46 protein-coding genes and 2 pseudogenes (1 of these 48 running past the window's edge) are annotated in these 57,671 nt (G+C 71.9%); 36 read left to right on the top strand and 12 right to left on the bottom strand.

Translation table 11 applies throughout. The annotated features are described in order from the left end of the window. Both AB0I21_RS23115 and topA read left to right on the top strand, forming a co-directional pair. Positions 1-655, top strand: partial view of a hypothetical protein gene (locus tag AB0I21_RS23115; RefSeq protein WP_360564089.1) — the 3' portion only. The gene continues 503 nt to the left of window position 1, outside the view; only the last 655 of its 1,158 coding nucleotides appear in the window; its start codon lies beyond the left edge, outside the window; the stop codon is at positions 653-655. Between the two features lie 253 nt (positions 656-908). Further along, positions 909-3,725, top strand: a complete 2,817-nt coding sequence (topA, locus tag AB0I21_RS23110; protein ID WP_360564015.1) for a type I DNA topoisomerase — start codon at positions 909-911, stop codon at positions 3,723-3,725. 1,238 nt (positions 3,726-4,963) lie between these two features. Here topA and AB0I21_RS23105 read toward each other — a convergent pair. Next, positions 4,964-6,256 (bottom strand): D-arabinono-1,4-lactone oxidase, encoded by a 1,293-nt coding sequence (locus AB0I21_RS23105; RefSeq protein WP_360564013.1) that lies wholly within the window; start codon positions 6,254-6,256, stop codon positions 4,964-4,966. A 225-nt stretch (positions 6,257-6,481) separates the two neighbouring features. On the opposite strand from AB0I21_RS23105, the gene AB0I21_RS23100 reads away from it, so the two are divergent. From AB0I21_RS23100 to nadC, 10 genes and pseudogenes are all read left to right on the top strand, one after another. Next, positions 6,482-7,027, top strand: a complete 546-nt coding sequence (locus AB0I21_RS23100) for a TetR/AcrR family transcriptional regulator (protein WP_344509097.1) — start codon at positions 6,482-6,484, stop codon at positions 7,025-7,027. A gap of 155 nt (positions 7,028-7,182) precedes the next feature. After that, positions 7,183-8,082 (top strand): annotated as a pseudogene (locus tag AB0I21_RS23095) (DUF2520 domain-containing protein); the annotation flags it as partial. Between the two features lie 92 nt (positions 8,083-8,174). Continuing rightward, on the top strand, positions 8,175-8,987 hold the full coding sequence (panC, locus tag AB0I21_RS23090) for a pantoate--beta-alanine ligase (protein WP_360564012.1): 813 nt from the start codon (positions 8,175-8,177) through the stop codon (positions 8,985-8,987). 108 nt (positions 8,988-9,095) lie between these two features. Beyond that, entirely contained in the window at positions 9,096-9,518 is a 423-nt protein-coding gene (gene panD / locus AB0I21_RS23085) for an aspartate 1-decarboxylase (RefSeq protein WP_360564010.1), read from the top strand. Positions 9,519-9,536: 18 nt separating this feature from the next. Beyond that, the gene (locus AB0I21_RS23080; RefSeq protein WP_360564008.1) at positions 9,537-10,454 is read left to right on the top strand and encodes a septum formation family protein; all 918 of its coding nucleotides are present in this window, start codon (positions 9,537-9,539) and stop codon (positions 10,452-10,454) included. Positions 10,455-10,551: 97 nt separating this feature from the next. After that, on the top strand, positions 10,552-11,463 hold the full coding sequence (locus AB0I21_RS23075; protein WP_344509105.1) for a septum formation family protein: 912 nt from the start codon (positions 10,552-10,554) through the stop codon (positions 11,461-11,463). A 51-nt stretch (positions 11,464-11,514) separates the two neighbouring features. Beyond that, the gene (locus tag AB0I21_RS23070; RefSeq protein ID WP_360564006.1) at positions 11,515-12,405 is read left to right on the top strand and encodes a septum formation family protein; all 891 of its coding nucleotides are present in this window, start codon (positions 11,515-11,517) and stop codon (positions 12,403-12,405) included. A gap of 72 nt (positions 12,406-12,477) precedes the next feature. Continuing rightward, positions 12,478-13,323, top strand: a complete 846-nt coding sequence (locus tag AB0I21_RS23065) for a septum formation family protein (protein WP_360564004.1) — start codon at positions 12,478-12,480, stop codon at positions 13,321-13,323. Positions 13,324-13,370: 47 nt separating this feature from the next. Continuing rightward, positions 13,371-14,996 (top strand): L-aspartate oxidase, encoded by a 1,626-nt coding sequence (locus AB0I21_RS23060; protein WP_360564003.1) that lies wholly within the window; start codon positions 13,371-13,373, stop codon positions 14,994-14,996. Positions 14,997-15,134: 138 nt separating this feature from the next. Next, complete coding sequence (gene nadC, locus AB0I21_RS23055; RefSeq protein WP_360564001.1) at positions 15,135-16,013, top strand: carboxylating nicotinate-nucleotide diphosphorylase; 879 nt, start codon at positions 15,135-15,137, stop codon at positions 16,011-16,013. 34 nt (positions 16,014-16,047) lie between these two features. On the opposite strand, the gene AB0I21_RS23050 is transcribed toward nadC, so the two are convergent. Further along, positions 16,048-18,039, bottom strand: a complete 1,992-nt coding sequence (locus AB0I21_RS23050) for a hypothetical protein (protein WP_360563999.1) — start codon at positions 18,037-18,039, stop codon at positions 16,048-16,050. A gap of 65 nt (positions 18,040-18,104) precedes the next feature. Between AB0I21_RS23050 and AB0I21_RS23045 the strand changes: the two genes are divergently transcribed. Further along, positions 18,105-18,869: a type III pantothenate kinase gene (locus AB0I21_RS23045; protein ID WP_360563997.1), complete on the top strand. Its 765-nt coding sequence runs from the start codon at positions 18,105-18,107 to the stop codon at positions 18,867-18,869. Here AB0I21_RS23045 and AB0I21_RS23040 read toward each other — a convergent pair. Next, positions 18,866-19,567 carry a class I SAM-dependent methyltransferase gene (locus AB0I21_RS23040; protein WP_360563995.1) on the bottom strand — a complete coding sequence of 234 codons (702 nt, stop codon included), beginning with the start codon at positions 19,565-19,567 and terminating at the stop codon, positions 18,866-18,868. The two genes, AB0I21_RS23045 and AB0I21_RS23040, sit on opposite strands and share 4 nt — an antisense overlap. Positions 19,568-20,076: 509 nt before the next feature. Between AB0I21_RS23040 and AB0I21_RS23035 the strand changes: the two genes are divergently transcribed. Both AB0I21_RS23035 and AB0I21_RS23030 read left to right on the top strand, forming a co-directional pair. Continuing rightward, on the top strand, positions 20,077-20,433 hold the full coding sequence (locus tag AB0I21_RS23035) for an Lsr2 family protein (protein ID WP_033363218.1): 357 nt from the start codon (positions 20,077-20,079) through the stop codon (positions 20,431-20,433). A gap of 397 nt (positions 20,434-20,830) precedes the next feature. After that, complete coding sequence (locus AB0I21_RS23030; protein WP_360563993.1) at positions 20,831-23,368, top strand: ATP-dependent Clp protease ATP-binding subunit; 2,538 nt, start codon at positions 20,831-20,833, stop codon at positions 23,366-23,368. Between the two features lie 156 nt (positions 23,369-23,524). Here AB0I21_RS23030 and AB0I21_RS23025 read toward each other — a convergent pair whose 3' ends face one another. Then, positions 23,525-23,941, bottom strand: coding sequence for a hypothetical protein (locus AB0I21_RS23025; protein WP_360563991.1), 417 nt, complete (start codon positions 23,939-23,941; stop codon positions 23,525-23,527). Between the two features lie 539 nt (positions 23,942-24,480). On the opposite strand from AB0I21_RS23025, the gene AB0I21_RS23020 reads away from it, so the two are divergent. Then, positions 24,481-26,151, top strand: coding sequence for a hypothetical protein (locus AB0I21_RS23020; protein ID WP_360563990.1), 1,671 nt, complete (start codon positions 24,481-24,483; stop codon positions 26,149-26,151). Here the strand turns inward: AB0I21_RS23020 and AB0I21_RS23015 are convergent. Both AB0I21_RS23015 and AB0I21_RS23010 read right to left on the bottom strand, forming a co-directional pair. Then, positions 26,139-27,035 (bottom strand): polysaccharide deacetylase family protein, encoded by an 897-nt coding sequence (locus AB0I21_RS23015; protein WP_360563988.1) that lies wholly within the window; start codon positions 27,033-27,035, stop codon positions 26,139-26,141. The two genes, AB0I21_RS23020 and AB0I21_RS23015, sit on opposite strands and share 13 nt — an antisense overlap. 83 nt (positions 27,036-27,118) lie before the next feature. Then, positions 27,119-27,895 (bottom strand): A/G-specific adenine glycosylase, encoded by a 777-nt coding sequence (locus AB0I21_RS23010; RefSeq protein ID WP_360563987.1) that lies wholly within the window; start codon positions 27,893-27,895, stop codon positions 27,119-27,121. A 113-nt stretch (positions 27,896-28,008) separates the two neighbouring features. On the opposite strand from AB0I21_RS23010, the gene AB0I21_RS23005 reads away from it, so the two are divergent. The 3 genes from AB0I21_RS23005 to AB0I21_RS22995 are packed head-to-tail and all read left to right on the top strand — an operon-like array spanning position 28,009 to position 29,741. Then, positions 28,009-28,521: an ACT domain-containing protein gene (locus tag AB0I21_RS23005; protein ID WP_360563985.1), complete on the top strand. Its 513-nt coding sequence runs from the start codon at positions 28,009-28,011 to the stop codon at positions 28,519-28,521. Then, entirely contained in the window at positions 28,518-29,021 is a 504-nt protein-coding gene (locus tag AB0I21_RS23000) for a peptide deformylase (protein WP_344509132.1), read from the top strand. Before AB0I21_RS23005 ends, AB0I21_RS23000 begins: the two co-directional genes overlap by 4 nt. 60 nt (positions 29,022-29,081) lie before the next feature. Beyond that, positions 29,082-29,741 (top strand): hypothetical protein, encoded by a 660-nt coding sequence (locus AB0I21_RS22995; RefSeq protein ID WP_360563984.1) that lies wholly within the window; start codon positions 29,082-29,084, stop codon positions 29,739-29,741. Between the two features lie 10 nt (positions 29,742-29,751). On the opposite strand, the gene disA is transcribed toward AB0I21_RS22995, so the two are convergent. After that, positions 29,752-30,873: a DNA integrity scanning diadenylate cyclase DisA gene (gene disA / locus AB0I21_RS22990; RefSeq protein ID WP_344509373.1), complete on the bottom strand. Its 1,122-nt coding sequence runs from the start codon at positions 30,871-30,873 to the stop codon at positions 29,752-29,754. 122 nt (positions 30,874-30,995) lie between these two features. Between disA and AB0I21_RS22985 the strand changes: the two genes are divergently transcribed. Continuing rightward, positions 30,996-31,577 carry a hypothetical protein gene (locus AB0I21_RS22985; RefSeq protein ID WP_360563982.1) on the top strand — a complete coding sequence of 194 codons (582 nt, stop codon included), beginning with the start codon at positions 30,996-30,998 and terminating at the stop codon, positions 31,575-31,577. 277 nt (positions 31,578-31,854) lie between these two features. Here the strand turns inward: AB0I21_RS22985 and AB0I21_RS22980 are convergent, their stop codons facing one another. From AB0I21_RS22980 to AB0I21_RS22970, 3 genes and pseudogenes are all read right to left on the bottom strand, one after another. Then, the gene (locus tag AB0I21_RS22980) at positions 31,855-32,766 is read right to left on the bottom strand and encodes an HAD-IB family hydrolase (protein ID WP_360563981.1); all 912 of its coding nucleotides are present in this window, start codon (positions 32,764-32,766) and stop codon (positions 31,855-31,857) included. Between the two features lie 333 nt (positions 32,767-33,099). Then, positions 33,100-33,963: pseudogene (locus AB0I21_RS22975) on the bottom strand (DUF5667 domain-containing protein); the annotation flags it as partial. Between the two features lie 169 nt (positions 33,964-34,132). Beyond that, on the bottom strand, positions 34,133-34,981 hold the full coding sequence (locus tag AB0I21_RS22970) for a sigma-70 family RNA polymerase sigma factor (RefSeq protein ID WP_360564087.1): 849 nt from the start codon (positions 34,979-34,981) through the stop codon (positions 34,133-34,135). A 534-nt stretch (positions 34,982-35,515) separates the two neighbouring features. Between AB0I21_RS22970 and AB0I21_RS22965 the strand changes: the two genes are divergently transcribed. The 4 genes from AB0I21_RS22965 (at position 35,516) to AB0I21_RS22950 (ending at position 38,613) form a co-directional block, all read left to right on the top strand. Then, positions 35,516-37,009, top strand: a complete 1,494-nt coding sequence (locus AB0I21_RS22965) for an AMP-binding protein (RefSeq protein ID WP_360563979.1) — start codon at positions 35,516-35,518, stop codon at positions 37,007-37,009. Next, positions 37,006-37,251 carry a glutaredoxin family protein gene (locus AB0I21_RS22960; protein WP_360563977.1) on the top strand — a complete coding sequence of 82 codons (246 nt, stop codon included), beginning with the start codon at positions 37,006-37,008 and terminating at the stop codon, positions 37,249-37,251. Before AB0I21_RS22965 ends, AB0I21_RS22960 begins: the two co-directional genes overlap by 4 nt. Further along, complete coding sequence (locus tag AB0I21_RS22955) at positions 37,248-37,877, top strand: HAD hydrolase-like protein (protein WP_360563976.1); 630 nt, start codon at positions 37,248-37,250, stop codon at positions 37,875-37,877. Before AB0I21_RS22960 ends, AB0I21_RS22955 begins: the two co-directional genes overlap by 4 nt. A 91-nt stretch (positions 37,878-37,968) precedes the next feature. After that, on the top strand, positions 37,969-38,613 hold the full coding sequence (locus AB0I21_RS22950) for a response regulator transcription factor (protein WP_344511637.1): 645 nt from the start codon (positions 37,969-37,971) through the stop codon (positions 38,611-38,613). Between the two features lie 81 nt (positions 38,614-38,694). Here AB0I21_RS22950 and AB0I21_RS22945 read toward each other — a convergent pair whose 3' ends face one another. Continuing rightward, the gene (locus AB0I21_RS22945) at positions 38,695-39,987 is read right to left on the bottom strand and encodes a sensor histidine kinase (RefSeq protein ID WP_360563974.1); all 1,293 of its coding nucleotides are present in this window, start codon (positions 39,985-39,987) and stop codon (positions 38,695-38,697) included. Positions 39,988-40,390: 403 nt separating this feature from the next. Here AB0I21_RS22945 and AB0I21_RS22940 point away from each other — a divergent pair, with 403 nt between their 5' ends. The 5 genes from AB0I21_RS22940 to hemB all read left to right on the top strand — a co-directional run bounded on the left by AB0I21_RS22940 (position 40,391) and on the right by hemB (position 46,057). Further along, positions 40,391-41,137, top strand: coding sequence for a redox-sensing transcriptional repressor Rex (locus AB0I21_RS22940; RefSeq protein ID WP_327006510.1), 747 nt, complete (start codon positions 40,391-40,393; stop codon positions 41,135-41,137). An 85-nt stretch (positions 41,138-41,222) separates the two neighbouring features. Continuing rightward, positions 41,223-42,530 carry a glutamyl-tRNA reductase gene (locus tag AB0I21_RS22935; RefSeq protein WP_360563972.1) on the top strand — a complete coding sequence of 436 codons (1,308 nt, stop codon included), beginning with the start codon at positions 41,223-41,225 and terminating at the stop codon, positions 42,528-42,530. Beyond that, on the top strand, positions 42,530-43,468 hold the full coding sequence (hemC, locus tag AB0I21_RS22930) for a hydroxymethylbilane synthase (protein WP_360563971.1): 939 nt from the start codon (positions 42,530-42,532) through the stop codon (positions 43,466-43,468). The genes AB0I21_RS22935 and hemC overlap by 1 nt, the downstream gene beginning before the upstream one ends. After that, positions 43,452-45,035 carry a uroporphyrinogen-III synthase gene (locus AB0I21_RS22925; protein WP_360563969.1) on the top strand — a complete coding sequence of 528 codons (1,584 nt, stop codon included), beginning with the start codon at positions 43,452-43,454 and terminating at the stop codon, positions 45,033-45,035. The genes hemC and AB0I21_RS22925 overlap by 17 nt, the downstream gene beginning before the upstream one ends. A 41-nt stretch (positions 45,036-45,076) precedes the next feature. Further along, on the top strand, positions 45,077-46,057 hold the full coding sequence (gene hemB / locus AB0I21_RS22920; RefSeq protein WP_360563967.1) for a porphobilinogen synthase: 981 nt from the start codon (positions 45,077-45,079) through the stop codon (positions 46,055-46,057). Between the two features lie 1,057 nt (positions 46,058-47,114). On the opposite strand, the gene AB0I21_RS22915 is transcribed toward hemB, so the two are convergent. Then, positions 47,115-48,665: a GGDEF domain-containing protein gene (locus AB0I21_RS22915; protein ID WP_360563965.1), complete on the bottom strand. Its 1,551-nt coding sequence runs from the start codon at positions 48,663-48,665 to the stop codon at positions 47,115-47,117. Positions 48,666-48,902: 237 nt separating this feature from the next. Here AB0I21_RS22915 and galE point away from each other — a divergent pair, with 237 nt between their 5' ends. The 7 genes from galE to AB0I21_RS22880 all read left to right on the top strand — a co-directional run. Then, positions 48,903-49,874, top strand: a complete 972-nt coding sequence (gene galE, locus AB0I21_RS22910; protein WP_360563963.1) for a UDP-glucose 4-epimerase GalE — start codon at positions 48,903-48,905, stop codon at positions 49,872-49,874. A 199-nt stretch (positions 49,875-50,073) separates the two neighbouring features. After that, positions 50,074-52,086, top strand: a complete 2,013-nt coding sequence (locus AB0I21_RS22905; RefSeq protein ID WP_360563961.1) for a hypothetical protein — start codon at positions 50,074-50,076, stop codon at positions 52,084-52,086. A 10-nt stretch (positions 52,087-52,096) separates the two neighbouring features. Next, entirely contained in the window at positions 52,097-53,560 is a 1,464-nt protein-coding gene (gene pelF, locus AB0I21_RS22900) for a GT4 family glycosyltransferase PelF (protein ID WP_360563959.1), read from the top strand. 101 nt (positions 53,561-53,661) lie between these two features. Continuing rightward, complete coding sequence (locus AB0I21_RS22895) at positions 53,662-55,113, top strand: hypothetical protein (protein ID WP_360563957.1); 1,452 nt, start codon at positions 53,662-53,664, stop codon at positions 55,111-55,113. Then, positions 55,110-55,760, top strand: a complete 651-nt coding sequence (locus AB0I21_RS22890; protein ID WP_344511614.1) for a spherulation-specific family 4 protein — start codon at positions 55,110-55,112, stop codon at positions 55,758-55,760. The genes AB0I21_RS22895 and AB0I21_RS22890 overlap by 4 nt, the downstream gene beginning before the upstream one ends. Then, on the top strand, positions 55,757-56,662 hold the full coding sequence (locus AB0I21_RS22885; RefSeq protein ID WP_360563954.1) for an endo alpha-1,4 polygalactosaminidase: 906 nt from the start codon (positions 55,757-55,759) through the stop codon (positions 56,660-56,662). The genes AB0I21_RS22890 and AB0I21_RS22885 overlap by 4 nt, the downstream gene beginning before the upstream one ends. Before the next feature lie 407 nt (positions 56,663-57,069). Continuing rightward, the coding region (locus AB0I21_RS22880) for a PQQ-dependent sugar dehydrogenase (RefSeq protein ID WP_360563952.1) at positions 57,070-57,671 on the top strand (602 nt) is incomplete at its 3' end.

Genomic DNA, 57,671 nt, shown 5'->3' with positions numbered 1-57,671 from the left:
CGGGGCGGGGAGCGGCACGGACGCCGACGGGGCCGGAGCGGGAATCGAGGCGCGGCGGACCGGACGAAGCGCCGCAGGCCAGGGTCCGGCGGACGTGGGTGATGCCGGCGACGACGGGTCGGCTGCGGCCGGCGTCGAAGCGGTCGAGGACGCGTCCGGCAAGCCCCGAACAGGAGACGGGGCGGAGCCGGCCGGCGACGAAGGCCTGGACGAGATCGAGGACCTGCCCGGCAAGCCCCGGGTGAAGGCGAAGAAGAAGGCCGCACCGCTCATCTCCGGATTCGACCCCGGCCCCGTCGACCTGGGCGTGGAGGTCGAGGACTGGGTCGACGACGTCCGCGACGAGTGGCCAGACTCCGGGGTCGCCGACCTGCCCACCGTCGAGCTCGACGCCGTCACCGAACCGCCTGCCGAGGCTCCCGCGGTACCGACGCAGCAGGACAAAACCGATGAAACCTCCATCAACAGGAGAATCGCGGACAACTGGGTCGCTATCGGAGATGCCCTGGCGGCCGTCGGATTGATCGCGGTGTTCGTCGGTCCCAAAGCCGGCGGACCCGCGTACCGGATCGTGGGACTGCGACGCGTGACACGCCTCGCGGAACTTGTCGGTGAGCCACCGGCCGGGGCGCCGAACGCGAGTTGGCCGAGGTGACCGCGGGGTAGGCTGGCCAGTCGGCGCGCAGTGTGATTCCACCCGCCATCGGGGTCACCGCCGTACGACAAAGCGTGACAAATACGGCAGCCGATGCGACACGATCGCAAGATCGGGCAGGTAGCGCTTCTGCTTGGGTGTACCGTGGCGCCGATCGGCGTGTCGCGAGCCGACCGCCGGGTGCCGCATTGCGCAACTCGGCGCGAGAGCGCGCGTTACGTTTGACACATGTCCGTCCGCACCGGGGAGAGCTGTGCCGAACTCCGCCAACACGAAGCGGCTGGTGATCGTCGAGTCGCCGGCGAAGGCCAAGACGATTTCGGGCTACCTGGGCCCGAATTACGTCGTGGAGGCGAGCTTCGGCCACGTCCGTGACCTGCCTGTGGGCAAGAAAGACATGCCCGAGGACCTCAAGAGCAAGCCGTGGGCCTACCTGGGCGTCGACGTCGACAACGATTTCACCCCGGTCTATGTCATCTCGGCGGACCGGCGCAAGCAGATCACCCGGCTCAAGGAACTGCTGAAGTCGGCCAGCGAGGTCTACCTCGCCACCGATGAGGACCGCGAGGGCGAGGCCATCGCCTGGCACCTCTTCGAGACCTTGAAGCCGAAGGTCCCGGTCAAGCGGATGGTCTTCCACGAGATCACCCGTCCGGCGATCCAGGCCGCCGTCGCCAACCCGCGCGAGATCAACCGCGCGCTCGTCGACGCCCAGGAGGCCCGGCGCATCCTCGACCGGCTCTACGGCTACGACCTGTCCACCGTCCTGTGGAAGAAGGTCCAGGGCGGCCTGTCCGCCGGCCGCGTGCAGTCGGTCGCCACCCGGATCGTGGTCGAGCGGGAACGGCAGCGGATGAAGTTCCGCTCCGCCGAATACTGGGACATCCTCGCCAAGCTCCTGCCCGACGGCGACACCCGCACGTTCAACGCGACGCTGCTCGCCATCGACGGCGACAAGGTCGCCACCGGCCGCGACTTCGACCCGGAGACCGGCAAGGTCCGGCCCAACGCCGGCGTCATCCACCTCGACGAGCAGGGCGCCCGCGGCCTCGCCGCCCGCCTGGAGGGCCGGCCGTTCACGGTCACCCGGGTCGAGGAGAAGCCGTACCGGCGCAAGCCCGCCGCGCCGTTCATCACCTCGACGCTGCAGCAGGAGGGCTCGCGCAAGCTGCGGCTGTCCAGCGCGCAGACCATGCGGATCGCGCAGCGGCTGTACGAGAACGGCTACATCACGTACATGCGAACCGACTCGGTGAACCTGTCCGAGGCCGCGATCGCCGCCGCCCGCAAGCAGATCCTCGACCTCTACGGCCCGAGCGCCGTCCCGCCGCAGCCGCGCCGCTACACCGGCAAGGTCAAGAACGCGCAGGAGGCGCACGAGGCGATCCGCCCCGCCGGCGACAGCTTCCGCACGCCCGGCGACGTGGCCAAGGAGCTCAGCGCCGAGGAGCTGCGCCTGTACGAGCTGATCTGGCAGCGCACCATCGCGTCGCAGATGACCGACGCGGTCGGCAACAGCACCTCCGTCCGGATCAACGCGACCACCCCCGCCGGCGAGTCGGTCGACTTCAGCACCACCGGCAAGACCATCACCGATCCCGGCTTCCTGCGCGTGTACGTGGAATCCTCCGACGACGAGAACGCGGAGGCCGAGGACGCCGAGCGGCGCCTGCCGGTGCTGGTCAAGGGCCAGACGCTGACCGAGAAGGGGCTGACCGCGACCGGGCACACCACCCAGCCGCCGGCCCGCTACACCGAAGCCTCGCTGGTCAAGGTGATGGAGGAGCTCGGCATCGGGCGCCCCTCCACGTACGCCTCGATCATGGAGACGATCAACAACCGCGGCTATGTGTTCAAGCGCGGCCAGGCACTGATCCCGTCGTTCCTGGCGTTCGCCGTGGTCGGGCTGCTGGAGAAGCACTTCCCGCGCCTGGTCGACTACGACTTCACCGCGTCGATGGAGAACGTCCTCGACGAGATCGCCAACGGTGACGAGAGCGCCGTGGACTTCCTGCGCCCCTTCTACTTCGGTGGAGACACGGGCGACGAAGGGTCGGTGCCCCGCCAAGGCGGGCTGAAGCGCATGGTCACCGAGCGCCTCGGCGAGATCGACGCCCGCGGGATCAACTCGATCCCCCTGTTCCGCGACGAGGCCAACCGCGACGTCGTCGTGCGCGTCGGGCGGTACGGGCCGTACCTGCAGCGCTTCCTCGCTGACCAGCCCGAGGGCGACGAAGGCGACCGCGCGACCGTGCCGGACGGGCTCGCCCCGGACGAGCTCACCCCTGAGAAGGTCGCGGAGCTGTTCGTCGGCGGCGCCAGCGGCGAGCGCAAGCTCGGCGAGCACCCCGAGACCGGCGAGCCGATCGTCCTCAAGTCGGGGCGCTACGGACCGTACGTGTCGACCGGCGAGAAGAACTCCTCGCTGCTGTCCACCCAGTCGCCGGAGCACCTGACCCTCGAAGAGGCCCTGCAGCTGCTGACCCTGCCGCGGCTCGTCGGCAAGGACCCCGAGGGCGTGGACATCATCGCCTCGCCCGGCCGGTACGGGCCGTACATCAAGCGCGGCACCGACACCCGTTCGCTGGAGAACGAGGGCCAGCTCTTCACGATCTCGCTCGACGCGGCCATGGTGCTGCTGCAGCAGCCGAAGACCCGCGGCCGCGCCGCTGCCAAGCCGCCGCTGCGCGAGATGGGCCCCGACCCGGCGACCGAGAAGCCGCTGGTCATCAAGGACGGCCGGTTCGGCCCGTACGTGACGGACGGCGAGCACAACGCGTCGCTGCGCCGCAACCAGACCGTCGAGTCACTCTCGGTGGACGAGGCGAGCGAGATGCTGGCCGAGAAGCGGGCAAAGGGTCCGGCGCCGAAGAAGCGTGCGGCGAAGAAGGCCACGAAGAGCGCCGAGGGCGGTACGGCGGCTTCCGCTTCCACTTCCGCGAAGAAGACGACGGCCAAGAAGACAGCGGCGAAGAAGACGACCACCGCGGCGAAGAAGGCAACCCCGGCCAAGAAGGCAGCCCCGCGGAAGGCCACCTCGGCGAAGAAGTCGACCCCGCCGGGAGAGTGACCAGCCAGCGTCGCCGACGCACAGCCATCAGTCCGGATACGCACGGTCGCCGCATCGACGCGATGGCGACCGTGCCGGCCCGGAGATCGCTGTCACGACGCGGCAAGGCAGTCGCTCGGTTACAGCCGGTGCCGAGCCCGGAGGCCGATTAGGCCGGCGGTGTTACCGTCGATGTGACCGGCCAGGCGTCGGCGGGGCGAGGTGTCCTCAGACGTCGGGCCGCGACCCGTGCAGGCGTTGGCCAAACGGCCAGTCGGATGCCGGTCGGTGTGACGCGCCAGGTCGGGTGACGCGCCAGGTCGGGCGACGCGCCAGGTCGGGCGACGCGCCAGGCGGCGGGGGCGCGCACCGCACCACGTCGCATTGCGTCGGGATCCCGCGGGCTCCGCAGATCTCGTCGGTCCGGCAGCAGCGTGCCAGGTGAGCCGGGCGGAGCGCTCACCGCGGCGTGCCTGCCGCGTCGCCGGATGACCGCCGCATGTCCGGCGGGCCGCGCTCGACGACCTGCGCGCCGACCTCGGCCGCTCGGCGTCTTGCTCACTGCGGTGCGCCTGCCGCACTGCGGTGCGCCTGCCGCGTCGCGGTGATGGCAGCCGCGTGTCCGGCGAGTCCGGCGGCCCGCCGTTCGGATCGCGTCGGGGTCTGCGGGGGCACGCGGATCGCCGCAGGTGGGCGCGGTGGCGCTGGTCGTGCAGGCTTTGGTCGAACGGTCGGCTGGGCGTCGATCGTGGTGAAGGGGCAGGTGTCGACGGCGTGGCCACCGCATCGCACCCGTGCGCCGCGGGTCTCGCGGGTTCGGGCGGCGCAGGTGCGGTGACGCGATCCGCGCAGGGAATCGCGTCAGTGGACAGCTGGTCCGGTGGCGGCGCAGGTTCGGTCGAACGGTCGGCTGGGCGTCGATCGTGGTGAAGGGGCAGGTGTCGACGGCGTGGCCACCGCATCGCGCCCGTGCGCCGCGGGTCTCGCGGGTTCGGGCGGCGCAGGTGCGGTGACGCGATCCGCGCAGGGAATCGCGTCAGTGGACAGCTGGTCCGGTGGCGGTGCGGGTGACGCGATCCGTGCAGTGGATCAGGGGATCGCGTCCGTGGAAGGCAGGTCCGGTGGTGGTGCGGGTGTGGGTGACGCGATCCGTGCGGGGATCGGCGCCCGTGGATGGCAGGTCCGGTGGCGGTGCGGGTGACGCGCGATCCGTGCAGGGAGTGTGAAACAGCGAGTCAGGCGCCGGGTGGAATGAGGGGTCAGGCGCCGAGGACGCGGTCTGTGTAGGCGTTGGCGAACAGGCGGCCCGGGTCGAGTTTGTCGCGCAGGGCGGTGAAGTCGGTGAAGCGTGGGTAGGCCGCGGCCAGTGACTCCGCGTCGCGGAAGTTCATCTTTCCCCAGTGTGGGCGGCCGCCGAGGGGGGTGGTGACGGCCTCGAAGCGGCGGAAGTACTCCTCGAACGGGGCGCCGACGTACTGGTGGATGGCGATGTAGGCGTTGTCGCGGCCGTGGCCGTGGGAGAGCCAGATGTCGTCGGCGGCGGTGAAGCGGACCTCGACCGGGAACTGGATCTTGTACGGCAGGCCGGCGATCACCGAGCGGAGGCCGTCGAAGGCTTCGCGGAGGGCGGCGCGGGGCAGGCCGTACTCCATCTCGACGAAGCGGACCCGGCGGGGGGTGCAGAAGACCTCGTGCGAGGCGGCGGTGTACGTGCGCGCGGACAGTGCCCGGGCCGACACGCGGCTGACTGTGGGGACGGTCGAGGGCAGGGCCCGGCCGAGCCGGCACGCGCCGCCGAAGACGGTGTTGGACAGGAAGTCGTCGTCGAGCCAGCGGCGCCAGCCCGCGAGGGGACGGTCGGAGGCGGGCACGATGTTGTTGCGCTTCATCTGGACCCGGTCGGTGTAGGGGAACCAGTAGAACTCGAAGTGGTCGTTCGAGGCGATGTGGGTCTCCAGGCCCGACCACACGTCGGACAGCGGCGCCGGGCGCTCGTCGGCCTGCAGGATGAAGGCCGGCACGCAGCGCAGGGTCACCTCGGTGAGCACGCCCAGGGCGCCGATGTTGACCCGGGCGGCGGCGAACAGGTCCGGTTGGGTGGACGCCGAGCAGCGCACGACCGCACCGTCGGCGGTGACCAGCTCAAGGGCCTCGATGAATGTCGAAAGGCACCCATATGCGGCGCCTGTCCCGTGTGTACCGGTGGACAGCGCCCCCGAGATGGTCTGCGCGTCGATGTCGCCGAGGTTGGGCATGGCCAGGCCGTGCGCGGCGAGCGTGGCATTGAGGGTCGCGAGTTTCATGCCGGCCTGGACGGTGACGAGGTTGCCCTCGACCCGGACGAGTGACGCCATCTGGTCGAGCTCGATCCGCACGCCGTCCGTCAGAGCGGTGGGTGTGAAGGAGTGCCCGGAGCCGACGGCCTTGACCCGGAGTCCCTCGTCCGCCGCGGCGCGGAGCACAACGGCCAGCTCAGCGGTGGTCGACGGGTGTGCGACACGCGTCGCCCGCGCGGTCTGGTTGCCGGCCCAGTTGGCCCACGGAGAAGTCACGAAACCTGAGTACCCTTCACGTATGCCCGCCGTCAATGACCCGTTGAACCACAAGAGTGAAATGGGCTATCCGCCGATCCCGCCCGCTCGTTGACGTGAGTAGGTTTCAGAGGGACGAGCTTGAGGGGGGACTGCCGGGTGGCGACGCAGACAGTGGCCAGTGCCGGGACGAAGCCGCTGCGCCGGGTTCCGGTGCAGGGGCGCAGCGTGGCGAGGGTCGGGCGGATGCTCGACGCGTGCGCCGAGCTCGTCGACGAGGTCGGCTACGACGGGTTGACCACGACGCTGCTCGCGGAGCGGGCGGGGGTGGCGATCGGCTCGGTCTACCAGTTCTTCCCGGACAAGCGCGCGATCGTGCAGGCGCTCACGCTGCGCAGCTTGGAGGGCTACCTGGAGCGCCTCGGCGCCCGGCTGGCCGACGAGGACATCTCGCACTGGTGGGACGCGGTCGACGCGGCCATCGACGAGTACATCGACATGCACCGCACGGTGCCGGGCTTCCGGACGCTGCACTTCGGTGACGTCGTGGACATCCACCTGCTCGACGACGAGCGGGACAACAACGACGTCATCGTGTCGCAGCTCGCGGCGCTGCTCATCGGCCGGTTCGGCATCGTGGACGCCGAGCGGCTCCAGTTCGTGCTGGCGATCGCGGTCGAGGCCGCCGACGCGCTGATCAAGATGGCGTTCCGGCGCTCGCCGGACGGCGACCGCGCGGTGCTCGGCGAGGCCAAGGCCCTGATCAAGGACTACCTGCACCACCGCCTCTGACGACGTCGTTTCAGACCCTTTATCGGCTGCTCGCGAGGCCGGTAAAGGGTCTGAAACCTCGTGTTGACAATCCCACACGTCCTGTCCGCTTTGCCCCGCACGACGCATACTCGTGGTCGACCGGTACCCCACTTTCGAGGACTGGATCTGCCACGATGAAAAGCAGCCTGAGCAGGCAAAGCATCGGCATCATCGGTGCCGGGCGGGTCGGCGCGGTGCTCGGTGCCGCGTTCGTGAACGCCGGCCACCAGGTGGTCGCCGCGGTCGGTGTCTCGACCGCCTCCAAGGCCCGCGCGGAGCAGCTGCTCCCGGGCGTCGCGCTCCTCCCCGCCGACCAGGTCGCCGCCTCCGCGGACCTCGTGCTGCTGGCGGTCCCCGACGACGTGCTCGCCGGCCTGGTGCACGGGCTGGTCGAGACCGGCGCGCTGCGCGCGGGGCAGATCGTCGCGCACACCTCCGGCGCCCACGGCCTCGACGTCCTCGCGCCCGTCGCCGCCGCCGGCGCGCGCCCCCTGGCGCTGCACCCGGCGATGACGTTCACCGGCACCGCCGTCGACCTGGGCCGGCTCGCCGCCGGTGTCTCGTTCGGCGTCACCGCCCCCGACGACCTGCGTGACCTCGCCGCCTCCCTGGTCGCCGACCTCGGCGGTCAGGTCGAGTGGATCGAGGAGGAGCGGCGGCCGCTGTACCACGCTGCCCTGGCCCACGGTGCCAACCACCTCGCCACCCTCGTCAACGAGGCGCTCGACCGGCTGCGCGACGCCGGCGTCCAGCACCCGGAGCAGGTCCTCGCCCCGCTGCTCGGCGCCGCGCTGGACAACTCGCTGCGCCTCGGCGACGCCGCCATCACCGGCCCGGTGTCCCGCGGCGACGCCGGCACGGTCGCCAAGCACCTCAGGGCCCTCGACGCGGTCGCCCCGGAGTCGGTGCCGCCCTACCTGGCGCTCGCCCGGCGCACCGCCGACCGGGTCATCGCCGCCGGCCGGCTCCGCCCGATGGACGCCGAGCCGCTGCTCGACGTGCTCAGCGGCTCCGGGCATAAGGGCGGCGACTCCGGACAGAAGGAGGGCTCAGCGCAGAAGCAGGTGCCGGTGATCGCCGCGCAGCGCGGCGGCCGCCGGAAGGCCAAGGGCACCGGAGGTAAGCCATGATCGTCGCCGAGACCCGCGAGCAGCTCGCCGTCGCGCGGGCGGGAGCGCGCGGCGCCGTCGCTGTCGTCATGACCATGGGTGCGCTGCACGAGGGGCACGCCGAGCTCCTGCGTGCCGCACGCGCCGAAGCGGACACGGTCCTGCTCACGATCTTCGTCAATCCGCTGCAGTTCGCGCCGGGTGAGGACTTCGAGCGCTACCCGCGCACCGTGGAAGCCGATCTGGCGATCGCGGAGCGGGCCGGTGTGGACATCGCGTTCACGCCGACGCCGGAGATCATGTACCCGCAGGGTGCGCCCGCGGTCCGGGTCGACCCCGGGCCCGCCGGCAACGAGCTCGAGGGCGCCAGCCGGCCGGGGTTCTTCCACGGCGTGCTGACGGTGGTCAACAAGCTGTTCCAGCTGACCCGCCCCGACGTCGCGTACTTCGGGGAGAAGGACTACCAGCAGCTCGGCATGATCCGGGCGATGGTCCGCGACTTCGACCTGCCGATCGTGGTGCGGGGCGTGCCGACGGTGCGGGAGCCCGACGGTCTCGCGCTGTCCAGCCGCAACCGCTACCTCGCCCCGGCGGAGCGGCAGGCGGCGCTGGTGCTGTCCAGGGCGCTCACGAAGGCGGCGCGCAGCGAGGACCCCGTCGCCGTGGGGATCGCCGAGTTCGCGACGGAGCCCGAGGTCAAGCTCGACTACTTCGTCCTGACCGATCCGATGCTGGGCCCGGCACCCGCGCACGGCCCCGGCCGGCTGCTGACCGCGGCCTGGGTCGGCGGCACCCGCCTGATCGACAACATCGCGGTGGACCTGCCGTGATGCACCAGAGGCGACATCACGGTGGACCCGCCGTCATCCGTGAACAGGGCGACATCGCGGTGGAGATGCCGTGAGACGCGACAGAGGCGACAAAGCAGTGGAGATGCCGTGATCCGTACGATGCTCAAGTCCAAGGTCCACCGGGCGACGGTGACGCAGGCCGATCTGCACTATGTCGGTTCGGTAACGGTCGACGAGGATCTGATGGACGCCGCGGACCTGCTCGCCGGCGAACAGGTCGCGATCGTGGACGTCACCAACGGGGCGCGGCTGGAGACCTACGTGATCGCCGGGCCCCGCGGCAGCGGCGTCATCGGGATCAACGGCGCCGCTGCGCACCTGGTCCACCCGGGTGACCTCGTCATCCTGATCTCCTACGCGCAGCTCGACGACGCCACCGCAAGGACGTACCAACCGCGGATCGTCCACGTCGACGCCACCAACGGAATCATCGAACTCGGTCACGATCCCGCGGACGCCATACCGGGTATGGTGGGCGAGCCTGTGAGGGGAGACCTTCTCCGGGCGTAAGCACCTGGGGAGGTGGCGGTGCGACGCGCGGTCGTGCTGGTCGTGGCGGTGGCGACACTGCTGAGTGCCTGCGCGCGACCGACCCCGGCCGGCACCGACAAGGACCTGGTCAACGGCTGGCCGATGCTGCCGGCCGCCGTGCTGCAGGAGCCCACCGCGCCGGCGTGTTACGCGCTGCCGGCGGGCACCGCGAGCGCCGACGTCACGAGCTGGCCGGCGCCGGTCGGCTGCACCGAGCCGCACGAGGTCGAGCTGATCTCGGTGGGCCGGTTCGCCGGTGCGGACGCCGAGCGGGCCACCCCGCCGAACGTCGGGAGCCCGGCCATGCGCGACGCGTACCGACGCTGCGCCGACGACGCGAAGGCCCTCCTGGGCGCGGACTGGCGCACCGGCCGGGTGTCGCTGAGCGTGGACGTGCCGAAGCCGTCGCTGTGGGACGCCGGGGCGCGCTGGTTCCGCTGCGACCTGCAGGCGCTGCAGGACATCGACCGCTTCAGCGTCGCGACCCGCACCGCGTCGCTGCGCGGCACGCTGCGCCCCGACGGCGGGGAGCTGCGCATCGGGTGTGTGAAGGTCACCACCAAGGCGGGCGGCGCCGCCGGCGACATCGACCGGATCTTCCCCGCCTCGTGCACGACCCCGCACGAGGGCGAGTTCGCCGGTCTCTACGAGCCCCCGGACGGTGAATACCCGGCCGACAGCGAGGCCCGCAGCAACGCCAACCTCGCCGGCTGCCGCCCCGTTGTGGCGGGCTTCACCGGTGTGCCGGACGACGTGAACTTCCGCTCCCGCACCGGTCTCGTAATGTGGCCCTATGACAAGACGGCCTGGGAGCTCGGCAACCGCGGGGTGCGCTGTTTCGTGTGGCCGCCGAAGCCGGTGACGACGTCGTTGCGGGGCGCGGGTACAAAGGGTCTACCGATCACAATCGCGTAGATGCTGTCCTAGATCTGGCAGTTGGGCCGGGTTGCCAACCACATTGATCATTGGCACACTGCACCCGCGCTGTGTGCGCCGGGGGAGGGGTTGGATCATGGTGCGTTTTCGACGGCTCGCCATGGCGGTGGCACCGGTCGCCGCCGTCGTGATGCTGGCGGGCTGCTCGACGCCCGCGGGTGTCGACAAGAACCTCGTCGACGAATGGGCCATGCTCGCCGCACCCAAGGTTCCCTCACCGCCGGTCGGCGCGTGCTACGACACCACCGTGCCGTACTTCGAGACGGACACCCTCACGGTCTTCTCCTTCACGGCCGTGGCCTCCTGCACGACCGCGCACATCAGCGAGACGTTCTTCGTCGGCGAGCTCAGCGGCACCGCGGCCAGCGCGTCGTCGCCGCCGAAGGGCGCGGACCTCAAGGACGCCTGGGCGAAGTGCAACACCGAGGCGCAGACCTTCCTCGGCGGCGACTACCACGACGCCCGCCTCGAGCTGATCGTGCTGCCCCCGTCGACGACGCAGTGGAGCGGCGGCGGGCGCTACTTCCGCTGTGACCTCGCCGAGGTGCAGAGCGACGCCGGCAAGCCGATCAGCCGCACGAGCAGCCTCAAGGGCAACCTCACCGGCGACAAGCCGATCGCGCTGACCTGCGCCCAGGAGATCTACGAGGCCGACGGCAAGACCTGGGACGACTACGAGCCGAGGGCGTGCACGCAGACGCACAACATGGAGTACGTCGGCACGTACCTGGCCGGCGAGCGGGCCTTCCCGAAGAACGCCGACGAGCGGCGCGCCGCGATGCGGACCGGCTGCGAGGCGCTCGGCGCCAAGTTCCTCGGCATGACGCAGCAGATGCTGGACAACCACCAGGAGGTCGGCATCGGCTTCTGGATGGTCGACGAGGAGAACTGGCTGCGCGGCAACCGCACCGCCCGGTGCTACGCGATGCTCTACGGCACGAAGAGCACGATCCGCTCCCTCAAGGGCCTCGGTCAGAGCAAGATTTGATCCCCTCTGCGAGACTGTGGGCCCGTGCTACGAGGTGAGGGAGTTCTGCCGATGAAGCGGTGGACCGCCGGGCTGTCAGCGGCGCTGGTGCTGTTCGCCGCCGGCTGCGGGGATCCGGCGGGCACGGACGGCGACCTCGTCAACGGCTGGACCGCCCTCGCGGCGCCGAGCGTGCCCAAGCCCTCCGCCGGTGAGTGCTGGACCTTCTCGGGTGACGCCGACAAGCTCGCCGTCGGACCCGACCTGGTCGAGGTCGAGTGCACCGCGTCGCACGCCAGCGAGACGTTCAAGGTCAGCGAGTTCACCGGCGCCATCGCGCAGAAGTCGACGGTGCCGGCCGACGCCGACCTGATCGACGCGTTCACCGCCTGCCAGGCCGAGGCCATCAACTTCCTCGGCGCCGACTGGCACGACGGCCGGCTGATGCTGCGGGTGCTGCCGCCGTCGTCGAAGCAGTGGACCGGTCAGGCGCGCTACTACCGGTGCGACCTGATCGAGGTCTCCGACGACACGTACACGATCGCGCCGCGCACGACGAGCCTCAAGGACACCCTGCGGGGCTCCAAGCCGGCCCTGCTCCGCTGCGTCAAGGTCGCGACCGACAGCAAGGGCGGCATCGAGGACTTCATCCCGGTCCAGTGCGACACGCTGCACAACGGTGAGTACACCGGCACCTTCTACGCGCCGGACGCGCGGCCGTATCCGAGCGACGCCGCGGCCCGCCGTGCGCTGCTGCAGCCCGGCTGCAAGACGATCGTGGCGCGCTACCTGGGGCTCACCGACGCCGAGTACGACCTCAACAAGCAGATCTCGTTCGCCTGGTCGACCGCGACGCCGACCCGGTGGGGCTACGGCGACCGCACCGCCCGCTGCTACCTGATGCTGGAGGGCAACCTCTCGGTCAGCCGCTCCCTGCTGGCGAACGGTAACCGCCCGGTCTAGGAGCGAGCCGGTGACGTCCCGGTCCAAGACGGGTCGTGACGTTACCGGCCGGTAATGGCACACTGCTTCCTCATGAGGCGGGTCATCTTCATCGTCGTCGTGCTCGCGCTCGCCGGGGGCGGCGCCTACTGGCTGCTGCGCGACGGCGACCGGAAGATCCCGAAGAACCCACCCGCCGCCGCGCCGCAGGCCGGCTCCTGCTGGTCGGTCGACGCGGCCGGCGCGAAGGCCGCCTTCCCGTGGGCCGGCGGCCCCGTCGACTGCGCCGCCGCCCACACCGCCGAGGTGTTCCACGTCGGCCAGGCCACCGAGGACCTGCTGCACCGCCTCGACAAGGCCAAGGGCCAGGACGTCGCGATCGCCCAGAATCTCCTGTACGCCCAGGCCCGCCGCGCCTGCGTCGTGCAGGGCACCGCGTTCCTCGGCGGCAACTGGCACGAGTCGAAGGTCCAGATCCTCGCCTCGTGGATCACGCCGGCCAAGGACGGCTTCTTCGGCTGCGCGGTCGCCCCCGTGACCGGCCCGGCCGGCGACGAGTTCGCGACCCGCGAGGGCAGCCTGGCCAAGGCCGGGCCGAGCCTGCCGATCGAGTGCATCTCCGCGCTGAAGTACGTCGGCTGCGCCGGCCCGCACGACGGCGAGTACTCCGGCAGCTACTCGATCGCCCCGATGGACGCGCCGTTCGACGAGACCGCGGTGCGCAACGCGTCGGCGAAGGGCTGCACGAGCGTCGGGCTGCGGTACCTCGGCCTGGCGGAGACCGCCGACCGGGCCGACCTGTCCGCCGCCGCCGTCGGGCCCAAGACCGGCTCCGCCTGGCTCGGCAGCGACCAGACCTTCGCGTGTTACCTGATGAGCGCGCGCCCGCTGAAGGGATCCATCCAGAAACTGGGCACGGGCCCCTTGCCGTTCGCGTGATTCTCGGCACGGCGCGCAATGCCTGGTTGTGATGTTTGACTGGAGTGATGGAGCTGCCCGTACTACCGCGCCGACTCGCCGGGCCCCAGCCGGGGTGGGCCGAGCCGACCGACGTCGTCGTGATCGGCTCCGGCGTCGCCGGGCTGACCGCCGCCCTGCACCTGCGCGAGGCCGGCCTGCACGTCACCGTCGTCACGAAGGTCAACATCGATGACGGCTCGACCCGCTGGGCCCAGGGCGGCATCGCCGCGGTCCTCGACCCGCTCGACACGCCCGAGGCACACGCCCAGGACACCCTCGTCGCCGGCGTCGGGCTGTGCGACACCGCCGCCGTCGACCTGCTGGTCCGGGAGGGGCCGACCCGCGTCCGCGAGCTGATCCGCTGGGGTGCCGAGTTCGACCGCAACAACGACGGCTCCCTCATGCTGACCCGCGAGGGCGGCCACCACGCCAACCGGATCATCCACGCGGGCGGCGACGCGACCGGCGCCGAGGTGCAGCGGGCCCTGCACGCCGCCGTCCACCGCGACCCGTGGATCCGCCTCATCGAGCACGCCCTCGTCCTCGACCTGCTCACCGACGCCGCCGGCCGGGCCTGCGGGGTCACCCTGCACGTCCTCGGCGAAGGCGCGGAGGACGGTGTCGGCGCGGTCCTCGCCCGGGCCGTCGTGCTCGCCACCGGCGGCATGGGCCAGATCTACTCCGCCACCACCAACCCGATCGTCTCCACCGGCGACGGGGTCGCGCTCGCCCTGCGCGCCGGGGCCGCCGTCACCGACATCGAGTTCGTCCAGTTCCACCCGACCGCGCTCGCGCTCAACAACCGCGACTCCCAGCAGCCGCTGGTCAGCGAGGCGCTGCGCGGCGAGGGCGCGTACCTGCGCGACGGCGACGGCAACCGCTTCATGGTCGGCCGCCACGAGCTCGCGGAGCTCGCCCCGCGCGACGTCGTGGCCAAGGGCATCTACCGGGTCATGCGCGCCGAGGGCACGCACAACGTCTGGCTCGACGCCCGCCACCTCGGCCGGGACTTCCTCGAGGGCCGGTTCCCGACGATCGTGGCGTCCTGCCGGGCGGCCGGCGTCGACCCCGCCGCGGACCTCATCCCGGTGTCCCCGGCCGCGCACTACGCCTCCGGCGGCGTCCGCACCGACCTGCACGGCCGCACGTCGATCCCGGGCCTCTACGCGTGCGGTGAGGTCGCCTGCACCGGTGTGCACGGCGCCAACCGGCTGGCCTCCAACTCGCTGCTGGAGGGGCTGGTCTTCTCCCGCCGGATCGCCGAGGACATCGCCCGCGGCCTGCCCGCGCAGACCGACCCCGTCGCCGGCGACCTGCCGGCGTGGACCGCCGACCCCGGGCTGCGCGGCCCGCTGCAGGCGGCCATGTCGGCGCACGCCTCGGTGCTGCGCAGCGCCGAGTCGCTCGACCAGGCGGCGCAGGCGATCGCCAAGCTGGCGCTGGACCGCGCCGCGCCCGGCCTCGCCGGCTGGGAGGCCACCAACCTGCTCACCGTCGCGGCCGCCCTCCTCGGCGCCGCCGACCAGCGGCAGGAGACCCGCGGCTGCCACTGGCGCGAGGACTTCCCCGACGCCAGCGACGTGTTCCGCGGCCACTTCCTCGCCGGCCTGTCCGACACCGGCGCCCTGACCGAGACGTGGGAGGACGCGTGACGCCCCTCGTGGCCGCCGCCGGTGCCCTGACCGAGATGTGGGAGGACGAATGACCGCACCGGAGCGCAGCGGAGGGGTGGGCATCATGGGCACAGTAGATGGGTCAGGCCGACGCCGGAGCGCAGCGGAGGTGGCGGCGTGACCCCGGAGACCGAAGCGCTGTTGCGGAAGGTCGGGCTCGACCCGGTCGCCGTCGGCGAGATCGTCGAGCGGACCCTGACCGAGGACCTCGGCCCCGACCGCCTCGACGTGACGAGCGTGGCGACCATCCCGGCCACCCAGACGGACTCCGCCGAGCTCGTCGCCCGCGCCGACGGCGTGGTCGCCGGCCTGGCCGTCGCGGCCGCCGTGTTCGAGGCCGTGTCCCCGTCCGTCGAGGTGGCGATCCACGCCGTCGACGGCTCGTCCGTCGTGCGCGGCACGGTGCTCGCGACCGTCACCGGACCGACCCGTGACCTGCTGACCGCCGAGCGCTCCGCCCTCAACCTGCTGTGCCGCATGTCGGGTGTCGCCACCCACACCCGCCGGTGGGCCGACCTGCTCGACGGCACCAAGGCCCTGGTCCTCGACACCCGCAAGACCACGCCCGGCCTGCGCATCCTGGAGAAGTACGCGGTCCGCGCCGGCGGCGGCACCAACAAGCGCATGGGCCTCTACGACGTCGCCATGATCAAGGACAACCACAAGCTGGCGGCGGGCGGCATCTCCGCGGCGTACGCCCGGGTCCGTGAGGCGTTCCCCGACGTCCCGGTCCAGGTCGAGGTGACCACGGTCGGCGAGGCGGTGGAGGCGGTCACCGCCGGCGCCACGTTCCTGCTGCTCGACAACATGGCGCCGGACCTGCTGCGGGAGGTCGTGGCGGCGGTCGGCGGCCGGGCCGAGCTGGAGGCGACCGGCGGCCTGACCCTGGAGACGGCGGCGGACTACGCGGCCACCGGGGTCGACTACCTGTCCGTCGGCGGCCTCACCCACTCCTCGCCGATCCTCGACATCGCGATGGACCTGCGGACCCACTGAGGCCCTCTGAGCCCCTCTGAGCCCCTCTGAGCCCCTACCCGGGGAACGCGACGGCGACCAGCGCGGAGAACCGCTGGACCTTCCACGCCGGCGGGACCACCGCGGCGCAGCGCTCGACGCCGGAGACGCACACGATCGCCTGCACCGACGAGACCGGTGCAGGCGGGGCGGACGGGATCACCGACTCGACCGCGACCAGCTCGACGTCCGGCAGGGAGATCTGCAGCGGGTACTCCCACAGGTCCCCGTCCATGACCAGGCCGACCCGCCGGACGCCGCTGGCCTTGATCGCGCCGATCGCCTGCTGGTACGGCACCGCCTGGTCGGGCAGCCGGACGAAGCGCTCCTGCCAGTCGGTGAGGGTGAAGACGGAGCCCTGCCCGACGAGGCGGCGGGGCTGCCCGTACGCGACGGAGATCCCGCCGGCCGCGAACGCCGCCGCCATGACGACGACGAGCGCGGCCGCGGTGGCGCGGTGGGTGCGCAGGCGGTCGGCCCAGTAGCCGGCGAGCGGCGCGCCGAGCGCGAACGCGGGCAGGATCAGCCGGTTGCCCCAGTCCTGCCACTTGACGACCGCGGCGGTCATGACGAACGCGCCGAGCACCATGACCGCGTAGCCCTTCAGCAGCGGGGGCAGCCGCCGCCACACCAGCGTGACGACGAGGGCGCTCAGGATCAGCGCGGACTGGATGGGGTACGGCGAGCGGTCCTCGTCCGGCTTCCAGCGCGTGCCGGGGAAGACGCTCCGCCACTGGGTGATCTTCGGGTCGTTGGGGTTGACACCCACGACGTCCGCGACGGCGATGACGGCGTCGCTGACCACGCCGTTGACCGCCGGGAACGGCGTGGTGAGCGTGGAGGCGGCCAGGCGCAGGCCGTTGACCAGCACGGCCGGCGGGTCCTTGCGCTCCGTGGACAGCGAGGCGCTGTATCCGGGCGGCCCGAGCGGCGAGCCGAACGCGTCGTTGACGCGCAGCATGGCCGGCCCGGCGAGCACGACCATGCCGGCGACGATCGCCAGGCCGGCGCCGGCGGTGCGCAGCCACTGCCCGGTCCGGCCGCCCGCCATGTCTGAACGCCCCTCTGAACGCCCGTCTGAGGGCCCGTCTGAGGGCCCGTCTGAGGGCACGGGAGCCTCGGACGTCACCGCGGACCGCGCCGGCCGGAGACGGAGCTGGCAGATGCCCCAGAAGACGAGGATCGGGGCGAGCGGCATGAGGCCGGTCGACTTGGTGACGGCGGTGAGGCCGGCGACCGTGGCGAGGGTCAGGACGTCGCCGGCGGTGGCGACCCGGCGGGCGCCGTCGAGCGCGAGACTGGCGGCGCAGGCGACCCACGCGGTGACGACGAGGTCGTTCTGGGTGCTGGTGGCCTCCAGGGCGACCGCCGGGGCGGTGAGCAGGACGGCGGCGGCGATGAGCTGGCCGAGGCGGCCGACGCCGAGCTGGGCGGCGCAGCGGGAGACGGCGACGGCGGCCAGCAGCGACACGCCCCACTGCAGCAGGTTGTGCAGCGAGTCGTCCCCGGTCAGCAGCCGGGCCTGCAGCAGCAGGTACTCCGCGCCCGGGACCAGGATGATCTGCTGGTTCTGGACCGTGGCGTACGGGGCCAGGTCGCCGTCGGCGATCCAGTGCTCGATCTTCGTGAGGTGATAGTGGTTCGAGTCGTAGTTGTTCGGCGAGTGGGCGAGCGCGAGGACCAGCTCAGCCAGTACCAACGCCGCAAACGCTGACAGCAGCACCTTGTCCCAGTTTCGCAGGACAAGGTGGGGAACGTGCAGGTGGCGCCTGGCGAAGAAGGCCGACACGCCGGCGAAGAGCAGCCAGTAGACGATCACCGGCCAGGTCGTGATCAACCCCGCGAGCGACAGCAGCTCGACGAAGACGACCGTGACGCCCGCCACCGTGGCCGCCGCGCGGATGACCGCCTGGCGGGCGTCCAGACTGCCCGGACGCAGCGCGAACGCGGTGAACACCAGCGCCGCCAGCGGGAGGAGCGCGAGCAGCGTGCGGGCCGTCGGCATCATGGGAACCGGATCGTAGATGACCAGGCTCACCCCGCCGCTGGCGGGCCTTTCGTTAGGCTCACCGCGTGCTGCTGTGCATCGACATCGGAAACACCAACACGGTGCTCGCCACGTTCGAGGGCGAGAAGCTGGTCCACTCGTGGCGGATCAAGACCGACGCGAGGGCCACCGCCGACGAGCTCGGCCTGCTCTACCGGGGGCTGCTCGCCACCGACGCCGTGTCGCTGACCGGCATCGCGTCCTGCTCGACCGTCCCCGCGGCCCTGCGCTCCCTGCGCACGATGCTGCAGCGGTACTACCCGGGCGTCCCTACCGTGATCGTCGAGCCGGGCGTGCGGACGGGTGTCCAGCTGGCGATCGACAACCCGAAGGAGGTCGGCACCGACCGGGTCGCGAACACCCTGGCCGCCTTCACGCTCTTCGGCGGCCCGTCGATCGTCGTGGACTTCGGCACGTCGACCAACTTCGACGTCGTCTCCGCCCGCGGGGAGTTCCTCGGCGGCGTGCTGGCGCCCGGCATCGAGATCTCCGTGGACGCCCTCGCGGCCCGCGCCGCCCAGCTGCGCAAGGTGGAGCTGGTCAAGCCGCCGCGGGTGATCGGCAAGAACACGGTCGAGTGCCTGCAGTCCGGCGTCGTCTACGGCTTCGCCGGGCAGGTCGACGGGATCGTGCGGGGTGTCACCGCGGAGCTGGGCGGCACGGTGAAGGCGGTCGTCGCGACCGGTGGCCTGGCCCCGATCGTGATCGGCGAGTCCGCCACGGTCACGCACCACGAGCCGATGCTCACCCTGATCGGGCTGCGACTGATCTTCGACCGCAACCGCGGTTAGCGTTTGCGGCCGATGTACGCGTAGGTCACGTACGGCAGCTCGAACTCCTCGGTCCGCGGCAGCACCTCCAGCAGCTGCTCCTCGAGCCGTCGCCGCGCCTCGTCGCCCGAGACCAGGTAGTAGCTGCGGGACCTGACCAGCTCCAGGAACGACTCCCTCGTGTGGGTGGCGCTCCACTCGAACGTCCCCCGCTCCACGGGGCCGAAGAGGGGGCCGAAGTCCTGCACGGCCGTCTCGTCGAACGCGTCGCGCTCGCGGGCGCCGTCGAAGAGGGTGGAGGACTCGGCGACCCAGGGGACGCGCTCGTCGCGGATGTTCCAGATCGGGACGAAGCGGCCGCCGGGCCGGAGGACGCGGGCGATCTCGGCGTGCGCCGGCTCGCCGTAGAACCAGTGGTAGGCCTGCCCGGCGGTGACGACGTCGACGGACGCGTCCGGCAGGGGGATGTGGGTGGCGTCACCCTTGCGGGCTTCACCGGGGATCTTGGCGCGCATCTTGTCGTCCGGCTCGACGGCGATGGTGTGATGGCCCAGGTCGCGGAGCTGGCGGGTCAGGATGCCGGTGCCCGCACCAAGATCGCAGATTTCGGATTTTTCCGGTATAGCCCATTGCAAGGCCTCGCGCGGGTAGCGGGGGCGGATGCGGTCGTACAGGTCGGCGGCAGCTCCGAACGAGGAGGCGTGTGCTGCGAAATCCACACCGCCAAAAGTACCGAATCCGAAGTTGCGAGGTCGCGCCGTAAAACGCGGAATTGGCCGGTCGGGCGCGCATGGCTCTCTCTGGGCGGCTGTTGGCCTCTGCTACCTGCAGCCGCCATGTTGCAGTTGTGCAAGGTGGTGCTGCACCTGTCATTCGTCACGCATAGCAATGCGACGGACACGGATTTGCGTCGGCGTATCGCCCTATCCGATTCCGAGGCCCTGTCTTCCTTGCCCGCGGCCCTGGCTGCGGTGTGCGTGCCGGGTGTGGATGCCTGATCGGGAACTATCCGCGCGCGATGGAGTACGGAATGCCACCGGCGGCAGGCGTGTGATGGGAATCGATCGCGTTGGCGTGCGGCCCGTCGCGCCCGGCATTCGGGAAACGCGGTGTCTTTCCGCTGGTGCGGTAGCGGTAGTTTCGGCGTACCGTTGACGAAGCGGACCCTGATTGCGTTATCTTTGCATTCGCACAACGCGGGGCGAGCTTCCTCGAAGGGAATACGACAGTGGCCAAGCGGACCATCCACGTGCTGGTCGACGACATCGACGGCGGGGACGCCGACGAGACCGTGAAGTTCGCGCTGGACGGCGTTCAGTATGAGATCGACCTCTCGAAGAAGAACGCGACGAAGCTGCGTGACGCGTTCGGGCCGTTCCTCGGTGCGGCGACCAAGGTCGGCCGGGGTGGCGTCGTGGTCGGAGGGCGCGCCGCCAGTGCCCGCGGCCGCGGTGGGGCAGCCGCCGATCGCGAGCAGAACAAGGCGATTCGGGAATGGGCTCAGAACAAGGGCATCAAGGTCTCCGACCGGGGTCGCATCAAGCAGGAAATCGTGGACCGCTACAACGCCGAGGCCGGCCGTTAGCGCTCGTTGACCGGTTTCGGCCTGAGCGGTCGTTTTGGGGTTCTTTCAGCGCCTTTCACCCATCGTAGCCGACTAGCTACGGTGGGTGACTTGCATGGTGTGTCGATTTCGCTCTTGGCGTACGGGCTCGCCAGCAGGAACACGGGGACGGATGCTCGCGTTGGGCAAAAGCGCCGGGTACACGCGTCCCCGGCGGGTAGACAAGTACCACGCAACGACTCCGACATGGTCCGATGGTGGGGTGCGGCAATGGCGCACACCCGCAATGTGTCGGCCTACGGCGATAGAGTGATGGCACGGTCACGTTGGCGTCCGACAGAGCTTCGGCGTGGCGACCCCCTCCAGGGGTTCCGCGGCAGGGGCGGCGGCGACGGACACGGCACGTGAAGGAGCAGGGATGTTCGAGCGGTTCACCGACCGAGCACGACGGGTTGTCGTCCTGGCGCAGGAAGAAGCCCGGATGCTCAACCACAACTACATCGGCACCGAGCACATCCTGCTCGGCCTCATCCACGAGGGTGAGGGCGTGGCGGCCAAGGCGCTCGAGAGCCTCGGCATCTCGCTGGAGGGAGTCCGCCAGCAGGTCGAGGAGATCATCGGCCAGGGGCAGCAGGCGCCGAGCGGGCACATTCCGTTCACGCCACGAGCCAAGAAGGTGCTGGAGCTGTCCCTGCGCGAGGCGCTGCAGCTCGGGCACAACTACATCGGCACGGAGCACATCCTGCTGGGTCTGATCCGCGAGGGCGAGGGCGTGGCCGCCCAGGTCCTCGTGAAGCTCGGCGCAGACCTCAACCGGGTCCGCCAGCAGGTCATCCAGCTGCTCTCCGGCTACCAGGGCAAGGAGCCGGCCGCCGCCGGCACCGGTGCCCCCGGCGAGGCCGCTCCGTCGACCAGCCTGGTGCTCGACCAGTTCGGTCGAAACCTCACCCAGGCCGCCCGCGAGGGCAAGCTCGACCCGGTCATCGGGCGCGAGAAGGAAATCGAGCGGGTCATGCAGGTCCTGTCCCGCCGCACCAAGAACAACCCGGTGCTGATCGGCGAGCCGGGCGTCGGCAAGACCGCCGTGGTCGAGGGCCTGTCCCAGCGGATCATCAAGGGCGAGGTGCCCGAGACGCTCAAGGACAAGCAGCTCTACACGCTCGACCTCGGTGCCCTCGTCGCCGGTTCGCGCTACCGCGGTGACTTCGAGGAGCGCCTGAAGAAGGTGCTCAAGGAGATCCGCACCCGCGGCGACATCATCCTGTTCATCGACGAGATCCACACGCTCGTCGGTGCGGGTGCCGCCGAGGGGGCGATCGACGCCGCGTCGATCCTCAAGCCGATGCTGGCCCGTGGTGAGCTCCAGACCATCGGCGCCACCACCCTCGACGAATACCGCAAGCACCTCGAGAAGGACGCCGCGCTCGAGCGCCGCTTCCAGCCGATCCAGGTGGGTGAGCCGTCGCTGGCGCACACCATCGAGATCCTCAAGGGCCTGCGCGACCGCTACGAGGCGCACCACCGGGTGACGATCACCGACGCTGCCCTGGTGGCTGCCGCGACGCTGGCCGACCGCTACATCTCCGACCGCTTCCTGCCGGACAAGGCGATCGACCTGATCGACGAGGCCGGCGCGCGGATGCGCATCCGCCGGATGACCGCGCCGCCAGACCTGCGCGACTTCGACGAGCGCATCGCCCAGGTGCGCCGCGACAAGGAGTCCGCGATCGACGCGCAGGACTTCGAGCGGGCCGCGCAGCTGCGCGACAAGGAGAAGCAGCTGCTCGGGCAGAAGGCGCAGCGCGAGAAGGAGTGGAAGGCCGGCGACCTCGACGTCGTGTCCGAGGTCGACGACGAGCAGATCGCCGAGGTCCTGGCGAACTGGACCGGCATCCCGGTCTACAAGCTGACCGAGGAGGAGACGGCCCGACTCCTGCGCATGGAGGACGAGCTGCACAAGCGCCTCGTCGGCCAGGACGACGCGGTCAAGGCGGTCTCGAAGGCCATCCGGCGCACCCGGGCCGGCCTGAAGGACCCGAAGCGCCCCTCCGGCTCGTTCATCTTCGCCGGCCCGTCCGGCGTCGGGAAGACGGAGCTGTCCAAGGCGCTCGCCGAGTTCCTCTTCGGCTCCGAGGACGCGCTGATCCAGCTCGACATGTCCGAGTTCCACGACCGCTACACGGTGTCGCGCCTCGTCGGTGCGCCTCCCGGGTATGTCGGTTACGACGAGGGCGGCCAGCTGACCGAGAAGGTCCGCCGCCGGCCGTTCTCGGTGGTCCTCTTCGACGAGATCGAGAAGGCCCACCCGGACGTCTTCAACACGCTCCTGCAGATCCTGGAGGACGGCCGTCTCACCGACGGTCAGGGCCGCATCGTGGACTTCAAGAACACGGTGATCATCCTGACCACCAACCTGGGCACCCGCGACGTGGCCAAGGCCGTGTCCCTGGGCTTCCAGGCGTCGGAGGACAACGACTCCAACTACGAGCGGATGAAGCAGAAGGTCAACGACGAGCTGAAGCAGCACTTCCGCCCGGAGTTCCTCAACCGCATCGACGACACGATCGTCTTCCACCAGCTCGCGCAGGATCAGATCCTGGGCATCGTCGACCTGATGATCGCCCGCATCGAGTCCCAGCTGCGGAACAAGGACATGGGCCTCGAGCTGACCGACAACGCCAAGAAGTTCCTGGCGAACAAGGGTTATGACCCGGTCCTGGGTGCCCGGCCGCTGCGCCGGACCATCCAGCGCGAGATCGAGGACTCGCTCTCCGAGCGCATCCTGTTCAACGAGCTCCGTCCGGGCCAGATCGTCGTCATCGACTGCGAAGGCGACCCGGCCCAGTTCGAGAAGGCCAAGCTGGTCTTCAACGGCGCCGACCGCCCGGGCGCAGTCCCGGACGCCGTCCCCGCCGAGCTGACCAAGGGCGGCTCCGCCGAGGAGTCCGCAGCCTGACCCAGCACCACGCGAAAGGCCCCCGTTCACTCAGGACGGGGGCCTTTCCCGTTTCGTGCGGTTCCGTTTTTGCGACCACCGCTCTCCCGCCGGCGCCGTTGTCGTGCAGTTTGTTCAGCCCCCGCACCGCCGTCCACCTCGCGTGCTGACCACTTCCTACTGGAACCTCGGCATTCCACCGCGACCGATTTCGTGCGGGTGTTCTCTTTGAACCTGCGCCACCAGGCAAGGCCCGGCGCGCATTCCGGCTGCGCCCAGCGCCCCGCCGCCCAGCGGGTGTGGTGATCGAAGAACGAAACCGGTCGTGATGACAGCCAGTTTCGTCCTTCGATCAATCTCAACAGTGCGCTGTCTGCCGGCGCGGTGGCCACCGACGTGATCGAAGGATGCATCTGGTCGTGGGGGCAGCCGGATTCGTCCTTCGGTCAATCTCAACGGTGTGTTGTCTGCCGGCGCGGTGGCCACCGACGTGATCGAAGGATGCATCTGGTCGTGGGACGGCCAGATCCGTCCTTCGATCAACGCAATCGTGCGGTGCCTGCCGGCGCGGTGGGCAGATCCGTCCGTTTCCATCGACCCCATGCTGCGGGGGTCGTCGGCGGCGTGATCGAAGGAGAGGGCTGGTTGTGGGGACGGCCAGATCCGTCCTTCGATCGACGCAATCGTGCGAAGTCTGCCGGCGCGGTGGCCAGATCCGTCCGTTTTTCCAATAACCCCATGCTGCGGGGGTTGTCAGCGGCGTGATCGAAGGAGAGGGCTGGTTGTGGGGACAGCCAGATCCGTCCCTTCGATCGACGCAATCGTGCGGAGTCCGCCGGAGCAGTGGCCAGATCCGTCCGTCTCTCCAATAACCCCCCATGCTGCGGGGGTCGTCAGCGGCGTGATCGAAGGAGAGGGCTGGTTGTGGGGACAGCCAGATCCGTCCTTCGATCAACGTAATCGTGCGGTGGGCGAAGGAGCGCGGTCTTGGTGGCGGGACGCTCCGGGCATTGATTGTCGGTGGCGTCGTGGGGGCATGTTGCGGGGATGGTTCACGCGGGTGGGTGGGGTTGGTGGCGAAGAGTGACATGTCGAGGGTTCGTGGGGGCGGTCGGCGGGTTACGTTGCCTGGCGTGAGTGGGTGGTGGCGGGACTTCGGGGCGGCGCGCTTCGGGCGGCCGGTCGCGCCGCGGCCGATCGTCCGGACCGGGTTGCTCGCGCGGCTCGACAGGGCGTTCGACGAAGCCGGCCAGGAGCAGGCCCGCCGAACTGCCGACCGGGACGCCGGCCTCGCGCCGGGCCGGGAGCGGTCACACCGACCTGCCGAGCAGGACGCCCGTCTCGCGCCGGAGCGGTCCGGCACGCTGCTCGGGCAGGGCCTGGGTGAGTGGGCGGACGCGGCGGCCGGGCGGGACGCGGGTTCGGCGGCGGGCGAAGTGTCCGGGCGTGGCTTGCAGGGCCGGGAGGACGCGGCAGCTGGGCGGAGTGCGGGTGCGGCGGCGGGCGAAGTGTCCGGGCGTGGCTTGCAGGGCCGGGAGGATGCGGCGGCCGGGCGGGGCGCGGGCTCGGTGTCAGGGCAGGGCCTGGGTGAGTGGGCGGACGCGGCGGCCGGGCGGGATGCGGGCGCGGCGGCGGGCGAAGTGTCCGGGCGCGGCCTGCCAGGCCGGGAGGACGCGGCAGCTGGGCGGAGTGCGGGTGCGGCGGCGGGCGAAGTGTCCGGGCGTGGCTTGCAGGGCCGGGAGGATGCGGCGGCCGGGCGGGGCGCGGGCTCGGTGTCAGGGCAGGGCCTGGGTGAGTGGGCGGATGCGGCGGCTGGGCGGGATGCGGGCGCGGCGGCGGGCGAAGTGTCGGGGCGCGGCTTGCAGGGCCGGGAGGATGCGGCGGCTGGGCGGGATGCGGGCGCGGCGGCGGGCGAAGTGTCGGGGCGCGGCTTGCAGGGCCGGGAGGATGCGGCGGCCGGGCGGGGCGCGGGCCCGGTGTCCGGGCAGGGGCTGAGGGGGCGGGCGGAGGCGGGGCAGGAGGCTGGGAGCGACAGGGCGGCAGGGGCGCCGGTGGTTGTGGTGGTGGCGGGGAGCGGGGCGGGGAAGAGCATCCTGCTGGGGCAGTGGGCCGAGCGGCGGGGGGCGGTGCTCGTGCAGGCGGAGGAGCTGCCGGCTGAGGTGCCTCCGGGTGCCCTCGTCGTGGTTGACGGGGTGGAGCGGCTGGAGGTCGGGGGTGCTGGGTGGGGGTGGGTGGTCGCGCGGGTCGGGGTGGTGCCGCTGGTGCTCAGTGGCAGGGAGCCGATTCCGGTGGCGGCGGTGGACCGGTTGGGGGCGGGGCACCTGGCGTTCGGCGAGGATGAGACGTATCAGGTGCTGGCGGCGGCGTTGGCGGATGCGGCGGGGGCCGACAGGCTGGCGCCTGACCTGCATCTGTTGACGGGGGGATGGCCCAGGCTCGTCGGGCTGGCGGCGGCGTGGCTGGCGCGGGTGCCGCAGGCGGAGCGGGCGGGCAGCCTGCGGCAGCTGGCGCGGGTCGACGGGGGGCTGCAGGAGCATCTCGTCGGCGCGCTGGTCGGGGTGCTCGACGCGGGGGAGCGGGAGCTCGTGCGGCGGCTCGCGTACCTGCCGGCGGTGGACGCCGGGCGGGCGGATGTCCTGGGGCTGGCGGAGGAGTGGGGCGCGGTGCCGCCGCTCGTGGTGCCGGCTCGGGCGGGGAAGGAGGCTTTCGTCGTACCGGAGCCGCTGCGGAAAACGATCCAGCAGCGGCTGCCGCTCGCTGAGGCCGAACGGCAGGCGCTGCTGGAGGCGTTTCAGGGAATGTAGTCCTCCAGCAGGGCCGGGGTGAGGCCGGCGGCCTTGATGGCCTGGAGGGCGGCGATGAAGTCGTCGACGAACCGGTCGCGGAAGTGCATCAGGATGATGTCGCCGCGCTGGACCGTGTTGCCCTGCTGGTAACGGACGATGCCCTTGTCGACGGTTTCCTTCCAGAAGAAGGCGGCGTGCATGCCGCAGTCGTGGGAGGCCTTCAGCGTCGTGTCGTCCTTCTCGCCGTACGGCGGGCGGAAGAGGACCGGGCGGCGGCCGTACCAGTTGCCGAGCTTGTCTGCGGAGTCGCAGATCTCCTTGCGCTGGACGTTGTACGACTTGCCGCGCAGGCTCTGGTGGGTGACCGTGTGCGCCTCGATGACGGCGCCGGCGTCCTGGAGGCGCTTGAAGTACTGCGGGTCGTTCCTGATCGCGTCGATCATGAGGAACAGCGTGACGGGCACGCCGGCCTGCTTGATCAGGTCGAGGGCCTCGGGTCGCTTGACCTGGCCGTCGTCGATGGTGATGAACGCGACGGGCTGGTCGGTCGGGATGCGGGAGTAGTACGCCGCGAGGTTGCCCTCCGGCAGGTGGACCTTGTCGGCCTTCGGGGCGCGGTCGAACTTCGGCAGCCGGTCACCGTAGTTGACGCCGGCGGGTGGTGCCGCCGCGGTGGTGGTGGCCTGCGTCTTCGAGGGCTTCGCGGCGGGCGAGGCCGACGGCGGGGCCGCTTCGGACGAGGCCGGCGACGCCGCGACGGCGCTGGAGGCGATCGCCGGCGGCGGGGCGGCGGCGTCCGTCCCCTTCGGATGGTCAGGCTTCGACGCGGCACAGCCCGCGAGCGTCGCGACGGCGAGGACCGCCGCGGCGATCCGGCGTGCCCTGAGGCGAGGGATGAGCACGCCGTGAGCCTATCCATGCGGGCACGTGAGGGGAGTCCCGAAAAGTGTGGGAAAAACCAGCTGAACCGGCTGCAACCCTCGCCTCACCCGGGCAGCGTGAACGTCCCACCCCGCTCGCGGACCAGCCCGTCCTCGATCAGCCCGGCCAGCGCCCGGCCGCGCTGCACCTCGTCGTCCCAGACGAGGTCGAGCCGCGCCGCGGGCACCGGGTCGTCGCTGGCGCGCAGCACCGCGAGCAGAAGGCCCCGCACATGGCGGTCGGTTCCGTGGTACCGCTGCGTGCGCCGGCTCGGGCCACTGGACGCCGGCGCCCCGGCGATGCGCCAGGCACAGACGCCGGCCATCGGGCACTCCTCGCAGCGCGGTGCGCGGGCGGTGCAGATCACGGCGCCGAGCTCCATGAACGCGACCGAGGCGCGGGCCGCCGCCTCGTGGTCCTCGGGCAGCAGCACCTCGACGGCGCGCAGGTCGGCGGGGGTGGTGGCCGGTCCGCCGTCGGCGACGCCGTCGACGATCCGGGCGACGACCCGGCGGACGTTGGTGTCCACGACCGGGTGGCGCTGGCGGAACGCGAACGCGGCGACCGCCCGGGCCGTGTACATGCCGATGCCCGGCAGCGCGAGCAGCGCGTCGACGTCGTCGGGGACGGCACCGTCGTGCCGCTCCACGATCGCCACCGCGCACGCGTGCAGGCGCAGGGCGCGGCGCGGGTAGCCGAGGCGGTCCCACGCGCGGATGGCCTCGCCGGGCGGGTCGGCGGCCAGGTGGGCGGGCGTCGGCCAGCGCTCCATCCAGCGGCGCCAGGCGGGGTCCACCCGGGACACCTGGGTCTGCTGGAGCATGACCTCGCTGACCAGCACGCCCCACGGTGTCGCGTCGGGCTGCCGCCAGGGGAGGTCCCGGGCGTTGGCGTCATACCAACTGGTGACGGTCTGTGAGAGGGCGATGGAGGCGATAAGGAAGGATAAGCCAGGTGAACGAGTACGCCGTCACCGTCATCGGCCACGACCGCCCCGGCATCATCGCCGACGTCGCGGAGATCCTCGCCGGTCTGGGCCTCAACCTCACCGACTCGACGATGACCCGCCTGCGCGGGCACTTCGCGATGACCCTGGTCTGCGCCGGGTCCGTGTCCGCCGCCGAGGTCGAGTCGGCGCTCGCGCCGCTGACCGCCGGCCGGACGCTGCTGGTCACCGTCCGCGAGGTGGGCCAGGACCTGGTCGACGAGCCTTCGGGCGCGCACTACGTGCTGACCGTCCACGGCGCGGACAAGCTGGGGATCGTGGCGGCGCTCTGCCGTACCGTGGCGGCGGCGGGCGGCAACATCACCGACCTGACCACCCGTCTGGCCGGCAACCTCTACGTGGTCGTGGCCGAGGTCGACGCGCCCGGGCCGATGGCGGACCTGGCCGAGGCGATCGAGCGGGTCGCCGGCGAGCTCGGGGTCGAGGCGACGCTGCGCGCGGGCGAAGCGGACCTGATGTGACCGTCCTGCAGGTCGTCCAGGCCCCCGCGGAGGTGCTGGGCTCGGCCGGCGTGGCCGTGGACCCGTGCGCCGACGACATCGTCAAGCTCGCGGCCGACCTCGTCGACACGATGCGGGTGTCGCCCGGCTGCGTCGGGCTCGCCGCGCCGCAGGTCGGCGTCGGCGCGCAGGTCTTCGCCGTCGACGTCACCGGCCACCCGAAGGCCCGCACCGTGCACGGCACGCTGGTGCTGTGCAACGCGCGGGTCGTCGAGGCCTCGCAGTGGCAGAAGGGCCGCGAGGGCTGCATGTCGGTGCCCGACCTCACCGGCGACGTGAAGCGCGCCAACCGGCTCGTCGTCGCCGGCCAGGTCCCCGGAACGGGTGACGAGATCGAGATCACTACGGATGCGTTCGAGGCGAGGGCTTTGCAGCACGAGATCGATCATTGCGCTGGGTTACTGTTCCTTGATCGTGTTGCCGGCGCGCATGCCGTATACGCCCGCAAGGTCTATCTCTGAGCGGTCTACACGGCGCGCCGCCCCGTCCGCCACTCGTTCCCTCGATACGGTGAGTGCATCATGAAGCTGACGGTTGGCCCGCTTCCCGCTGGCGTTTACTGGCGGCGTCGCGCCATCGTCGGCGGGGCGCTGCTCATCGTGGTGCTCATGCTGTGGGTGCAGTGCTCCGGACCGGACCCGAAGCGCACCCCGGCATCGGCACAGACCAAGGCTCCGGCTTCCACGGGGCCCACCGCCACGCCTGCCGCGGCCGAGCCGACGATCCAGACTCCGACGACCGGCGACCCGGTCTCCAGCGCGCCGCCTTCGAGCGCGCCCGCCGTGACGTCCACGGTGCCGGTCTGCGCCGACACGGACCTGTCGCTGGTGGCGCAGCCCGAGCAGGCGATGCAGTTCCGCGGGGCGTATCTCAAGTTCTTCCTGAAGATCAAGAACACCTCGACCCGGGAGTGCACGCGCGACCTCGGCGCCGACTATCAGGAGCTCTACCTGCAGGTCGGGGCGATCAAGATGTGGTCGTCGGACGCCTGCGACGCTCCGAAGGGCAGTCAGCCCACGACGCTGAAGCCGGGCATCGAGGTGCAGTTCTCCACCACGTGGAACGGCAAGACCACCAAGGACGGGTGCGAGCACCGGGATCTGCCGCCCGCCGGCAAGTACGAGCTGATGGCCCGCCTCGACACCAAGCTGAGCGCGCCGGTCCAGGTGCAGCTCACCTGAACATGGCTTCCTAGACGTAGCGCTCCAGGATCGAGGCCTCGGCCAGGCGGCTCAGGCCCTCCCGGACGCCGCGGGCGCGGGCGTCGCCGACGCCGTCGACCGCCTGCAGGTCCTCCACGGTCGCGCCGAGCAGCCGCTGCAGGCTGCCGAAGTGCTCGACCAGCCGGTCCACGACGAGCGCCGGCAGCCGCGGTACCTTGGCCAGCAACCGGAACCCACGAGGCGACACCGCGGCGTCCAGGGCGTCGCTCGCCCCCGGATAGCCCAGCGACTTCGCCACCGCGACCAGGTCGATCAGCTCCGTCGCCGTCAACGCGTCCAGCTCGTCGAGCGCGTCGTCCGATGAACGGCTGCGCCGCCCCGACGGCAGGTAGTCGCGGATCACCAGCGTCCGGTCGGCCTCCACGCCCGCCATCAGCTCCTCGAGCTGCAGCGCCAGCAGCCGCCCGTCGGTGCCGAGCTCGACCACATACCCCGCGATCTCGTCCGCGATGCGCCGCACCATCTCCAGCCGCTGCACCACCGCCACCGCGTCGCGGACCGTGACCAGGTCCTCGATCTCCAGCGCCGAGAGCGTCCCACTGACCTCGTCGAGGCGCAGCTTGTACCGCTCCAGCGTGGCGAGCGCCTGGTTCGCCTTCGACAGGATCGCGGCCGAGTCGTCCAGCACGTGTCGCTGGCCGTTCACATACAGGCCGATGATCCGCATCGACTGGCTCACCGAGATGACCGGGAACCCCGCCTGCTTCGCCACCCGCTCGGCCGTCCGGTGCCGGGTCCCCGACTCCTCCGACGGGATGGTCGGGTCGGGCATCAGGTGCACGGCGGCCCGGACAATTCTCGTGCCGTCACTCGACAGGACGACAGCACCGTCCATCTTGCACAGCTCACGCAGCCGCGTCGCGGAGAACTCGACATCCAGCGGGAACCCGCCGGTGCAGATCTGCTCCACCACCTTGTCGTAGCCGAGGACGATCAGGGCGCCCGTGCGCCCCCGGAGGATGCGCTCCAGCCCGTCACGCAGCACCGTCCCCGGCGCCATCAGGGCGAGCGTCGCCCGCAGCGGGTCTGCGGCGGCCCAACCCCCGTTGAGGCCGGTGTGGGAACCGCCTCTGCTGGGCTCGCGGTCTATCGGCACCCGCACAGTCTACGGATGGTCGGACATCCGGTGCTGGTGCGGTATCGACCCAGCCCGTAGAGTGGGCCGACGCCATCAACTGATGGATCGAAGTTGATGTCTGTGAGGTCTCATCGGTGGCCGGTCCCGAGCGGATCGAGTGGCGGCGCAGCTTCCCGTCCCGCGCACTGGTCAGCCTCGCCTGGTACGTGCTCTCCGCCTCTCTCGCCGTCGGCCTGGTCCGCGGCTTCTTCGCCGACGAGCCCGACGTCCTGCCGTCAGGCGCGAACAACCCCCTCGCCGACCTTCCGATGTGGACCGTCGCCCTCGCCGCGGTCGGCGCCACCCCCTTCGTCCTCGCCGTCGTGCGTCGCCCCCGGGTCGGCGCCAACCACTTCGCCCTCACCCTGCGCCCCGGCTGGGTCCGCACGCTGGTCCTGCCGTGGTCACGCGTCGCACAGGTGGCCCTGATGGACGTCGGCGGCGAGCGGTACCTGCTGGTCAGGCTCCGGGCCGGCCTGGACCGGACCGGCACCAACCCCGGCTGGCTCGACCAGAACGTCGTCCGCGAACTGTCGAAGACCCCCTCGAAGCGCGCCCGCGGCTTCGACGTCGCCGTCCGCCTCCGCGACTTCACCGGCACCTCCGGCGGCCAGCTGGCGGCCTTGGCCGCCTTCGCCCCCGACCAGGTCCTCATCGCCAACCACCTGCCGCTGTAGCTGTAGCTGTATCTCCGCCCCACCGCTTCGCGGCGGGTCCCGGCGGGGATTCTCACCCGCACCCCAATGCGCCGCGCAGCGGCGCATTGGGGGTCCGGGGTGAGAATCCCCCGGCGGGCCCCGCCGCGGCAGCGGTGGGGAGGTGAGCCCATGGCCGAAGGCCACAGGCGGGTAACAGCGCATTGGGGGTCCGGGGTGAGAATCCCCCGGCGGGCCCCGCCGCGGCAGCGGTGGGGAGGTGAGCCGATGGCCGAAGGCCACAGGCGGGTAACAGGCTTCAGCGAAGCTGCCGGCGGCGGCGGAGAGCGGCGGCGGTGGCGACGCCGCCCAGGATGGCGCCGGTGGCGAGGGCGGCGGGGATGGCGATCTTCGCGGCCTTGCGGCCGGTGCGGAAGTCGCGGACCTCCCAGCCTCGCTTGCGGGCCTCGCGGCGCAGGGCGGGGTCGGGGTTGACGGCGACGGCGTGGCCGACGGTGGAGAGCATCGGGGTGTCGTTGACCGAGTCGCTGTAGGCGGAGCACAGCGACAGGTCCAGGCCCTCGACCGAGGCGAGCGCGGTGATCGCGGCGGCCTTCTCGGGGCCGTGCATGAGGTCGCCGACGAGGCGGCCGGTGTAGACGTCGTCCTGGATCTCGGCGACGGTGCCGATGGCGCCGGTGAGGCCGAGGCGCTGGGCGATGATGCGGCCGAGCTCGACGGGGGCGGCGGTGACGAGCCAGACCCGCTGGCCGGCGTCGAGGTGGAGCTGGGCGAGGGCACGGGTGCCGGACCAGATGCGGTCGGCCATCAGCTCGTCGAAGATCTCCTCGCAGAGGCGCGACATGTCGTCGACCTTCCAGCCGGCGATGAACGCGAGCGCCGCGGACTTGGCGCCGGCGACGGTGCCGGCGTGCTCGGAGGCGAGGAGGCGGAAGCGGGCCTGCTGGTACGCGAAGCGGACCAGGTCGCCGCTGGTGAAGTAGCGGCGCTTCGCGAGGCCGCGGGCGAAGTAGTAGATCGACGCGCCCTGCATCATCGTGTTGTCGACGTCGAAGAACGCGGCGGCGGACAGGTCGGCGGGGACGGCGAGCGCGGCCTCGACCTCCGCGACGGCCCAGCCGGCTGACGGCGAAGTGGATCTGGGCGGCGCGATACGGCCCTGCCGGCGGCGGCGCAGGGCGAGCGCGGCGGTCGAAGGTCGGATCGGCATGCGGAGAAACCCCCTGTCGTGTTCGACCAACCGTACCGGCATGGACAACGACAAGGGCCCGGTGTCAGACACCGGGCCCTTCTCAACGCTGCTGGCGGACCATCAGTGGAACAGCCAGTCGAGCAGGCCCTGGTTCTTCGTGGGGGAAGGTGAGGGACCCTGGGAGGGCACCGCCGGCGCGGACTCGGTCGCCGTGCCGTTGGAGGCCGATCCGCTCGGGACGGGACGCTGGCCGGCGGGGGCGCCGGTCTGGCCCGGGTTGTTCTGCTGCTGGGTGTTGCCGGGCTGCTGGTTGGTCCCGGAGGTCTTCTGCCCGGCCGGCTTGCACGCGGTGCTGTTGGGCACCGGTCCGAGCTGGTCGGCGGCGGAGACCGCGGCGGTGCCGCACTTGATCAGCGGGCGGATCGCCTTGGAGCGCCGGTCGATCTCGTCGAGCAGGGTGACGGAGTTGCCGGCCCGTGCCCTGGCGTCGCCGTCGACGCCGTTGCGGAGCTTCTCGGCACCCGCGTGCTGCGTGGACACGAACGCGTCGATGGCGTCGAGCGCGGCGGCGTCCTTGCGGCTCACGGCGGTCGTGGTCAGCAGGCGCACACCTTCGAGCGTCTCGCTGTCCATGTCGTCGAGGACCGCGGTCAGACCCGCCGGGTCCTTCACCGCCTGTGCCTCGTCGAGCCGGGTCCGGGCGAACTCGAGGTACAGCTGGCCGCGGCTGATGTCCGAGCCGGCGAGCGCCAGCTGGGCCTTCTCCGTGGACCGCTTCACCGTGTAGAGGGCGTCGCCGGGGATGGCGTCGCCGCTCGCCGCGGACATGCCCGACAGCGCGAGGGTGCCGGCGGCGAGGCCGACGACGATCGCGCCGCGGGTCCGGGTCCGCCGGCTGACCGCCGGCCTGCTGCCCGCCGGGCGCCGCAGTGAGCGCACGCCCCTGCGGGCCGCCTCGGGCTCCGGGTCCTTGGCGGTGATGCCGATGCCTTCTCGTTCTGCCGTGGCCAGGAGCATGGCCCGCAGCCCGTCCTTGAACTCCTGCTGCGTCTCCACTTTGACCGGCATCTCGGCCAGCCGTTGGCTGACCGAGACCAGTTCGGTCAGGGAGTCGTCGAGCGTGGACCTCATGCGGTGCCTGCGGGCTCCTGCAGCCTCGTCCACGAGCTGTGCGAAACGCTCAACCCGGCGACGGTGGAAGACGGAGCCGATCACCTGAGGCACCCCCCTTCACTGATCGCGTCACTCAGGCGCGGCAGGGCAGCGGGATGGTGTGCCACCGCGTCCGCCGTGCGCCAAGCCGACGGTCGCACCCGGACCAACGGTGCAGAGCGGAAGCTGGTTACGGCGCCGGAGGAGGCACTGTAACGGAAGGTGACAACGGTCACGGCTGGAATCCGTCGGGGAGCAGCCGCGCGAGGGCGCGCACGGCGCGGTACTGCAGCGCCTTGATCGCTCCCTCGTTCTTGCTCATGGCCTGTGCGGTCTCCGCGACGGAGAACCCGTGCAGGAAGCGCAGCACGATGCACTCCTGCTGTTCCGGGTTGAGCTGTTTGACCGCCTTGAGCAGGTCGACGTTGGTGATGTGGTCGATGACCGCGGCCTCGGGGCTGCCCTCGGGCCCCCGGTCGGGCCGGTCGGCGTCCAGGACGTCACCCGTGGTGACCTCCAGCCGGTACCGCCCGGACTTGAAGTGGTCCGCGACGAGGTTCCGCGCGATCGTGACGAGCCAGGCGCCGAGGTCGCGACCCTGCCAGGTGAAGCTGCCGATGCGCTTCAGCGCGCGCAGGAACGTGTCGGCGGTGAGGTCCTCGGCGAGCTGCCGGTTGCCGACGCGGAAGTACACGAACCGGAAGACGGTGTCGAAGTACCGGTCGTACAGCAGGCCGAACGCCGCGCCGTCGCCGGCCTGGGCGCGCTCGATCAGCGCCCACACCTCCGAGGCGGGGTCGCCGCGGTCCGGCCGCGCCGGCTTCGGGGCGGGCTCCTGCGCGGGGCCACCCGGCTCGGGCGCGGTGTCGACGAGCGTCCCGGCGACCACGGATTTCGTGATCGGGACCGTGTCGTCCTCGATGAGACCGGCACCCGGCGACGGCTTGGCGCCCGGGTTCGGTCTGACGTTTGTGCCGGCGCCTTGACCGGAACCCTGACGGGTGGGTGCCTCGTTGGTGTGGGGGCGTCCCCGTGTACGCGGAACGCTGCCGCCTTCACCGCGGATCACCGTGCTGAACATGTCGCGCACTGAGTCGCGGACGGACTCGCGCAGGATCGACAGCCCATCGGCGAGTGCGTGCTCGGCGTCGAACACGTGCTGAATCGCGGTCATGCTGCGCAATCCAGACGACACGGCCTATTCGGCGCGATCACGGGCACTTCGGCCTCCTCGGGGTGAGGGGTGTCAACTCGCAACAAATGGGGTGAGCTGACTTGGGTGATGATAGGTCCGGCGTCACCCGCATGTGGGCAGTCTTTGGCGTGAGGGCACAATTCTTCCCACGGATCGGGGACGCCTCGGCGCACATGCTGTCCGTCACGTGACGGCAACTCGCCGTGCAACACGCCGCATACTTGGGCAAACGGGACGTAGTCACGCCGCACTTACTCGGGTGCGACACACCCAACCCACACGATCGAGTGGACCTTTACTCAGTCGGCGTGTCGGGCGCCTAAGCACCCTGGCACAGCACCGGGTGCCCCGAGGGTGATAGGTGACGGGTGATCTCTCAGGTGGCGGCAAGTCACCCGTGACGTGGCAGACTGATCGACCGTGCAGGACGTCACGAACTTCGCCGACCTGGTCCGGCGCGCCGCCGCCTTCGCTGGCGCCCGACCGGCCCTGCGATCACACGCCACCCTGATCACCTGGTCGGAGCTCGACCAGCAGGTCGACGCGGTCGCCGCGCACCTGGCCGGGCTCGCCCTGCCGGCCGACGACCACGGCCCCGCCCGGGTCGCGATCGCGCTGCCCAACGTGCCGGAGTTCGCCGCCGTGTTCTTCGGGGTGCTGCGCGCCGGGCTGGTCGCCGTCCCGATCAACCCTGCCTACACCGCCCGCGAGCTGACCCACGTGCTCACCGACTCGGGCGCCGCGGTCCTGGTGGGCACCCAGCCGGTGACCGCCGCCGTGGAGACGCCGGCCCGCCGGTACACCCTGGGCGGCAACCTGCCGGAGCTGCTCCAGCCGGCCGCCGCCGCACCGGACGGGACGCCCGGCGGCCTGGCGCTGCTCCTCTACACGTCCGGCACCGCCGGCGCCCCGAAGGGCGCGATGCTGTCGCACCGGGCCCTGCTCGCCAACCACGAGCAGCTCGCCGCGATCGACCCGCCGCCGGTGCGCCCCGACGACGTGCTGCTGCTCGCCGTGCCGCTCTTCCACGCGTACGGGCTGAACAGCGGCCTCGGCGCCGTCGCCTACCACGGCGCGTGCGGCGTGCTCGTCGAGCGGTTCGACCCCGCCGACTCCCTGGAGGCCATCGAGCGGCACGGCGTCACCGGCGTCGTCGGCGTCCCGCCCATGTTCATCGCCTGGTCGCTGATGGGGGAGCGGCTCACCCGCGCATGGGCCGGCGTCCGCCTCGCCGTCTGCGGCGCGTCACCGCTGGACGCCGCCGCCGAGCGGCGCTTCGCCGAGGCGACCGGGAAGCCGGTGCATCAGGGGTACGGGCTGACCGAGGCCGCCCCCGTGGTGTCCAGCACGCTCTCCAGTCACACGGTCAAGCCCGGCTCGATCGGCCGCCCGATCCCCGGCGTCGAGCTCAAGCTCCTCGACGCCGGCGGTGAGGAGGTGCTCCTGGACGAGGACGACGAGGTCCGCACCGACCCCGGCGAGATCGTCGTGCGCGGCCCGAACCTCTTCGACGGCTACTGGCCCGGCGGCGAGGACGCGCCCGGCGCCGACGGCTGGTGGGCGACCGGCGACGTCGCCTACGCCGACGAGGACGGCGACCTGTTCATCGTCGACCGGCTCGGCGAGCTGATCCTCGTCAGCGGCTTCAACGTGTACCCGCACGAGGTCGAGCTCGTGCTGGCCGCGCACCCCGCGGTGGTGGAGGCGGCCGCGCTGGGCGTGCCCCACCCGTACACCGGCCAGACCGTCAAGGTCGTCGTCGTGCGGCGCCCCGGGTCGCAGGTCACCGCCGAGGAGCTGATCGCGCACTGCGAACGCAACCTCGCCAGGTTCAAGTGCCCGACCGCCGTCGAGTTCGTCGACGAGCTGCCCCACTCCGCGACCGGCAAGATCCGTAAGGCGGCGCTGCGATGAGGCTCACCCTGTACACCCGGCCCGGCTGCCACCTGTGCGACGTCGCCAAGGAGGCGATGGAACGGGTCGCCGCCGCGACCGGCGAGGCCTGGACCGAGGTCGACATCACCGGCGACGAGGCCCTGGAGGAGGAGTACGGCTTCCGCATCCCGGTCGTCCTCCTCGACGGCAAGGAGCACGGCTACTGGCGCGTGGAGGAGGACCGGCTCCTGCGCGACATACGGCTATCCTCACCCGCGTGAAGCACCTCGTCTGGGACTGGAACGGGACCCTGCTCGACGACCTGAAGCTGGTCGTCGACGCCACCAACGTCTGCCTGGCCACCGTCGGCGGCCCGGTGATCACCGCCGCCGACCACCGCCGTGACTTCCGCCGCCCGATCCTCGACTACTACGCGCACGTGCTCGCCCGCCCCGTCGACCAGGTCGAGTTCCAGCTGCTCGACGACGCGTTCCACGACGCGTACCGGCTGGGCATGGCCGACGTCCAGCTCGTCCCCGACGCCCTCGCCGCGATGGGCCGCTGGACCGGCACCCAGTCGCTGCTGTCGATGTTCTTCCACGACGAGCTGCTGATCGAGGTCGAGCGGCACGGCCTCGGCGCCCGGCTGGTCCGCGTCGACGGCCTGCCCGGCACCGTCGGCGGCCACCGCAAGGCCGCCTACCTGGAGCGTCACCTGGAGGCCCTCGCCCTCGACCCCGCCGATGTCGTGCTCATCGGCGACTCCGTCGACGACGGCGAGGCCGCCACGTCCGTCGGCGCGTCCTGCGTCCTGTACGCCGGCGGCTTCACCGACGAGACGCTGCTGAAAGCGACCGGCCTGCCGGTGGCGTACACGCTGCTCGAAGCCGTCGAGCTGGCGGCATGAGCGGGCCGCGGCGGAGCGGGGAGCCGCTCATCACGGGCGCGGGGACCGGCTCAGACCGGCGCCGGAGCGCCCCGGAGGTGACGGCATGAATATGCGGGTGGTTGTCGCGGACGACGCGGTGCTGCTGCGGGAGGGTCTGGTGCGGCTGCTCACCGAGAGCGGCCACACGGTCGTCGCCGCCGTCGGCGACGGCCCGAGCCTGGTCGCGGCGGTCGTCGAGCATCGGCCCGACGTCGCGATCGTCGACGTGCGGATGCCGCCGTCGCACACCGACGAGGGCCTGCGCGCCGCCGTCGAGGCCCGCCGGCAGGTGCCGGGCACCCCGATCCTGGTCCTGTCGCAGTACGTCGAGGTCTCCTACGCCGACGACCTCCTCGCCGACCGGGCCGGCGCCGTCGGCTACCTGCTCAAGGACCGCGTGTCCGACGTCGCCGACTTCCTCGACGGCATGCGGCGCGTCGCGTCCGGCGCCACCGTCCTGGACCCGGAGGTCGTCGGCCAGCTGCTGGTCCGCCGCCGCCGCGACGACCCGTTGCGCAGCCTCACCCCGCGGGAGCGCGAGGTGCTGGGGCTGATGGCGGAGGGCCGCTCCAACACGGCGATCGCCCGCAAGCTCGTCGTCACCGACGGCGCCGTCGAGAAGCACGTCAAGAACATCTTCACCAAGCTCGACCTGCCCCCGGACGACGAGCAGCACCGCCGGGTGCTGGCGGTGCTGACGTACCTGCAGACGTGAGGTCCGGCCCGGACCTCACGGCGGCTCGGATCGGGGTGGCTCGGATCAGAGGGCTCGGTCGGCTCAGACGGCTCAGACGGCTCAGACGGGCAGGATCGCGGTGAGGCGGGTGCCCTCGCCGGGCGGGCTGGTGACGGTCATCTCGCCGCCGGCGGCCTTGACCCGGTCGGCGAGGCCGGTCAGGCCGTGCCCCTTGGCCAGGCTCGCCCCGCCGACACCGTCGTCCTCGACGGTGACCAGCAGCCCGTACGCCGACCGCTGGAGCCGCACCCGGCACTCCTCGGCACCGGCGTGCTTCGCGACGTTGGTCAGCGCCTCGGCGACGACGAAGTAGGTCGTGGTCTCCAGGCTCTCCGCCAGCCGCTCGTCCAGCTCCGGCAGGTCCAGGTCCACGGGCACCGGCGACCGGCCGGCGAGCGCGGTCAGCGCGGCCCGCAGCCCGCGGTCGACCAGGATCGGCGGCGCGATGCCGCGCGACAGCGCCCGCAGCTCGTCGAGCGTCTCCCGGGTCTGTGCGAGTGCCTCCGCGACCGTGGCACGCGCCGCCAGCGGGTCCGACTCGAACTGCAGGTCGGCCCGGCCGAGGTCCATCGCCAGCCGCACGAGCCGCTGCTGCGGGCCGTCGTGGATGTCGCGCTCGAGGCGGCGCAGCGCGGTCGCCTCCGCGGAGACGGCGGCCTCCCGCTGGGCGCGGGCGGCGTCCCGGCCGGCCTCGGCCTCCACGACCCGCTCCCGCAGCTCGTTGACGCCGTTGAGCAGCGCCCGGGCGAACTGCGCCTCCAGCTGCGCGGCGCCCCGCACGACCGGCACCAGGGTGAGCGCGAAGATCAGGCCGAGCCCGGTGTAGAGCAGCACCCGGCCGCTGTCGCCGCCGCCGATGCCGATGAGCTCGTTGAGGTCCTTGTTGTCCGGGGGGCGGGGGATCGACCAGTCCCATAGGATGGTGGTGACACCGCTGAGGGCGCCGACCCACCAGGTGACGACGAACGCGAAGGCGATCGTGCTCGGGATGAAGCGCAGGATCCCGTGCAGCAGGTCCAGCCACGACTGACCGTCGCTGAGCGGCACGATCATCTTTCGCCAGAAGCCGTCGTCCGGGTCGGGTTTCTTGTAATAGGGGTGCGGTAGCCGGGTCCGGAGCACGGGTCCGATCCGCGCGCGCTCGACGGTGGCGAAGCCGCGGGCCTGGAAGAGCGTCGCGACCAGGATCGGGAAGCCGAGCACGGTGACGATCAGCCCGACGCCGAGGGCGAAGCCGACGAGGAAGAGCACCACGGTCAGGATGCCGAGTGGGAAGCCGAGCAGCACGTACTGGGTGTCAACGGCAAGCTGGCGGAAGACTCCGCGGCGGCGAGGGGTGATGGTCGTTGTCATGTCATCGACGCTATGCATGACGCCTCGCCCATCCCATCCCGCGGCCCGGCTTCTCGGTAGTAGGGGCAACCCTACCGAGACGTGTAGCCTGGCTACTGGTGAGTTTTTCTCTTCCGCGTGTCGTCAGCGAAATGCCCGATTTTGTAGTGATACTTCATCGAGCGCCCGCCCGCTGCCGGCCAGGTCCGGGGAAAGGGGCACGCAGGTGCCGCGGGGGCATTCCATGTCGACATGGACCGCACGGGCGGGCGCTGACCTCTACGTGGTTGGCGTGGACGCTTCAAGATCGCGATTTGTGCACGGCTTCACAAGCGCCTACTCTGTTGCAACGACGAACCCCGCTAGCACAGGCGGTCACAGCCATCGCGAGCGGCCTCGCATACCGTCGTCGTCACGGAGACTCATGAGCCAGCAGCGCACCGGCCCCACCGACGGACCGGACTTTCCGGACCTCCCGGAGGCGACCGTCGCCCGGCTTCCGGAGTACCTGCGCGCCCTGCACCACCTCGCCGAGGACGGGCACGACACGGTCTCCTCGGAGGGCCTCGCGGCGGCCGCCGGCGTCAACTCCGCCAAGCTCCGCAAGGACCTCTCCCACCTCGGCCGCACCGGCACCCGCGGCGTCGGCTACGACGTGACGTTGCTCATCGACCAGATCGAACAGGTCCTCGGGCTCACCCACCGCAGGGCCGTCGCCCTCGTCGGCGTGGGTAATCTCGGTCACGCCCTCGCCGGGTACGCCGGCTTCGGCACCCGCGGCTTCCGCATCGCCGCCCTCTTCGACGCCGACCACGGCCGCGTCGGCGAGCACATCAACGGCCTCGTCGTCCGCCACATCGACGACCTGCCCGAAGTGGTCGAACAGGAATCGATCTCGATCGCGGTCATCGCCACCCCCGCGCACGCCGCCCAGCACGTCGCGGACCGCCTCGTCGAGGCCGGCGTCACCAGTGTCCTGAACTTCGCACCATGCGTCTTGAACGTTCCCGACGGCGTCGACGTGCGTAAGGTCGATCTGGCCATCGAACTGCAAATCCTGTCCTTCCACGAGCACCGCAAGTCAGCGCTCACCGCGCTGCCGGCCGCGGTGCAGAAACCCGGGCGGGTCGGCATGGCCAACCGGCTCGGCGGGGAGGCGGTGGCCACGTGAACAGTTCGGGGCACAGCGGAGCAGCCGTCCACCAGCGGCTCGGCGCCGGATCAGGCCGGCGCCGCAGCGCAGCGCAGGTGACGGCATGAACGGATCCAACCTGCTCGTCGTCGGCATCTCGCACCGGACCGCCGGGGTGCCCCTGCTGGAGCGCCTCGCCGTCACCGGCGAGCAGCTGCCCACCCTCCTGCGTGAGCTCGTCGCCCAGCCGTACGTCGACGAGGTCGTCGTCCTGTCGACCTGCAACCGGGTCGAGATCTACGCCGCCGTCACCGCCTTCCACGGCGCGCTCGCCGACATCGGCGGCGTCCTCGCCGCACGGTCCGGCACCACCGTCGGCGACCTGGCCAGCCAGCTCTACGTCCACTACGAGGTCGACGCCGTCCGGCACGCCTTCCGCGTCGCCGCCGGCCTCGACTCCATGGTCGTCGGCGAGGCCCAGATCCTCGGCCAGCTCCGCGACGCATACGGCGCCGCCGCCGAACACGGCACCGCCGGCCGCGTCCTGCACGAGCTGCTGCAGCAGGCGCTGCGCGTCGGCAAGCGGGTCCACGCCGAGACCGAGATCGACCGCGCCGGGCAGAGCGTCGTCAGCGCCGCCCTCGCATACGGCCAGGGCGCCACCGGCCCCGTCGAAGGCCGCCCCGCGCTCGTCATCGGCGCCGGCGCCATGGGCGCCCTGTCGCTCGCCACGCTGCGCCGGTCCGGCGCGCACCCCCTGTACGTCACCAACCGCAGCCACGAGCGGGCCGAACGCCTCGCCGAGCTGCACGGTGCCGTCGCTGTGCCGTACGCCACCCTGCCGACCGCACTGGAGCAGGTCGACGTCGTCGTCAGCGCCACCGCCTCACCCGAGCCCGTCCTCGACGCCGCCCTGGTCGGCGCCGCGCTCTCCGGCTCCCGTGAATCACTGCTCGTGCTCGACCTCGCGCTGCCGCGGGACGTCGCCCCCGGCGTCGGCGACCTGCCCGGCGTCACCCTCGTCGACATCGAGCTGCTGTCGACCTCGCTGTCCACCACCGCCGACGCCGAGCAGCGCGCCGCCGAGGACATCGTCGCCGGCGAGGTCGAGGCCTTCCTCACCTGGCTGCGCGGCGCCGACGTCGCGCCCACCGTCGCCGCCCTGCGCGCCCGCGCCGACGAGGTCGTCGAGGCCGAGCTCGGCCGGCTCGCCCAGCGCTGCCCCGAGCTCACCGACGGCCACCGCGCCGAGGTGGCCCACAGCGTCCACCGGATCGTCCAGCGGCTCCTCCACCAGCCGACCGTCCGCGTGCGCCAACTTGCCGCCGAACCCGGCGGCGAGGCATATGCTCAGGCGCTCCGGGAACTATTCGATCTGCAGATCCCCACCGCCGACATCGACCCGGCCGCCGCAGGCGAGGTGCACCCCTGATGTCCACCAACCCGTTGCGACTCGGCACCCGGGGCAGCGCCCTCGCCATGGCGCAGTCCGGCACCGTCGCCCAGGCCGTGCGCGACCGCACCGGCCGCGACGTGGAGCTCGTCGAGATCGTCACCCCCGGCGACCGCTCCAGCGCGCCCATCCAGACCCTCGGCGTCGGCGTCTTCGTGTCCGCACTCCGCGACGCCCTGCTCGCCAAGGAGATCGACTTCGCGGTCCACTCCTACAAGGACCTGCCGACCGCCCCCGCCGACGGGCTCGTCGTCGCCGCGATCCCGCCGCGCCACGACCCCCGCGACGCCCTCGTCGCCCGCGACGGCCTCACCCTCAACGAGCTGCCCGTCGGCGCGCGCATCGGCACCGGCGCACTCCGCCGCATCGCACAGCTCAACGCGCTCGGCCGCCACTTCGAGCCGCTCCCGCTGCGCGGCAACGTCGACACCCGCCTCCGCAAGCTCGCCGAAGGCGAGTACGACGCGATCGTCCTCGCTCACGCCGGCATGGCCCGCCTCGGCCGCGGCGGCGAAGCCACCGAGGTCCTCGACCCGCTGCTGATGCTGCCCGCCCCCGCGCAGGGCGCACTCGCGGTCGAATGCCGAGAAGACGATGCCGAGCTGCGCGACCTCCTCGCCGCGCTCGACGACGAATACACCCGCGCGGCGGTCACCGCCGAGCGGGCGCTCTTGGCCGAGCTCGAGGCGGGATGCTCCGCCCCGATCGCGGCACTGGCCGAGGTCGCAGAAGGCGACGACGGCCCGGAGATCTATCTGCGCGGTGCCGTCTTCAGCCCGGACGGCGGGTTCGCCCTCCGGCTGTCGCGCACCGGAACGCTCGCCGACGCCGCGGAGGTGGGCCGAGCCTTGGCCCGCGACCTACGCGAAGAAGGCGCCGACAACGCACTGGGAGTGCAGCATGACCCGCACCCGTAAGGGCAGCACCGGCCGGATCGCCTTCGTCGGGGCCGGCCCCGGCGATCCAGGCCTGCTGACGCGTCGCGCCCATGAGGCGCTGGTGTCCGCCGACCACATCGTCCACGACCGCAACGTCCCCGAGTCGCTGCTCAGCGTGATCCGCGCCGAAGCCGACCCCGAGACGCAGTTCTCCCCGGCCGAGGGAGCGCCCGGCGACGTCGCCAAGGTGCTGCTGTCCGCGGCCCGGTCCGGGCTGCGCGCCATCCACCTCGTCGGCGGCGACCCGCTCGCCCACGACACGGTGCTCAAGGAGGTGCAGGCCGTCGCCCGCACCGCCGTCCCGTTCGAGGTCGTCCCCGGCATCGGACAGGCGGCGGGCGTCGCCACGTACGCCGGCGTCCCCCTCCCTGGGGTCCGCGTCACCGCCGACGTCGACGACGTCCAGCACGTCGACTTCGAGTCCATCGCCGCCGCCGTCAGCCGGGGCTCCTCGGCCGTCGCCGTCGACGCCGGTGACCTCGCCGCGGTCCGCGACGGCCTCCTCGCCGCCGGCGTCGACCCCGCCACGCCCGTCTCCGTCACCGGCGACGGCACCGGCGAGACCCAGTACAGCTCCGCCACGACCGTCGACAGCATGGTCGCCGCCGCGCTCGGCTTCGCCGGCCGGGTCGTCCTGTGCCTCGGCGCCGGCGTCGCCCAGCGTGAGAAGCTCGGCTGGTGGGAGAACCGCCCCCTGTACGGGTGGAAGGTCCTCGTCCCCCGCACCAAGGAGCAGGCCGGCGCGATGAGCGAGCGCCTGCGCGCCTACGGGGCCATTCCGTGCGAGGTGCCGACCATTGCGGTCGAGCCGCCCCGTACACCCGCCCAGATGGAACGCGCGATCAAGGGCCTCGTGGACGGCCGCTACGCCTGGACCGTCTTCACGTCGGTCAACGCCGTCCGCGCCGTCTGGGAGAAGTTCGCCGAGCACGGCCTCGACGCCCGCCACTTCGGCGGCGTGAAGGTCGCCTGCATCGGCGAGGCGACCGCCGAGGCCGTCCGCGGCTTCGGCATCGTCCCCGAGCTCATCCCCGCCGGCGACCAGTCCTCCGAAGGGCTCCTCGCCGAGTTCTCCCCGCACGACGAGATCCTCGACCCGGTCGGCCGGGTGCTCCTGCCCCGCGCCGACATCGCCACCGAGACCCTCGCCGCCGGGCTCACCGAGCTCGGCTGGGAGGTCGACGACGTCACCGCGTACCGGACCGTCCGCGCGGCCCCGCCGCCGGCGGACATCCGCGACGCCATCAAGTCCGGCGGCTTCGACGCGGTGCTCTTCACCTCGTCCTCCACCGTCCGCAACCTCGTCGGCATCGCCGGCAAGCCGCACGCCCGCACCGTCGTCGCCGTCATCGGTCCCAAGACCGCTGACACCGCCGTCGAGTTCGGTCTCCGCGTGGACGTCCAGCCGCCGCACGCCTCCGTGCCCGACCTCGTCGAAGCCCTCGCCGGCTACGCCGTGGAACTGCGCGAGAAGCTCGCCGCGATGCCTGCCAAGCAGCGCCGCGGCTCCAAGGTCCAGGGCCCGACCGCGCTCCGGTTCCGTTAGGTCGTTCCCGTTTTTCCGCAGGTTTTCGTAGGGGGTTCGCCATGGCTGGTTACCCGACCGTCCGCCCACGCAGGCTGCGTCGTACCCCAGCGATGCGACGGCTCGTCGTCGAAACGCACGTCGAGCCGTCGAACCTCATCCTGCCCATGTTCGTCAAAGAGGGCCTCACCGAGCCGCGGCCGATCTCGTCGCTGCCCGGCGTCGTCCAGCACTCCCGCGAATCCCTGCGGAAGGCCGCCGTCGAGGCGGTCCAGGCAGGGGTCGGCGGCATCATGCTCTTCGGCGTGCCCACCTCCCGGGACCCGCAGGGCTCCGCCGGTACCGACCCCAACGGCATCCTCAACGTCGCCATCCGCGACCTCGCCGCCGAGGTCGGCGACGCCACCGTCATCATGAGCGACCTCTGCCTGGACGAGTTCACGTCACACGGCCACTGCGGCCTGCTCGCCGCCGACGGCACGGTCGACAACGACGCCACCCTCGAGGCGTACGCCACGATGGCGGTCGCCCAGGCCTCTGCCGGCGCTCACGTCCTCGGCCCCTCGGGCATGATGGACGGCCAGGTCGGCGTCGTCCGCCGCGCCCTGGACGAGGCCGGCTTCACCGAGGTCGCCCAGCTGGCCTACGCGGCGAAGTACGCCAGCGCCTTCTACGGCCCCTTCCGCGAGGCCGTCGAGTCCGCCCTCGTCGGCGACCGCAAGTCGTACCAGCAGGACCCCGGCAACCTGCGCGAGGCCCTCCGCGAGGTCGCCCTCGACATCGCCGAGGGCGCCGACATGGTCATGGTCAAGCCGGCCCTGCCGTACCTGGACGTCCTCACGAAGGTCGCCGCCGCGGTCGACGTGCCCGTCGCCGCCTACCAGGTCTCGGGCGAGTACGCGATGGTCGAGGCCGCCGTCGCCAACGGCTGGCTGGACCGCGACCGCGTCATCCTGGAGACCCTCACCTCCATCCGCCGCGCCGGCGCCCAGCTCATCCTCACCTACTGGGCCGTGGACGCCGCCCGCCTGCTCCGCGCCTGACCCGCCTTTTGTCAACTCACCCCGGTCACACCGGGTGACGATGCGGTTCGCCGGTTTGGAAGCCGGGTCTAGGCTGGGATAGAGCGGAACGCCCACCGGCCGTCAGACCTCGCACCTGCTCCGACACCCACCGGACCGCCTGCCTCGCTGAGCGGCCCGGACCCTCCTGAGCAGCTCCCGCCCCCGCGCCCGCGCGTGTCCCCGGACCGGGCGAGACAGGCTTGCCAGCGGTCCGGTCGGCCCAACCCGAGCGGGCTGGATGGCTGAGCTGGATGGCTGAGCTGGCTGGGCTGGGGTGGCTGGGGTGGCTGGGCTGGGCTGGGGTGGCTGCGCCGGCCGGTCGGGCCTTGGTGATCGGGGTGGTGCAGCGCGTGGGAGGTAGTTTCCAGTCGCGACGCCAATCGGTGCGGCCGGCGACGACCTGCTCGCCCGGCATCCATGGAGTTCCACTGCCGCCGCCGAGGCGGACGGGCATCGCTACAACCTCGGCCACCGGGGCCTGATGGCGGCAGGCTGGCCGTGCTGGTGGCGGTCCGGCTCGCAGGGCAGCGGGAGTTCGCCCGGCCGCACCAGCGCAGCGCCTGGAGACCGGCGATTGGTGGCCGCCGCCGTGTTCAGCCGGCTCGGCCCGGCCGGCATCGTCCGCGGGTGGGTCGGCCGAGAAGGAGCATGAAACGCGGTTCAGGCGCCGCTGCGGTCGGGGCCGCGCTGGCACCGCCGGGGATGGGCAGGCCGTGAAAAGTCATGGAGCGCGGGTCGTGCGGCGATGTGCCGGCAGGGCGGTCGGGAGCGGCGTGATTGCGGAAGTCGGACGGCAGGCTGGGGTCAGTCGCGCTGGCGGCGGTGTTTGGGCTGGTCGGGAGGCGTGGGTCGGGCGGTGGTTTGGCGGGTTGGCGGTCCGGATCGGCGTGAATGCGCGAGTCCGGCGGCGCGGCAGGCTGGTCGCGCCGGGCAGCGGTGGGCGTGGAAGCGCAGGTCAGGCGGCGAGGTGGTCACGTTGCCCCCGGGTGGCCCGGGGCGGGTCGCGCCTGAGCAGCGGTGGGCGGGGGAGTGCGGGTCAGGCGGCGAGGCGGTCGCGGCCGGTGCGTTTGGCGGTGTAGAGGTTGCGGTCGGCGAGGTCGTAGAGTTCGCGGCCGTCCATGCCGTCGTCGAGGGCAGCCACGCCGATGCTCAGCGTGACGTGCAGGCCGAACGCCAGCTGGTTCCAGTCGCGGGCGGTGACGACGTTGAGGATGCGTTCGCCGATGCGGGCGGCGGTCGGCAGGTCGGTGCGCAGGAAGAGGGCGAACTCGTCGCCGCCGAGGCGGACGGCGGTGTCCTCGGGGCGGCAGTGGGAGCGCAGGATGGCGGCGATCTCGCGCAGGACGCGGTCGCCGACGATGTGGGAGAAGCGGTCGTTTATGCCCTTAAAGTGGTCAATGTCCACTAAAAGTAGGACCAGGGTGCCTGCGACGCCGGCCAGCTGACGGTCGAACTGGCGGCGGTTGCCGAGGCCGGTCAGGGCGTCCGACGCGGCCACGCGGTCGGCGCGGGCGCGGGCGGCCTCCAGGTCGACGCGGCGGCGGGCCTGCTGGAGCATCGAGCGGCGCTCCAGGCGGAGCCGCCACAGGTGGCGGGCGTGGGCGCGGACCGCGTTGAGCAGAGCGCCGGTGGAGTCGCCGGGGAGCTCGGCGGCGGCGAGGAGGGCCAGCTCGTACTGGAAGATCAGCCGCTGCGGGCTCAGCGGGGCCAGCTCGTCGGCGGCGAGGAACTCGCGGCGGGCCTCGCGGAGGCGGCCAGTGCAGCGCAGGGCGATGCCGTACGCGAGGTGGGCCAGGCGCGCCTCGTGCTCGTGGCCGTTGGTGCGCAGCGGCACGACCAGCGAGTCGGCGAGGACGAGGGCCTGGTCGACGGCGCCGATCTTCACCAGGCCGAGCGTGTAGAGGACGGTGGCGAGCGGCGCGTCGTGGAAGTGGTTCTGCACCCAGTACCGGACGAGGCTGACGCTGCGGGCGAAGCGCACGTTCGCCTCCTCCACCAGGCCGACGTGCTCCAGTCGCAGGCCCCACTCGAGAAGCAGCTCGGCGCGCTGCAGCTCGGCGGCGGCGCGCTGGTCGGTGCCGGGGCTGAAGGACTCGACGGCGAACGCGGACACCTCGTCGGCCAGCTCGTACAGCTCGGCGGCGCGCGCGGCCTCGCTGACCGACGACATCGCGGAGATGTACCGCACGTTGCCGCGCGGAATGGTCTCCATCAGCCGCAGGGCGCTCGCGAGGTGGTGCAGGCCCTCGTCGAGCAGGCCGAGCTTGATCAGGATCTCGGCGGTGTCGGCGAGGATCTTCGCCTCGCCGGTGCGGGTGCCGGCGGCGCGGTGCATCTGCAGGAGGCGGTCGGCCTCCTCCAGGGCCTCGTGCAGCCGGCCGAGGCTGATCAGCGCGTACAGGCGGCCCTGGCGGATCATGCCGGCGCTGCGGTCGTCGCCGAGGATGGCGACGACGTGTTCGAGCCGGTCGGCGAGCTCGAGCGCCTCGGAGTTGCGGCCGTGCACGGTCAGCTCGTGCACCTGCAGTGCCAGGTCGTGGTGCGGTCCGAAGGGCCACAGCGGGATCGGCAGCCGAGCCTCAGTCACGTGCCTCCCCCGTCCGGTCGTGGTCGTCGTTCCGACCAGAGACGTCGGCAGCGCGACGGCCGGCATGAGCCTTGCGACGCGCCTCTCACTCGAACAGGGGTAAAACGGACAAAACGGAAGACCGGGGTCGAAGATGCGGGCAAACTGGGGGGACTTCGGTCGGACTTTTGGGTGTTCCAAGTGTCAGGAACCCGACAGTTGCCCGATTCGTAGTGATAGACCCTCGTTGCCCCCATCGTGAGATGGCTTGTCACTGGAGGCGCCGGGTACATCGGCGCGCACGTCGTCACCGCCCTCGGGGCGTCCGGGGTCGAATCGGTCGTCGTCGACGACCTGTCGACCGGGCGCGCCGCCCGCCTGCCGCTCGGGGTGCCGCTGGTGCGCGCCGACGTGCGCGACAGCACCACGATGCGCGACCTGTTCCGCCGCTTCCAGCCCGACGGCGTCATCCACCTGGCCGCCCGCAAGGACGTCGCCGAGTCGACCGCCCACCCGCTGCGCTACTACCAGGACAACCTCGACGGGCTGCGGTCCGTCCTCGCCGCCGTCGCCGCGACCGGCACCCGGTCGGTCCTGTTCTCCTCCAGCGCCGCCGTCTACGGCACGCCGACCTGCTCGCCGGTCAGCGAACTGGCCCGCACGGCACCCGAGAACGCGTACGGGCGCACCAAGCTGATCGGTGAATGGATGCTGTGCGACGCGGCCGCCAGCGCCGGGTTCGGCTGGGCGGCGCTGCGCTACTTCAACGTCGCCGGCGCCGGCGCCCCGCACCTGCGCGACCACGGCGGCACCAACCTCGTGCCGCGACTGCTGCGGGCGGCCGCCGAGGGCCTCCCGGCGGTCGTCTACGGCGACGACTACCCGACGCCCGACGGCACCGCCGTGCGCGACTACGTCCACGTCGCCGACATCGCCGAGGCCCACGCCCACGCGGCGCTGGCGCTCAGGGACGGCGAGCTCCACGACGAGGTCCTCAACATCGGTCGCGGCGAGGGCGCCTCGGTGCTGCAGATGATCGCCGCGGTGTCCGGCGCGTTGCGGTTGCCGCTGCCGTACGTCGTGGCGCCCCGCCGGACCGGCGACCCCGCGGCGGTCGTCGCCTCCCCGGCCCGGGTCCACGAGCTGCTCGGCTGGCGCGCCCGCCACGACCTCGACGAGATCGTCCGCAGCGCCGCCGCCACCGCCGTCGCGGAACCCCAGGCCGCCTGACCCGCCCGCCGCCCCCTCGAAGGGCCTGACCGGCCCGCCACCCCCTCGAAGAGGGGGCCCGCCCGCCGCCCCCGATCGCGGAGCCCCAGGCCAGGGTGCCTGACCCGCCCCGCCGCGGCACCTGCTCGTACACCTGCCGAACGAAAGCACGGACAAGCGACAGCGAACAGCGAAACCCCCCGCCCGAAGGAGCAGCACGTTGAAGTTCCGGATCCGCCGGCGAGCCATCACCGGTGCCTGCGCGCTCGTCGGCCTCACCGGCCTCGTCTTCGCCCCGCCGGCGCTCGCCGCCGAACCCCGCCAGCGCATCGACCTGCGGGTCCTCGTGCTCGACGACGGCAGCACCGGCGTCGACATGCTCCGCGCCCAGCTCGACCGCGAAGGCGTCCCCCACGACGCGCTGCAGCTCGCCGACGCCGGCCGGGCCCGGATCACGCCCGCGTTCCTCGCCGACTCCGTCAGCGGCGTGCGGCGGGCCAAGTTCCAGGGCGTGATCGTGCCGAACGAGAGCGCGGTCACCGGCACCGAGGCGACCGCCCTCGCCGACTTCGAACGCGAGTTCAAGATCCGCCAGATCGACGCGTACACGTGGGCGAACCCGAACGTCGGGCAGGACCTCGCCTGGAGCGGCGTGCTCGACGGCGCGACGATGACCGTCACCGACGCCGGCAAGGCCGCCGGCTTCGGCTACCTCAAGGGCACCGTCCGCATCGACGACCGCGACCCGGCCGTCATCGAGTCCTACGGGTACCTCGGCACCCGGCGGGAAGGCGCGACCTTCACGCCGCTCGTCACCGGCTCGGTGCCCAACGCCCCGACCGGCTCGCTGATGGGCGTCTACACCCACGACGGCCGCGAGGAGCTCGTCGTCACGCTCGCCGCCAACCGCTACCAGACACACGCGATGGAGCTCGGCCACGGCCTGATCACCTGGCTCACCAAGGGCGTCCACCTCGGCAACACCCGCAACTTCCTCAGCGTCCACGTCGACGACGTGCTCCTGCCCGACGACCGGTGGGACACCACGCACAACTGCACCGTCGGCGACGACTGCGGCCCCGGGATCGAAAACACGACGATCCGGATGACACCCGCCGACGTGCAGGCACTCATCGCCTGGCAGCAGGCCAACGACCTCAAGCTCGACATCGCGTTCAACGGCGGCGGCAGCGTCGAGGCCGGCGCCGGCGACCCGCTGACCACCGCCATGGTGACCAACAAGAACCAGTTCCGCTGGATCAACCACACCTACGAGCACCCGTACCTCGGCTGCGTCCAGGACTTCACCGTGTTGCCGTGGAAATGCGCGACCGACGGCTACGGCGCCACCCGGTGGACGTCGCAGGCCGACATCACCGCCCAGATCAAGCGCAACATCGACTGGGCGAAGAGCAAAGGCATCACCGTCGACGCCGCCGAGCTCGTCACCGGCGAGCACTCCGGCCTGAAGACGCTGCCGCAGATGCCGGCCGACAACCCGAACCTCGCGCCCGCGCTGAACGGCACCGGCGTCAAGTACATCGCCTCCGACGCCTCCCGGGAGCAGACCACCCGCGCCGTCGGCAACGCCGTCACCGTGCCCCGCTACCCGATGAACATCTACTACAACGTGGCGACGAAGGCCGAAGAGGTCGACGAGTACAACTGGATCTACACCAGCCGGGCCCACGGCGGCAGCGGCATCTGCGAGAACAACCCCGCCTCCACCTGCATCACCCCGCTCGGCGCCAACGGCTTCGACACCTACATCGTGCCGGTCGAGGCCCGCATCGCCTACGACCACGTGGTCTCCACCAGCCCGGCACCGCACTACGCGCACCAGTCGAACCTCGCCGAGGACCGCATCCTCTACCCGGTCCTCGACGCGGTCCTCGCCCGCTACACCGCGACCTACACGAGCGCCACCCCGGTCGTGAACCCGAAGTTCGCCGAGACCGCGCTGCAGAACAAGCGGCAGGCGGCGTGGACGGCGGCGCTGAGGAGCCGGGCCGTGGAGGCGTACACGCTCGACGGCCGGGTCACCGTCGTCAACCGGGCCGGCGGCGCCCTCGACGTGCCCATGACCATGCCGAACGGCACCAAGGTCATCAGCATGTCGGTGCTCGGCATCGAGGTCGTCGGCGGCAACTTCGGCGACCCGTACGGCGGCGAACGCTCCACCTGGCGGAGCCTCGGCCGCGGCGCGTCGCAGCAGCTGCGGCTGCCGGCCTGAGGTCCGCGCCGTGCGTGTCGTGCTCGTCAACGAAGGCACCTACCCGTACGTCACCGGCGGCGTCAGCACCTGGTGCGACCAGCTGGTCCGCGGACTGTCCGAGGTGGACTGGGACCTCGTCGCCATCGTCGGCACCGAACCGGACCGGCCCGCGGTCCAGCTGCCCGGCAACGTCCGGTCGCTGACCGCGGTCCCGGTCTGGGGCGCCGCCCGGCCCGCCCGCGGCAGACCCGAACGGGCCGCCGCCAGGCTGTGCCGGGGCATGCTCGGCGAAACCGCGGCCGACCTGGTCGTGTTCTCCGAGGGGCTGCGTGAGCTCGCCGAGCTCGCGCGGCCCCGCCCGGGGCGGTTCCTGCCCGCCCGCGGCGGACGGCATCCACTGGCCGGCGCCAGGCTCGCGGACGTCCTGCTGGACGCGTGGGCGCGGGCCAGGTCCGACGGCATCCACCTGCCGCGGCTGACCCTTCGCGACGCGGATGTCGCCGGTGTACTGGTGGAGCACGCGCTCCGCCCGCTCGCCGCCGAGATCCCGCCGGACGCGGACCTCGTCCACGCCAACGCCAACGGCCTGTCGGCCATGGTCGCCCTCGCCGCGAAATGGCGCCTCGGGGTGCCGTTCATGATGACGGAGCACGGCGTGTACCTCCGGGAGCGCTACCTCAGCGCCGGCGACCAGTCACCCGGCGTGAAGACGGCGCTGCTGCGCTTCCACCGCGCGCTCGCCCGGCTGGCGTACTGGGAGTCGGACCTCATCACCCCCGTCAGCGGGTTCAACTCGCGGTGGGCGGTCCGGCACGGCGCCGACCCGGCGAAGCTCGCCGTCATCGGCAACGGCGTCGACCCGGCCCGCTTCCCGCCGCTGCCCGAGGAGCCGGCCGGGCCGGTCATCTCCTGGGTCGGGCGGATCGACCCGCTCAAGGACCTCGAAACCCTCATCCGCGCCCTCGCGGTGGTCCGGGCGAAGGTGCCCGACGCCCGGCTCCACCTCGCCGGCCCCGTCCCGGCCGGCAACGAGGCCTACGCGGCGGCCTGCCGGGACACCGCCGCCGAGCTCGGCCTCACCGACGCGGTCACCTGGGCCGGGCCGTGCGCGTCCAGCCGGGACGCGTTCGCCGAGGGGCAGGTCGCGGCGCTGTCCAGCATCTCCGAAGGCATGCCGTACACGGTGCTGGAGGCGATGATGTGCGGCCGGCCGACGGTCAGCACCGACGTCGGCGGCGTCGCCGAGGCCGTCGGCGACGCGGGGCTCGTCGTGCCGCCCCGCGACCCGCAGGCGTTCGGCGAGGCGTGCGTCGCGCTGCTCACCTCGCCCAAGCTGCGGGCGGCGACCGGCCGCGCCGGTCAGGAACGGGCGCTGAAGGAGTACACGCTGGACCGCTGCCTGTCGGCGTACCGCGGCCGGTACCAGCGACTGACCGGCCACCGCGGCACCGCCTCGGCACCCGTCCCCGACCCCGTCCTGGTGCCCGCATGAGCTGCTTCGGGTGGCGCGGGAAGGTGCCGGCGTGAGCCGGCCGGAGCACAGCGGAGGTGGCGGCATGAGCTTCTTCGGGTCGCCCTCGGGAAGGTGCCCGCATGAGTGCTGATTCGCTGCTCGTCGTGCCGATGCAGCGGCGGGCGCGGCCGCCGGCGCTGGAACGCGGCGAGTCGCTGCGGTACGTCGGGCGGGTCTCCACCGACCCGGTCGCCGCGCTCGCCGACCGGATGCTGGAGGACTGCGTCGCCGCCGTCGACATCGACGAGGTCGCCGCGATCCTCGAGGCCAACGGCATCAACGACCGCGTCGCCGACCGGGAGTACGGCCTGCCGTCGGTGTTCGCGCTGGCCGGGCGGGTCGTTGCCCGTACCGTCGAAACCGCCGCCACGGTCGTGCAGGCCACGCCCCTGGAGGACGGGCCGACGCCCCGCGCGGTCATCACCGACACGCTGACCCGCGCGACGATCTACCTGACCCCGCTCGCGATCGGCCTCGGCGCGGCGGCCGAGGTCGACGGCGCCCCACCGCTCGCGACGACCGGCACGCTGCTGCTCGGCTGGGGCGGCGGGCAGGCGCTGTCGTACCTCGGCTACCGGGCGCTGTCGGAGCGGGGTGTCACCGCCGCCGCCCGCCTGCTCGGCGCCGGGTTCCTCGGCCTCGCCGCGGTCTGGGCCGTCGCGCTCGCCGGCAGCGGGGTCCGCGCGTACACGATCGCCGGAGTGCAACTCGCCCTGTTCGCGGTCGCCGCCGTCGCGCTCGTCACCCGCCGCGAACGGGTCGTCCTCGCCGCCGCCGCGCCCTGCTGGGTCGCCACCGCCTGCGTCGCGCTCGGGGCCGGGACCTGGGCGGTGACCGCGCTGCTGGGCGGGGTCGTGGCCCTGCTCGCCGTCGCGTTCCGCCCCGTCGCCGGCGCGGACGTCAGCGGCCGGATGCCGTGGCGGCGGTGGCGGTCGTGGCGCGGCGACATCGGCTACGCGCTGCTCTACGGCCTCGTCGGCACCGGCCAGGCGGCGCTGCTGCGGGCCGTCGCCCTCGACGGGATCGCCCCGCACCGGGTGCCGGTCCAGGCGGTCCCGCTGCTCGTCGGCGTCCCGCTCATCGAGCTGACGCTGGTCTGGCATCAGCGGCGCATCGCGTACGCGCGGGCCGTCCTCGCCGACCGCGCCGCGTTCGACCGGCGGCTCGCCCGCATCAGCAGAAGCACCGTCGGGGTGCTGAGCGTCCCCGTCGCGCTCGGGGCCGCGATCGCCGGCGCCGTGTGGGTCGGGATCAGCGGCCCAGGCGGGCAGCCGCTCGCCGCCGCGATCCTGCTCACCGGCGTGTACGCCCTGTGCCTCGTCCTCGCCGCCCACGGCCGGGCGGGCACCGCCGCCCTCGTCGTCTGGTGGCCGACGCTGCTCGTCGCGGGCGTCGGGCACTGGGCGCCCGCCCTGGTGCACGTGGCCCCCACGTTCACCGAAACCCTCGCCGTCGCGACCCTGCTCGGCGCGGGGCTGCCCGGCCTCGCCGTCGCGGCGCTCGTCCTGCGTGACCCGGAGAGTTACCGATGATGCTCCTGCCGATGTACGTCCACCCGCTGGCCGACCCCGACGCGTGGGAGGCGCTGTGCCGCAGCACCGAACGCCCCACCGCGATCGTCAACGTCCACAACGGCCCCGGCGGCGCCGAGCGCGACGAGGTGTACGCGGTCGCGACCGCCCGCCTGCACCGCTCCGGCGTGCGCATGCTCGGCTACGTCGACCTCGACTACGGCCGCCGCGCCAACGGTGAGGTGTGGTGCGACATCGTCGGCTGGGCCCGGTACCCGGTCGGCGGTATCTTCTTCGACCAGGTGCCGGCCGACGCGGCCGGCCTCGCCTACGTGACACAGGTGGTGCGGGCGGTGCGCGGATCGGTGGTCCTCAACCCCGGCACCCGTTGCCTGCCCGGCTACGCCGACCTCGCCGACGTGGTCTGCACCTTCGAAGGCCCCTGGGAGTCCTATGTGGACGCCCCACCCGCGTACGGGCTGCCCGACGGCCGCGACTGGCCCAACGCCGCGCACCTCGTCTACGGCGTCCCCACGGAGCGGATCGGCGCCGCCACCGCGCTGCTGCTGTCCCGCGCCCCGCACGGCCTCGTCACCGACCTCGTCGCCCCCCTGCCGTACGAGGGGATCCCGACGGTCGTCCGGCAGCGCGCGGCGGCCGCGCGGTGACCGACCGGCGGCTCCGCCTCGCCCTGTTCGGCCTCGTCATGCTGACCGTCCTGTACGCGGCCGCGTGCACCGGCACCGGCGGCGACCCCGACGAGGGCCGGGGCACCCCGAAGACCGCCGCGGTGCCCCCGTCCGATTACGGCGGTCTCGGCTCCGCGCCGGCATCTTCAGCGCCGGCCACGTCGTCGCCTTCTTCTGCCGGCTGGTGGAAGCCGGCCGTCGGCCTCACCTGGCAATGGCAGCTGACCGGCACGCTCGACACGTCGGTGGCCGTCGACGTGTACGACGTCGACGCCGTCACCACCTCGGCCGCCGAGGTGGCGAAGCTCAAGGCCGCCGGCCGTCGCGTCATCTGCTATGTGAACGCCGGCGCCCACGAGGACTTCCGCGCCGACGCCGGCAACTTCCCCGAGTCGGTGCGCGGCAAGGGCCTGGAGGGCTGGCCGGGGGAGAAGTGGCTCGACATCCGCCGCTGGGACACCCTGGCACCGCTGCTCGAGGCCCGCTTCAAGGTGTGCAAGGAGAAGGGCTTCGACGCCGTCGAGCCCGACAACGTCGACGGCTACGCCAACAACAGCGGCTTCCCCCTCACCGCCGAGGACCAGCTCACCTTCAACCGCCGCATCGCCGACCTCGCCCACCGCCTCGGCCTCGCGGTGGGCCTGAAGAACGACGTCGAGCAGGCCGCCGCCCTCGCCCCGGCGTTCGACTTCGCGGTCAACGAGGAGTGCGCCCACTACGACGAGTGCGACACCCTCAAGGTCTTCATCGCCGCCGGCAAGCCCGTCTTCCACGTCGAGTACGACGTCGACACCGCCAAGTTCTGCCCGAAGACCACCGCCCTGCGCTTCTCGTCGATGAAGAAGAAGCAAGACCTCGACGCCTGGCGCCAGCCCTGCTGACCTGCGCCGCCCCCTCCGCGGCCCGCCGAGTCGGCACGGAGCCAGGCCGGTGGCGGCGCGCTGCTTTACCTGCAACCTTAGCACCACCGACCAAATTTCTTGTCGGTGACGCCACCCATCATAATGCATGCGCGCAGACGTAGCGGGCGGTGACTTTTGGTTAGCGGGACAAAAGTTCATGCCAACGCGACGGAAAGTGTGGACAGGTTGGTTCGAAGCTCCTAGTGTGTCCCCCACGACACTGGAGTGTTTCATCGATGTTATCCGGCGGCAGCGGATGCATCGATGGGCATGCCTGTGTTGCGGAGGCATACGGCATCCGGCGCGGCGGCGCGCGCCCTGCCTGGCACGTTCAGTCAGGAAGGGACACAGTGAACCTACAACCCTCAAGTCATCGATGGCGGCCGATGAGTGCCGCCCTGCTCCTTGTTGCGGCGAGCGCCAGCGCTCTGGCGGTCCAGGCCGCGCCCGCGGCGGCGGCGATCAACGCGGCCGACTTCCAGCAGGTCACCCTCGCCAAGGGCGAGCCCGAGGTCGGCGAGCCGCTGACCATCTCGGTGCTGCCCGACCGCTCGGTCCTGCACACCGCCCGGAACGGCACGCTGCGGCGCACCGACGCCAACGGCACCACGTCGGTGATCGCCAACATCCCGGTCTACCAGCACGACGAGGAAGGCCTTCAGGGCGTCGCGGCCGACCCCAACTTCGCCACGAACCGCTACATCTACCTGTACTACGCGCCCCCGCTGAGCACCCCCGCGGGCGACGCGCCGGCCACCGGTACCGCCACCGACTGGGCCACCTGGACCGGGGTCAACCGCCTCTCCCGGTTCACCCTCAACGCGAACTTCACCGTCAACATGAGCAGCCAGGTCAACATCCTGGACGTGCCCGCGAACCGCGGCATCTGCTGTCACGTCGGCGGCGACATCGACTTCGACGCGGCCGGCAACCTGTACCTGTCGACCGGCGACGACTCCAACCCGTTCGACTCCGCCGGCTACTCGCC

This window comes from Dactylosporangium sp. NPDC050588 (genome assembly GCF_040654975.1).
Lineage (GTDB): Bacteria > Actinomycetota > Actinomycetes > Mycobacteriales > Micromonosporaceae > Dactylosporangium > Dactylosporangium maewongense.
The sequence above is the reverse complement of the archived record's forward strand: the minus strand, read 5'-3'. Positions and strand labels throughout refer to the sequence as shown.

Bases quoted from the DNA above. Each gene is read 5' to 3' on its own strand.
- AB0I21_RS22980 (WP_360563981.1), bottom strand. From the start codon at position 32,766: ATGCCGATCCGACCTTCGACCGCCGCGCTCGCCCTGCGCCGCCGCCGG.
- panC (WP_360564012.1), top strand. From the start codon at position 8,175: ATGATCGTCGCCGAGACCCGCGAGCAGCTCGCCGTCGCGCGGGCGGGA.
- AB0I21_RS23065 (WP_360564004.1), top strand. From the start codon at position 12,478: ATGAGGCGGGTCATCTTCATCGTCGTCGTGCTCGCGCTCGCCGGGGGC.
- AB0I21_RS23100 (WP_344509097.1), top strand. From the start codon at position 6,482: ATGCTCGACGCGTGCGCCGAGCTCGTCGACGAGGTCGGCTACGACGGG.
- AB0I21_RS22960 (WP_360563977.1), top strand. From the start codon at position 37,006: ATGAGGCTCACCCTGTACACCCGGCCCGGCTGCCACCTGTGCGACGTC.
- hemB (WP_360563967.1), top strand. From the start codon at position 45,077: ATGGCTGGTTACCCGACCGTCCGCCCACGCAGGCTGCGTCGTACCCCA.
- AB0I21_RS23050 (WP_360563999.1), bottom strand. From the start codon at position 18,039: ATGATGCCGACGGCCCGCACGCTGCTCGCGCTCCTCCCGCTGGCGGCG.
- AB0I21_RS22995 (WP_360563984.1), top strand. From the start codon at position 29,082: ATGAAGCTGACGGTTGGCCCGCTTCCCGCTGGCGTTTACTGGCGGCGT.
- AB0I21_RS23060 (WP_360564003.1), top strand. From the start codon at position 13,371: ATGGAGCTGCCCGTACTACCGCGCCGACTCGCCGGGCCCCAGCCGGGG.
- AB0I21_RS22970 (WP_360564087.1), bottom strand. From the start codon at position 34,981: ATGTTCAGCACGGTGATCCGCGGTGAAGGCGGCAGCGTTCCGCGTACA.
- AB0I21_RS23075 (WP_344509105.1), top strand. From the start codon at position 10,552: ATGGTGCGTTTTCGACGGCTCGCCATGGCGGTGGCACCGGTCGCCGCC.
- AB0I21_RS22935 (WP_360563972.1), top strand. From the start codon at position 41,223: ATGAACGGATCCAACCTGCTCGTCGTCGGCATCTCGCACCGGACCGCC.
- AB0I21_RS23025 (WP_360563991.1), bottom strand. From the start codon at position 23,941: ATGGAAACGGACGGATCTGCCCACCGCGCCGGCAGGCACCGCACGATT.
- AB0I21_RS22890 (WP_344511614.1), top strand. From the start codon at position 55,110: ATGATGCTCCTGCCGATGTACGTCCACCCGCTGGCCGACCCCGACGCG.
- AB0I21_RS22925 (WP_360563969.1), top strand. From the start codon at position 43,452: ATGACCCGCACCCGTAAGGGCAGCACCGGCCGGATCGCCTTCGTCGGG.
- AB0I21_RS22950 (WP_344511637.1), top strand. From the start codon at position 37,969: ATGCGGGTGGTTGTCGCGGACGACGCGGTGCTGCTGCGGGAGGGTCTG.
- AB0I21_RS23070 (WP_360564006.1), top strand. From the start codon at position 11,515: ATGAAGCGGTGGACCGCCGGGCTGTCAGCGGCGCTGGTGCTGTTCGCC.
- AB0I21_RS22945 (WP_360563974.1), bottom strand. From the start codon at position 39,987: ATGACAACGACCATCACCCCTCGCCGCCGCGGAGTCTTCCGCCAGCTT.
- AB0I21_RS23030 (WP_360563993.1), top strand. From the start codon at position 20,831: ATGTTCGAGCGGTTCACCGACCGAGCACGACGGGTTGTCGTCCTGGCG.
- AB0I21_RS22895 (WP_360563957.1), top strand. From the start codon at position 53,662: ATGAGTGCTGATTCGCTGCTCGTCGTGCCGATGCAGCGGCGGGCGCGG.
- hemC (WP_360563971.1), top strand. From the start codon at position 42,530: ATGTCCACCAACCCGTTGCGACTCGGCACCCGGGGCAGCGCCCTCGCC.
- AB0I21_RS22940 (WP_327006510.1), top strand. From the start codon at position 40,391: ATGAGCCAGCAGCGCACCGGCCCCACCGACGGACCGGACTTTCCGGAC.